The organism is Streptomyces sp. NPDC005374 (genome assembly GCF_042872225.1).
Taxonomy (GTDB): Bacteria; Actinomycetota; Actinomycetes; order Streptomycetales; family Streptomycetaceae; genus Streptomyces.
In genome coordinates this window covers 1-54363 of the sequence record NZ_JBIAKA010000023.1, presented here as the reverse complement: position 1 = coordinate 54363, position 54363 = coordinate 1, and the positions used below count along the sequence as shown (strand labels likewise).

Here is a 54363-nt window from a genome sequence, read left to right as displayed (position 1 = left end):
CGCTGGAGAAGGGTCGGCAGGACCGCCGATCTGAAATACCGAGCCGTATGACCCCGGTAGTCCCAGGAGTTGGTGGCGCCTGCTGCCTTGTCCAGCTCGGCAGAGATTGATCCGGGGTCGGTGACCTGGACCTCCACCGGTCCCTGCCGCTTCAGACCGTAGAAGAACACCACGAGCAGGGAGACGCATAAGGAGGCAACCGCGGCCCCGGTGAGCGAGTCAACGATCGAGATGATCGTGTCGCTGAGACTCACCTTGGTCGCCCCGCCCAGGTGCGGCAACGCGAACAGCCTGATGACGATCAGCAGCGCAGCGCCCAGACCGAGCGAGGAGAGGTACAGCTTCGTGTTCACACCCGCCGGGTCGTCAGTTCTCCGAGTGTCGTCCATGGGCCATCCCCCGATCGTTCGACTGCCAACCTGTCCGTTCCACCCGCGTGGATCCAGTGGATTCAACAGGAGCCGCGGGTGGTCCATCAAGAGACCGTGGACGCCGGTGACACCGCCGAGACGCTGATGTGGCGAGACTTACCTGTGCCGACCGCCGGGAGCCGTCCCCCAGCCGTACCGCCGGATCGTCCCCGCATGGGCCGCGGGCACCGCCGTGGCCGACGGGCCTGGACTCGGGTGCGCGGAATTCGCCGTCCTCACCCTCACGTCACCCTGTTCGTCCACGGAGCCCCTCCGACGGGTGAGGTTGCCGAGCGTGTTGACGAGGCCGCCAAGCAGGACAGTTGCTGCCCTCACTGGGTCGAGGCGGTGCCACAACCTCACCCGATCGGCGGCCACTCTGAAGAAGCTCACTGGTCCAGAAAGGAACCCCAGGGTCTTCGACCCGGGGGTTTATATGGAGCGGGTGACGAGAATCGAGCTCGCACTCTCAACTTGGGAAGCTTGGGTTCTCAAGAAGTGGTTCGCGCTCTGACCTGCTGCGAACGCTGATGGTACTTGGCTGTGCACCGGTGTGCTGTCCACTGTTCCCCGTGGTTCCCCGCAGGACCTGGCACGTATCTGGCACGCCTGGGTTGGCATCGGCGGAAACCTCATCGCGCTGCACCAAAGGACCGGTCATGATGCTGTGATGACGGAACCGGATCCTGGTGAAGGCTTGATCTGCCTTGAGAACTTGATCTCAGAGGACCTCCACGAACGCATCAGCCCGACTAACCGTGCGACGGTGATCGGGTGGGGACTGTTCTTTACGGCAGTCCACCAAATCCGGGCGGTTCTCGTGCTGCATCAGGCTGGCGCCTGCGCGGCGGCGAGCCCGAACCGGCGCAGCGCCCTGGAGCACACCGTCACGCTGCGGTGGTGTGCAGATCAGGGTGATCGCATAGGCGATATCTACAACCGCAAGTTGGGGATGGACCAGATCCAACTTGCCAAGGCGATTCGAGCAGATGGCACGGCTGACCGTTACGCAGACGCCTATCAGGTGATGGCAGCGACCGTGAAGACAGTGAAGGAATCGATCGCACCGGACCCCAACGAGCGGCTGGCGAAGATCGAACACTTGATGACCGGCTACGGCCTGACGAAGGAGTGGAGCTACTACACAGTTGAATCTCGCTTCACACATCCCACGCTCACTGGAACTCAGATGTTCTTCCAGGATGACGGCAAGGACTTCCGAGTCAGTCAGATGCCGATCCACGAGGAACTCGTATCCTGCCCCCTGTTCTGTCTTTGGATCCTCCACGCAGCGATGCTGTGCTTCAACGAGCTGCTGACTGGTAGGCCCTGGACGACAGAGCTTGAGAAGGTTGCCCAGGAGTACGGATTCATGTCCACGTTGCCCACATGGCAGGGTCCCGGAAGCCCAAGCGGGCAGTAACTGGGAGCCGATGCGTCAGATTCGTGGCCCCTGAAGGCTAGGACCTCTTCGTCCAGTAGCCCGTCTTTTATACGCAGGATAGTCCTCCTTGACCACTGTCGAGTGACGCCTGACGGCCCACAAATAGTTCGCCCCAGGTGCACGCATGCTGGATAATTCGACTAAACACCAAGGGGGCTACCTGTGTCTGTTAATGATGACGTCATTAGGGCTGGCGTAGCGAGCGATGCGGACTACATGGGCAGGTTGTTTCGTGACTGTCAGACAGACAACACAAGCATATCGGCAGTCGTTCCTTTGTGTATGGCTCCGTATTTCTCGCTCGTGCTTCATGAGGCGAAACTGAAGCCTCAGGCGATCGACCCTTCGGTGTTCGATGAATTCTCCGCAGAAGCTGAAGAAGTGTGTGCCCGTGCTCGGCACAGTCTGAAGCTTTTCGAGGACAACCAGCGAAACATTGAAGGGCAGTTGCGTTTTTTTGAAGGCGACATCTTGGCGAAGCACTCTGAGTGGTTTCTTGGAAATACCTGGCTCCGGTTCGCCCGTCGTTGGGAGAGGGACTTGGGGCTGTTCATGTATGACGGCGTGCTGGTTACGACTTCACACGCTGCCGCGTTTCACCTCGGAGTTGATGCGGACAAGCTCTTCCGAAACGATAACGGCGTGTACAGGCTCGGCATTACACGGCAGATGGGTCAGTGCTTCGCCGCCCTTGGTGCTCGTATTGACACGCATGGAGATGAGACGTTTGTGCGCTTCCTCTCCGGGGTTCGTTTTAAGTCTGCAGACGTGCTGGCCTCTACTTACTACGCGGAGACCTTTAATGGAGCAGCTACGCAGGCAGCCATCAACGTGGCTTTGACCGACTTCCAGGTCAGGATGAACTTCGTCAACAAGGTAATCACCGTTGGTTCTGATACCCGAAGTCTTGAGTACACGGTCTTTAAGATCCGGTACCTCACCCTGTACCAAGTGTTGTTGAGCCTCAAGCTCCTAAAGGAGGATTCGCGGTACTCGCTGCCTTCGGCGTCGACGATGGTGATCGAAAATATCCTGGCCGCTCCCGCTGCACGCGTAGTCACGGGCCGGTCGGTGCGACATTTTCGGAACACCTTGATGCACTACAACCTGCTGCCCAGTGCTGATACTGCCAGGGTGGACCTGGGGGAGCCGATCTTTGGTCTGGTGCCTCAATACTTTCCCGCATACGACTTCAAGGGACTGAGCTGTCTGGTCGACACGTGCATCAGCGACACGGCCAGTGCTTTGAACGACTGGTCTCGGGGGGTTTAGCCGACGCATCGTATTCGTGGTGCAGGGCCTCGCCTCGACCGTCGGCGTGAGGACCGATGAGGCGTTAGTTACGCTCTGGTTTCCCTCCCACTCTCCACCGCTTTGCTGGCTTTGCTTGCCAGGGAGTGCCACGCAGTTCTCCTGGGTTTCGAGGTCGTGGCTGCAACACGGCAGCGACGTCACCCTTATAGCCCACGGTATACAGCAATGCCAGACACAGCCAGTAGTTAGCCAGCATCCCAGCTTCTGCCCACTCATATACTGTGTAGTCCCCTGATTGTTGCTTAGTGGGGTGAGTGGCAACGTTACGCATTTTTATGACGACTCCCAGGGCGTCTCGTTTCGCCCCCTTTCGGCGCATTCGGTCACGTACGGCTGCAAGATGCCGGAAGTGTCGAGGAACTGCGATTGCGATTCCCAATCTATCGATGAGGTTTCTAATTTCCCATTCGGTTCCCCTGTTTTTAGGGATTGCCTGTTCCCATCGTCTGGGGCTGTGGGGGCCGATGGTGACAAATTCGTAATAAGGAAGGAGCTGCAGTCCCGAGATCGGCAATGAGGCCCAAAGGTGCACGTCAACATCTACATTGGCGGCAATGTAGTAGGCGAGTGCGTCCCTGAAAGCCCTTAGATTTTCCTCTTTTCTCGTGAAATTTAGTACGCAATGAATGAGGTTGCCAATTTGTTTCGCCGAGCAAGTTGACTCAAGCCAGTCGCTCGAGCTTTTCATTGGGTCGACAGGGGCGGAAGCCCAGTGGGCCCACTTCGGCAGACCGTTTGAATAGCCAACAGGCAGCAGGCAAGCGGTCCTCCTGCCCAGCGCGAGAGAAAGCGCCAAAGCTGGCCCACGTTGCGGTGATTGCCATGGTGCGCGGGGTTGGAACAGCCGTCGGTGGTGCCGTGGTCACCGCGATCATTTGGTGGTGGCAGAGCTGGTAAGTAGCACCGCACTACCGTCCGGCGACCGGCCAACTGAGACGGACGACCAAAAAGGCGGCACCCCTTCCGGATGCCGCCCTGTCGTCTTGCCTGGTCAAGCACTTGAGGCCGTGGCGGGAATCGAACCCGCGTAACTCGCTTTGCAGGCGAGTCCCTGAACCACTCGGGCACACGGCCGGGTCGGTGTGGAGTGGGGTGCTCCTGCCGAACTCGGTGGAATGAACGTAGGGCGGGGAGGGGGGTGGGCTCAAGGGGATCGTGGGGGCTGCAACGGGACTGCCATACGCCGTTCATGAACGGGGTGGGCGCGGCTGTGGTCGTACGTCCAAGGTCTCAGGGGGAGGAGGTCGTTCGACAGGGGTCAAAGGGGGTTGTGGGACTTACTCTGGCGGGCATGGCAGCTCTCGAACCGCGTGACGTCGGTGTCACCGACGACCCTGTGGGCCCGTGCGTCGGCGTCGGTGGGGTCGAGGAAGGGGTGCTGGGGCGGTCCTATCGGGCGTTGAGTGTGGGGATCGTGTCCGTTGTGGTGCTCATCGCGTTCGAGGCCACGGCTGTCGGGACCGCGATGCCTGTTGCCGCGCGGGAGTTGGACGGGGTCGCGCTCTACGCGTTCGCGTTCTCCGGGTACTTCACCACCAGCCTGTTCGGGATGGTGCTGGCCGGGCAGTGGTCGGACCGGCGTGGGCCGCTCGGGGCGTTGAGCAGCGGGATCGCCGCGTTCGCCGCCGGGCTGCTGGTGTCCGGGACCGCCACCACCATGTGGCAGTTCATTCTCGGCCGGGCCGTGCAGGGGCTCGGGGGTGGGCTGGTCATCGTGGCGTTGTACGTCGTGGTGGGGCGGGCGTACCCCGAGCGGTTGCGGCCCGCGATCATGGCCGCGTTCGCCGCGGGCTGGGTCGTGCCGTCGATCGTGGGGCCGCTCGCGGCCGGGGCGGTGACCGAGCAGCTCGGGTGGCGGTGGGTGTTCGTGGGGATTCCGGTGCTCGTCGTCTTTCCGCTGGCGCTCGCGCTGCCGCAGATACGGCGACTGGCGGGAGGGCCGGTCGACGGCGCCCACGGGAAGGCCTCCTTCGATCGTCGTCGTATCCGGCTCGCCCTCGCGATCTCCCTCGGCGCGGGGCTCCTTCAGTACGCCGCCCAGGACCTGCGTCCACTCTCCCTGCTCCCCGGCCTCGCGGGCGTCGCGCTGCTCGTGCCGGCCGTGCTCGGGCTGCTGCCGCGCGGTACGTACCGGGCGGCGCGTGGGCTGCCCTCCGTCGTGCTGTTGCGCGGGGTCGCCGCGGGGTGCTTCGTCGCCGCCGAGTCCTTCGTGCCGTTGATGCTGGTCACCCAGCGGGGGCTGTCGCCGACGCTGGCCGGGTTCTCGCTCGCGGCGGGCGGCGGTACGTGGGCGCTGGGGTCGTGGGTGCAGTCGCGGCCGCGGGTGGAGCCGTACCGAGGGCGGTTGATGACCGTGGGGATGGTGCTGGTCGCTGCCGCGATCGCCGCCGCGCCTAGTGTGCTGATCCACTCCGTGCCCGTCTGGACCGTCGCCGTCGCGTGGGGCTTCGGCTGTTTCGGGATGGGGCTGGTGATCGCCTCCACCAGCGTGCTCCTGCTGCATCTCTCCGCCCCCGAGGAGGCCGGTACCAACTCCGCCGCCCTCCAGATCTCCGACGGCCTCTCCAACGCCGTTCTGCTGGCGGCGGGCGGGGCGGCCTTCGCCGCGCTGGGCGGGGGCACGGTGAGCCATACGGCGAGCGAGGCGGCCGGCTCTCAGCATCCGGTGGCCTTCGCCGTGGTGTTCCTGCCGATGGCGGGGGTGGCGTTGGTGGGGGCGTGGGTGACGACGCGATTGCGGACACCTCACCCGTGAGTGGTACCAGTTTGGCACCACGCGGCGGTGCCGTTCCGTGTGTCGCCCCTCCGCCTCGATGTTCGGGCAGATCGACGCGGCCGAGCGTCTGGTCATCGCCGTGGCGACGGGCAGCCTGGACGACGTCAAGGAGATCTCCGAAGCGCTGCGCGCGCTCGCCGACGGGGCGATGTGACCTCGGTCCCACCCAGGACCGACCCGGCCCTGTCCGGACGTTGACACCGCCGGGCCGCCGGTAAGGTGACCCGGTCGTCATACACAGCCCGAGAAACAGTCCGAGAAAAAGCCCAGCGCAGCCGAGCCGCTCGACCCCGACGGAGACCGTGACTACCACCGCCGCCTCCTCCCACCACCTTTCTCCCGCCTTCCCCGGCCGCGCCCCCTGGGGCACCGCCAACAAGCTGCGTGCCTGGCAGCAAGGGGCGATGGAGAGATACGTCCAGGAGCAGCCGCGTGACTTCCTGGCCGTCGCGACCCCCGGCGCGGGCAAGACGACCTTCGCGCTCACCCTCGCCTCCTGGCTGCTGCACCACCACGTCGTGCAGCAGGTGACCGTCGTCGCGCCGACCGAGCATCTGAAGAAGCAGTGGGCCGAGGCGGCCGCGCGGATAGGGATCAAGCTGGATCCCGAGTACAGCGCGGGCCCGATCGGCAAGGACTACCACGGCGTCGCCGTCACCTACGCGGGTGTGGGCGTACGGCCCATGCTGCACCGCAACCGTGTCGAGCAGCGCAAGACGCTCGTCATCCTCGACGAGATCCACCACGCCGGTGACAGCAAGTCGTGGGGCGAGGCCTGCCTCGAAGCCTTCGAGCCGGCCACGCGAAGGCTCGCGCTCACCGGTACGCCCTTCCGGTCCGACACCAACCCCATCCCCTTCGTGACGTACGAGGAGGGCAACGACGGGATCCGGCGGTCGGCCGCCGACTACACCTACGGCTACGGCAACGCGCTCGCCGACCACGTCGTGCGGCCCGTCATCTTCCTGTCCTACAGCGGGCAGATGCGGTGGCGGACCAAGGCCGGTGACGAGATCGCGGCCCGGCTCGGCGAACCCATGACCAAGGACGCGATCAGCCAGGCCTGGCGTACGGCCCTGGATCCGCGCGGTGAGTGGATGCCCAGCGTGCTGCGGGCCGCCGACCAACGGCTCACCGAGGTCAGGAAGGGCATCCCGGACGCGGGGGCCCTCGTCATCGCCTCCGACCAGGAATCCGCCCGGGCCTACGCCAAGCTCATCCGTGAGATCACGGGGTCGAAGGCCACCCTCGTCCTCTCCGACGACACCGGCGCGTCCAAGCGGATCGACGACTTCGCGGCGAGCAACGACCGGTGGATGGTCGCCGTCCGCATGGTGTCCGAGGGCGTCGACGTCCCGAGGCTCGCGGTCGGGGTGTACGCCACCACCATCTCCACGCCCCTCTTCTTCGCCCAGGCCGTCGGCCGTTTCGTACGGTCCCGGCGGCGCGGCGAGACCGCCTCCGTGTTCCTCCCGACCGTCCCCGACCTCCTCACCTTCGCCAACGAGATGGAGGTCGAGCGCGACCACGCCCTCGACAAGCCGAAGAAGGAGGGCGAGGAGGACCCGTACGCCGAGTCCGAGAAGGAGATGGAGGAGGCGAACAAGGAGGAGGACGAGGACACCGGCGAGCAGGAGCAGTTCGCCTTCGAGGCGCTGGAGTCCGACGCCGTCTTCGACCGCGTCCTCTACGACGGCGCCGAGTTCGGCATGCAGGCGCACCCGGGGAGCGAGGAGGAGCAGGACTACCTCGGCATCCCGGGCCTGCTCGAACCCGACCAGGTGCAACTCCTCCTCCAGAAGCGGCAGGCGCGGCAGATCGCGCACAGCCGCAAGAAGCCGGACTCGGAGGCCGACCTCCTCGAGATGCCCGCCGAGCGGCGGCCCGTCGTCTCGCACAAGGAGATGATGGAGCTGCGCAAGCAGCTCAACACCATGGTCAGCGCGTACACCCACCAGAGCGGCAAGCCCCACGGGGTGATCCACACCGAGCTGCGCCGGGTGTGCGGCGGCCCGCCGAGCGCCGAGGCCACGGCCGGGCAGCTGCGGCAGCGGATCGCCAAGGTGCAGGAGTGGGCCACGCGGATGCGGTGACGGGGACACCCGTCCCAGTCCCGCGTCCGATGCGGGAGTCGTCGGCCGTCCGAGGGTGCTCGCGCAGTTCCGCGCGCCCCCGTCGAGGCGGCACGCGCCCGTGCGTATCGGGGCAAACGGAGCGGTCCGCACCGGCTGCTGACCGGATTCTGGACGGAGGCTTCCGCTGAGCGAACCCGTTTCGCTACTGTCCCGCTACGCACACGCCCCGTGGCAGCGCCGCCGCGGAGCGCAGCCGTGAAGCGACGCGGCCCGGAAACAGACCGGGCCGCCGGCCGATCGGCGGCCTCTGAAGCGCGTCGCCGACGGGACTCGGTGACGCATCCGTCGCGAGGGGGCCGCCGACCTCACCACTTGGAGGAGTGGGCGTCGTGACCGCGGAGACCTCTCAGACGCTTGACCGGGGACTGCGGGTCCTCAAGCTCCTGGCCGATACGGACCACGGGCTCACCGTCACCGAGCTTTCCAACAAACTGGGCGTCAACCGGACCGTTGTGTACCGGTTGCTGGCCACACTGGAGCAGCACGCACTCGTACGGCGGGACCTGGGCGGACGTGCCCGGGTGGGGCTCGGAGTACTGCGGCTGGGGCGGCAGGTGCATCCGCTGGTGCGGGAGGCCGCGCTGCCCGCGCTGCGCTCGCTCGCGGAGGACATAGGGGCGACGGCTCATCTCACGTTGGTGGACGGCGCCGAGGCGCTGGCCGTGGCCGTCGTGGAGCCCTCGTGGACGGACTATCACGTGGCGTATCGGGCGGGGTTCCGGCATCCCCTGGACCGTGGGGCGGCGGGGCGGGCGATTCTCGCGGCCCGGCAGCAGGGGTTCGGGGAACCGGGGTACATGCTGACCCACGGGGAGCTGGAGGCCGGTGCGAGCGGGGCGGCCGCGCCGCTGCTGGGAGTCACCGGCGTCGAGGGCAGTGTCGGCGTGGTGATGCTGGCCGACGCGGTGCCGGAGCGGGTGGGACCGCGGGTGGTGGACGCGGCCCGGGAGGTCGCCGAGGCGCTGCGCTGAGCGGGCCTCCGGCAGCCGTAGCCGGGTGGGATCCGAGAGCCCGAGGACGGGACCCGGGTGGGCAACGGCCAGTCGGCGCACCCCAGTCCGCGCGCAGCCGGCCCGCCTCCGCGATCGCGATGGACGCGTGCGGGGTCGTCGACATCGAGCCCTCGCGCGTGGACGGCTGCATGGAGGCCCGCCGCGTCCATGACGTGGCCCGCGCGCACGCCGTGCCGGTGTGGTGCGGCGGCATGCCGGAGACGGGAATCGGCCGCACCCCGAACCTCGCTCTCGCCGCCCAGTCCGGCTTCACGCTCCCCGGCGACACCTCGGCGTCCTCGCGCTGCTTCGCCGAGGACATCACGGAGCCGTTCGCCCAGGACGACCGCCACCTGCGCGACCCGAGCAGGCAGGGCATCGAGGTCGAGCCCTTCCCCAGGCGCTACGGCGATCCACGGTTCGCCGCCAGGATCTGTACGGGGCTGACCGGCTCGTGGCCGGAAGTGACCGCCGCGTTAGATTGATCCCGTGCTCTCACGCCTCACGCGCCCCCAGGCCGTCGCCGTCTGTGCCCTGCCCGTCGTGGCCCTGGTCGCCACGGCGCTCTTCGCGCCGCTGCCGTTCGCGCTGGCGCAGCCCGGGATGACGGCGAACGTCCTCGGCGACAACAAGGGCACCCCGGTGATCACCGTCTCCGGCGCGAAGACCCGTACGACGAGCGGGCAGCTGCGGATGACGACCATCGAGGCGACCGGACCCGACACACACGTCTCGTTCGGCGACGTCTTCGACAGCTGGTTCCGCACCGACCGGGCCGTCATGCCGCGCGACGCCGTCTATCCCAGCGGGCAGAGCGTCAAGGAGATCGAGCAGCACAACACCGAGCAGATGCAGGACTCCCAGGACGCGGCGACCGAGGCCGCCCTCACCTATCTCAAGCTCAGCGACGACAAGGTCAAGGTCACGCTGAAGCTCGCGGACGTCGGCGGGCCGAGTGCGGGCCTGCTGTTCACCCTGGGGATCATCGACAAGCTCCACGGAGACGGCGCCGGAGGCGACCTCACCGGCGGCCGCACCATCGCCGGGACGGGGACGATCGACGCGGACGGGACGGTCGGCGCGGTGGGGGGCGTGGCCCTGAAGACCCAGGCCGCGAAGCGGGACGGGGCGACGGTGTTCCTGGTCCCCGAGGACGAGTGCGCCGACGCGAAGGCGGAACTGCCGAAGGGACTGCGGCTGGTCCCGGTGACCTCGCTGAAGGGGGCGGTGGGCGCGTTGACCGCGTTGGAGAGCGGTAAGGGATCCGTGCCGAGCTGTTAGTGCACGAGGGCCGGCCTGGGGGAGGCGGCCAGACGCAGGCCGACCTCCACGAGGGTCCAGCCGAGCCGGGTCCGGATGGCGGACGGCGGTTTCGCCTGGGCCGCGAGCCGGTACGCGTCGGCCTCGGCGCGGAGGTCGGCGGCGCGGTGGTGATGCAGGGTGAGGTGGGTCTCGGGGTGCATGGCGGGGCCTCTCAGTCCGTCTCGATGGGGAACAGGTGCGTGTGGATGCGTACTTCCTCCGCGGCGGGGTCCTCGTCGGTGGCCCGGCCGCGGTAGTCGTCGATCAGGGCGTGCATCTTCTCGACGAGCTCGGTGGCCAGCTCGGGTGTGAGCTGGAGTGTCATGTCGCTCATGTCGGACCCGCGGGTCCACTCGGCGGACCAGTGGTCCCGGGTGCTGAGCCAGCCGGACAGCTCTCGTGAGTGGGTGGCGGCGATCTCGTACAGGAGGATCTCGGCCATCCCGCGCACTTCGGGTCCCGCGCTGTCGAACTCGGTGGAGTCGAAGACCACCCCCTGGTCCACGGCCTTCCACCACCGCTCCCGTCCCTTCCCGTGCTCGGGGGCGTCGGTGATGAAGCCGTGTTCGGCGAGCTGGCGCAGGTGGTAGCTGGTGGCGCCGCTGGACTCGCCCAGCCGTTCGGCGAGCATCGACGCGGTGGCGGGACCGCGTCGGCGCAGCGCGTTGAGCAGTTCCATCCGCAGGGGATGGGCCAGCCCGCGCAGTGAACGGGCGTCGAGTTTCCGTACGTTGAACTCTTCCGGCATACGTACAAAGATAGCTATGCAAAGGGGTCTTTGCAACACCTTCTTTGTAACCGATCGCCTCACATCCCGGGCAGCTCCCGAAGGCTCGCCTGCTCCACCAGCGGGATGATCCGCAGCGGAACGGGGTTCTCCATGACGATCGCGGTGGCGGCCCGGACGATGCCGTCGAAACCGACGACCCGGTCGATCACGCGTTGGAGATCGGCGTTGGAGCGGGCCACCAGCCGGCACAGCATGTCCCCGCTGCCGGTGGTGGTGTGCAGCTCGAGGACCTCCGGCACGGTCGCCAAGTGCGCCCGCACGTCAGCCCCCTGCCCCTGCCGGATCTCCAGCGTGGCGAACGCGGTCACCGGGTAGCCGAGCGCCGCCGGATCGACCTGCGGACCGAATCCGCGGATCACCCCGTTCGACTGGAGCCGGTCGAGCCGCGCCTGCACGGTCCCCCGGGCCACGCCCAGCCGCCGGGACATCTCCAACACCCCGATCCGGGGCTCCCGCGCGAGGAGCACGATGATCCGCCCGTCCAGTACGTCGATCCCCACGGCAGCCTCCCGGCCCGATGGTCATCCTGTACAGAAAGACCGCCGAGGCGGCCGTACGACTGCGCATGTTGTCCAGCAGTAATGCGAACTATTGCGCACCTTGCGAGGCGGGGCCACGCTTCCCGCATGGCTGTGACTTCTGCGCACACACACCCCACACCCGACACCGCCCGGCAGGCCGACCCGTTCCCGGTCAAGGGAATGGACGCGGTCGTCTTCGCCGTCGGCAACGCCAAGCAGGCGGCGCACTACTACTCGACCGCCTTCGGCATGCGGCTCGTGGCCTACTCCGGACCGGAGAACGGCAGCCGGGAGACCGCGTCGTACGTGCTCACCAACGGCTCCGCCCGGTTCGTGTTCACCTCGGTGATCAAGCCCGCCACGCCCTGGGGCCACTTCCTCGCCCAGCACGTGGCCGAGCACGGCGACGGTGTGATCGACCTCGCCATCGAGGTCCCGGACGCCCGCCGCGCCCACGCCTACGCCGTCGAACACGGCGCCCGCTCGATCACCGAGCCGTACGAGCTGAAGGACGGGCACGGCACGGTCGTCCTCGCCGTGATCGCCACCTACGGCGAGACCCGCCACACCCTCGTCGAGCGCACCGGCTACGACGGCCCCTACCTCCCCGGCTTCGCCCAGGCCGCCCCCATCGTCGAGCCGCCCGCCCACCGCACCTTCCAGGCCGTCGACCACTGCGTCGGCAACGTCGAACTCGGCCGGATGAACGAGTGGGTCGGCTTCTACAACAAGGTCATGGGCTTCACGAACATGAAGGAGTTCGTGGGCGACGACATCGCCACCGAGTACAGCGCGCTGATGTCGAAGGTCGTGGCCGACGGGACCCTCAAGGTGAAGTTCCCGATCAACGAGCCCGCCATCGCCAAGAAGAAGTCCCAGATCGACGAGTACCTGGAGTTCTACGGCGGCGCGGGCGTCCAGCACATCGCGCTGAACACCAACGACATCGTGCAGACCGTACGGACCATGCGGGCGGCCGGAGTCCAGTTCCTCGACACGCCCGACTCCTACTACGACACCCTCGGCGAGTGGGCCGGCGACACCCGCGTACCGGTCGATACGCTCAGGGAGCTGAAGATCCTCGTCGACCGCGACGAGGACGGCTATCTGCTGCAGATCTTCACCAAGCCGGTCCAGGACAAGCCGACCGTGTTCTTCGAACTCATCGAGCGGCACGGCTCGATGGGCTTCGGAAAGGGCAACTTCAAGGCACTGTTCGAGGCCATCGAGCGGGAGCAGGAGAAGCGGGGCAACCTCTAGCCGGCCCTGTTACCGGCTCGCGCCGGCGTCCAGCACCGGTACGCCCCCGTCCGGCACGTCTCCCAGCGCCGCCAACTCCTGCCGCGCCGACCGCACCAGCAGCGGCGAGAACCAGGGGTTGGTCCGCAGTGCCTCCTGGAGATGCCGACGCGCGGGGGCGTACCGCCGCGTCCCCCGCTCGATCATGCCCAGGTGATACGCGTACAGCGCGCTGCGCACCCCGCCCCCGTGCACCCTGTCGGTCGCGATCCGGGCGTACCGCAGGGCCTGCTCGTCCTCGCCCGCCCGGTGCAGCGCCCACCCGAGCGCGTCCGCCACCGCGATCCCCGGCTGCCGTCGCCACTCGGCCCCGAGCCGCCGTACGGCAGCGGCCGGGTCCCCGTGGTCCGCCTCGAACTGCCCGAGAACCAGCTCCTCGTCGGCCCCGGCCGCGGTCGCGGCCCGTACCCTCGCCCGGAGCAGGTCGTACTGCACCCGGGCCGCCCGCCCCAGCCCCAGCGACTCGTACAACTCGCCCAGTTCCAGGGCGTACTGAGGCAGCGGCTGCTTCGCGAGAGCCGTCCGGTAGGCGTTCAGGGCCTCCGCCGTGCGGCCCAGCGCCGCCAGCACCCGACCCTGCCCGGACTGCGCGGCCCGCTGGTCGGGGTCGATACGGACCGCCTCCTGGAAGTACCGCAGCGCGGCCTCGCGGTCACCGCGCTCCCAGGCGAGCTGCCCGGCCCGCTCCAGACACGCCGCCCGCTCGGCGGGCGCCCCCGCCCGCGCCGCCGCGTCCGCCAGCTGGGCCGCCGCGTCCTCACGCCGGCCCCGGTCCCGGTACACGGCCGCCGTCCGGGCCATCACCGCCGGCCCCGAGCGCAGCTCCGTCAGCCGCTCCAGTGCCCTGCCGGCCGCCTTGTAGTCACCGAGCCCCGTGTACGCGTCGATCAGCTGCGGATACGTCGTCCACCGTTTCGGCTCCAGCGTCCGCGCGGCCTCGCCCCAGGCCCGCGCGGTACGGAAGTCCCGGCGCGCGTTCGCGAGGGCGGCCAGAGCGCCGAGTGCCTCCGCGCTCCTGCGCACCTTCAGGGAGGTCCGCAGCGCGGTGTCGGCCTTCGGATAGAACGCCGTCTCCGCCGTCCGCCGCCCCTGTTCGACATACGCCGTCCCGAGCACCGCCCACGACTCGGCGTCCCGCGGATGCCGGCGCAGATGGCTCTCCCGCTCACCGATCAGCGCCGCCAGGTCGGGCAGCGCGGCCGGCACCCCGGCGGCGACCGCCGTCAGCGCCTGGGCGCCCGGGGCCGGGGCGGGCGCGCGCGTCGCCGGCGGCTCCGGGGGCAGCAGCATCAGCACCGTACCGAGCGCCGCGCACCCCGCGACCGCGGCCGGTACCAGCCGCCCGTACCGCCGCACACGCCGCTCCTGCGTCCGGTTCTCCGTGGCTTGGTTCTCCATGGCGCTCACTGTGCGTCAATACGACGAGCACACCCCGGTGCGCGGCAGCTGCCGCAGACGGGGTTCACACCGATGGCCCCCGGTGCGACGCTGTGATCATGAGCCGTATCGAAGCGCGTCGCGATGAAGACACAGCGGTCACCGGCAATCTCGTCGACCGCCTGCTGAGCGGTCTGCCCGCCGAGGCCGTCCTCGTCGACCCGGACGTCACGGCCTCCTACGCCAACGACATGGCGAGCTTCTGCCCGGCCGGCACCCCCGCCGTGGTCGTCCTGCCGCGCACGGTCGAGCAGGTCCAGCACGTCATGCGCGTCGCCACCGAACTGCGCGTCCCGGTCGTCCCGCAGGGCGCCCGCACGGGCCTGTCGGGCGGGGCCAACGCCTCGGACGGCTGCATCGTGCTGTCCCTGACGAAGATGGACCGGATCCTGGAGATCAACCCGGTCGACCGCATCGCCGTCGTCGAACCCGGCGTCGTCAACGCGGTCCTCTCCCGCGCGGTGGGCGAACTCGGCCTCTACTACCCGCCGGACCCCTCCAGCTGGGAGATGTGCACGATCGGCGGCAACATCGGCACCGCCTCCGGCGGGCTGTGCTGTGTGAAGTACGGCGTGACGGCGGAGTACGTCCTCGGACTCGACGTCGTCCTCGCCGACGGGCGGCTCATGTCCACGGGCCGCCGTACCGCGAAGGGGGTCGCGGGATACGACCTGACCCGCCTGTTCGTCGGATCCGAGGGCTCGCTCGGCATCGTCGTCCAGGCGACCCTGGCCCTGCGGCCGCAGCCGCCCGCGCAGCTGGTGCTGGCCGCCGAGTTCGCGTCCGGGGCCGCCGCCTGCGACGCGGTGTGCCGGATCATGGAGGGCGGGCATGTGCCGTCCCTCCTCGAACTCATGGACCGTACGACGGTCAAGGCCGTCAACGACATGGCGCACATGGGGCTCCCCCAGACGACGGAAGCCCTTCTGCTGGCCGCCTTCGACACCACCGATCCGGCCGCCGACCTGGCCGCCCTCGGCGCGCTGTGCGAGGCGGCGGGCGCGACGCAGGTGGTCCCCGCCGACGACGCCGCCGAGTCCGAACTCCTGCTCCAGGCCCGCAGGCTGTCCCTCACCGCTCTCGAAGCCGTCAAGGGCACCACGATGATCGACGACGTGTGCGTGCCCCGCTCCCGGCTCGGCGAGATGCTCGAAGGGACCGAGCGGATCGCCGAGAAGTACCAGCTCACCATCGGTGTCGTCGCCCACGCGGGAGACGGCAACACCCACCCCACGGTCTGCTTCGACGCGGCCGACCCCGACGAGTCACGGCGTGCCCGCGAGTCCTTCGACGAGATCATGGCCCTCGGCCTGGAGCTCGGCGGCACGATCACCGGCGAGCACGGGGTGGGCGTACTGAAGAAGGAGTGGCTGGCGCGCGAGATCGGGCCGGTGGGCGTGGAGATGCAGCGGGCGGTGAAGGGAGTCTTCGACCCGCTGGGGATCCTGAACCCGGGCAAGCTGTTCTGACCCCTCTCCTGCCCGGGGCTCACTCCCCGTCCGTAGAGTCGTCGCCCGGCCACGGGTCGCGCAGCCACAGGTCGTCGGCCGGAGTGGGGGCCAGCAGCTCGGCGAGGCCGTCGTCGATGCCGAGCTGCTCCGCCTCAGAGCCCGGGGGGACCACCCTCAGCGTGCGCTCCAGCCAGGCCGACACCTGCGCGGCGGGGGCCTCCAGAAGGGCGTCGCCGTCGGGCGAGCTCAGCGCCATCAGCACGACACTGCGGCCCGCGACCTTCGTCGGCCACACCCGCACGTCCCCGTGCCCGCACGGACGGAACACCCCCTCCACGAGGAGTTCACGGGCGAAGGTCCAGTGCACGGGATGGTCCGAGCCGATGTGGAAGGTGACGTGGACGGCGAAGGGGTCGTCGCTGCGGTAGCCCAGCCGGGCCGGGACCGGGATGCTGCGCTCGGGCGACAGGATGAGGTGGAGCTCCAGTTCGCGCTCGACCACGGTGTGGTGCATGTCGTTCGTTCCTCTCTCGGCTCTCGCACGGGTCCTGCGGTGGGCCCGTACGAGTGGAGAGGGGGGAGGGGCCGGAATCATTACGCGGGTTCGGCGAACTTTTTTCCGCCGGGGTTGCTGCCGGGTTCACGGACGGGGCACGGTCGGCACCACAACAGGTCTCACAGCCGGTATCACGGTCGTGCCCAAAAGGGGTGGGTCCGGTGGGACTGGCGGTGGGTCTTGCGCCGGTCTGATAGATGTGGAGCCCCCTCCATTGACCCCCGAGCAGATACGGGACGACGGACATGAGCGCCCCAACCCCGGCACCCGGTGACGACAGGCCCCGCGAGGGCTATTACCCGGACCCGTCCATTCCTGGATATGTCCGTTACTGGAACGGCTCCTCCTGGGTGCCGGGCACCAGCCGCCCCGCCCCGGCGGCCGGCGAACCGCTCGCCCCGCCGGCGGGCGAGGGCTCCGCGCCCGGCCCGGTCCCGTCCCCGGTCGAGGAGACGGGCCCGCACTTCTTCGACGAGGAGCCGGCCGCGCATCCCGCCGCCGAGGCCCAGCACGGCAGCCGCCCCGAACCCGCGTCCGCGTGGTCCGCCGACCGGACCCACCAGGCGGGCTTCGGCGGTGACCAGGACCGCCGCGTGTCGTGGGGCTCCCCCCAGGGAGCCCAGGGGGCTCAAGGGGCCCAGCACGGCGTACCGCAGCAGAGCGCACCGCAGGGCGTCGACCCGAGGGTGGCCGGTGCCGGTCGGCCCGCCGAGGGTCCCTCCCCGGTCCAGCCGGACGGGCACGCAGCCCGGACCGACGGCACGGCGACCATCCCGCCCGCCGAGCCGGACGAGGACGGCGGCACCCGCGTCTTCCGCAGGCCCACGGCAGGGTCGGGGGCGGCGTCCGGGGGAGCGGGAACCGCACCGCGGACGGACGGTGACGACGGAACCATGAAGTTCCGCGCGCTCTCCCCGCGCACGGCGCAGCAGAGCGGGGGGCCCGGGGCGCAGAACGGAAGCACGCCCGGGCCCGCGTATTCCGGCCCCGGCGCCCAGGGCGCCCCCGGCGTCGGCGCACAGCGTCCCGCGGCCGACGGTGCCGCGGCTCCCGCCGGCCCCCAGGGCCCCGGCTTCGGTGCCGGCAAGGCCGCCGCCGAACGGGCCGCGGTCACCGGTGCTTCAGGGCCCCAGGGTCCCGCCTCCGCCGCTGCCGGTGCCCTGCCCGGGTCCCAGCAGCCCGCCCCCGCCGCAGGCCCGCAGACGGCTTCTCCGGGCCTGCCCCAGCAAGGCCGGCCGCAGCAGGGCGCCGGGCAGCACCAGGGTTCCCACCCGGCCCCAGGAGTCCAGCCCGCCGCGGCCCCCATGAGCGCCGGTCCCGGTGGCGGTCAGCCCTCCTGGGCGCAGCAGGTGCACCGGCTCGCCGGGCCCGACGAGGAGCAGCCCGCCCCCTGGAAGCCGCCGGTCGAGGACATCTTCCAGGCGGCCGCCCGCCGCCAGGCCGCCGCGAGACCCGCGGGCCTCGGCAAGCGCCTGGCCGCCCGCCTCCTGGACACCCTCGTCGTCGGCGCGGTGACCGCCGTGGCCGCCGTCCCCCTCGGCACCAGGGCCGCCGACCACGTGAGCGAGAAGATCGACGCGGCCAAGCTCTCCGGCGAGACCGTGACGATCTGGCTGCTCGACGGCACCACGTCGGTGTACCTCGGCATCGTGGTCGCCGTCCTCCTCGTCGCCGGCGTCCTGTACGAGGCGCTGCCCACCGCCAAGTGGGGCCGCACCCTCGGCAAGAAGCTGCTCGGCCTGGAGGTGCGGGACATCGAGGCCCACGAGCCCCCGTCCTTCGGCGGTGCCCTGCGCCGCTGGCTCGTCTACAGCGTCCCGGGTCTGCTCGGCATCGGCCTCGTGGGCGTCGCCTGGTGTCTGTTCGACCGGCCGTGGCGGCAGTGCTGGCACGACAAGGCGGCGCATACGTTCGTGGCCGGCTGAGCGAGTACGGCGAAGGGCGTACCGGATTCGGTACTCCGGACGGCCGCTCGCCGGATGCGGAGCCGGGGGGTTCGCGGTCCACTCGGGCCATGAGCAGTGAACCGCCTCCCGGCTCCGGCCAGCAGCCGCCGGACGACGACCCGTTCAGGAAGCAGCCCCCGCCTGCCGAGGGCTCGGGATCGCCGTACAACACGCCGCCCCCGCCGCCGCCCTACGGTGGCGGCCCCCAGGGCGGCGATCCGTACGGCGGCGGCTCCTACCCCACCGACCCGCTGTCCGGCATGCCGCCGCTGGCCCCCAGCGGCCGGCGCACGCTCGCCCGCATCATCGACATGATCATGGTGGGGGTCGTCGTCTGGCTGATCACCTGGGGCATCGGGGTGAGCGAGTACGACGTCAACAGCGACGACATGCAGTACGGCAAGTCGCTCGCGCAGTCGCTCCTCGCGGCGGTGCTCTACATCGCCTATGACACCGTCATGATCACCCGGTCCGGGCAGACGCTCGGCAAGAAGTGGCTCGGGATGCGGGTGGCGAACCTCGACAACGGCTCCACGCCCTCCGTGCAGACCACGCTGATCCGCTCGGCGGTGCTGTGGATCCCGTTCGCGTTCTGCTGCGCCTGCATCTGGACCGCGATCTCGGGCGGCTGGAGCTACTTCGACAAGCCCTACAAGCAGGGTCTGCACGACAAGGCGGCGAAGACGGTAGTGGTCAGCGCCGGCTGACCCGACCCGGCCGGGACGCGTCCGGCTCGCCCCGGGGATCCCGGGACGAGCCGGAGCACGGTCGGCGAACCCAGCGTTCAGGCGGCAGTCTTGGAGCCCGTGGCCACGGCAGGCACGGGCTCTTCCGCTGTGTGCCGTACGGGCTTGCGCAGGGCGATCACGCGGGACTTGGGCTGTGGCACCGTCAAGGCGACCAGCAGGCCGAGGGCGAGCGCCGAGACGGCGATCACCGCGGTCCCCACGGTCGAACTCGTCTGTGACAGCAGCAGCATGGCGAGCGTCGAGAAGATGACGGTGATCGAACCGTAGGTGAGCTGTGCGGCGGTCGGACGAGGCATGGCAATCGTGTCCTCGGAATTGGGGGTACACGGGGGGTGTCGGCCTGGCATTCCGCCGGCACCCGGGCGTTCCGCCAATCGACTCTAATCGGCTGTCTGCCCGAGTGGAACGAACGGTAAGCGTGACCTAACCAACAGTGCCGGAGCACAGGGGGCGCACGGAGTCATGGCGTCCACCAAGTGGACCTCGGTGCGCGCCCGTCGTGTTGCGGTCCCGTGTCCGCAATACGAACACCGGCTCCTAATAATGCAATTGACGGGTCCAAGTCAAGGTCTGTCTTTTTTCCTCAACCTTTAGTCAAATACCGGTCACTTGACTAAAGGGGAGAGGCTCAAGTGACAGACAGATCCTGGACGTTCAGAACGGCGGCGACGGTGGTCGCCCTCGCGGCGGCTTCGGTCACGTTCTCGACGTTCGCCGTGGCACAGGCCGCGGACGACAAGTTCGCGGAGACCACCGCGGTCGGCCGACAGGACCCGCAACCGGCGAAGGCCAGGGAGCACGACTTCGACGGCCCGCTGACCAAGACCCGGCAGGCGCAGCGCCAGGAGGCGCTCGACCAGGTCATATCCGGCGCCGCCACGGTGAAGAACCGCGACGGCTCCAAGGTGGTCCAGCTCAAGAGCCGCAAGGGCGACAGCAAGTACGTCGAACTCGGCCGCGAGAAGACCGACAAGATCTTCACCATCCTGGTCGAGTTCGGCGACCAGGTCGACCCCCGCTACGGCGGCACGGCCGGCCCGCTGCACAACAAGATCGCCCAGCCGGACCGCAAGCAGGACAACAGCACGGCCTGGCAGGCGGACTACAACCAGGCGCACTTCCAGGACCTGTACTTCGGTACCGGCAAGAAGAGCGAGTCGCTGAAGAAGTACTACGAGAAGCAGTCCTCGGGCCGCTACTCGGTCGAGGGCGAGGTCACCGACTGGGTCAAGGTCCCGTACAACGAGGCCCGTTACGGCTCCAACGACGCCGCGACCGGCGCCTGGTACGCGGTCCAGGACGGCGTCAACGCCTGGGTCGCCGAGCGCGAGGCCGCCGGTGACACGGCCGCCGAAATCAGCACGGAACTGGCCCAGTTCGACCAGTGGGACCGCTACGACTTCGACGGCGACGGCAACTTCAACGAGCCCGACGGCTACATCGACCACTTCCAGATCGTGCACGCCGGCGAGGACGAGTCCGCGGGCGGCGGCGCCCAGGGCGAGGACGCCATCTGGGCGCACCGCTGGTACGCCTTCGGCACCGACGCCGGCTCCACCGGTCCCTCCGGCAACAAGCTCGGCGGCACCCAGATCGGCAACACCGGCATCTGGGTCGGCGACTACACCATCCAGCCGGAGAACGGCGGCCTGGGCGTCTACGCCCACGAGTACGGCCACGACCTCGGCCTGCCCGACGAGTACGACACCTCCGGCGGCGGCGAGAACTCCACCGGCTTCTGGACGTTGATGTCCTCCGGCTCCTGGCTCGGCACCGGCAAGCAGTCCATCGGCGACCTGCCGGGCGACATGAACGCCTGGGACAAGCTCCAACTGGGCTGGCTCGACTACGACGTGGCCAACGCCGGCAAGCGCTCCAACCACAAGCTGGGCGTCGCGGAGTACAACACCAAGGACGCCCAGGCGCTCGTGGTCCAGCTGCCGGAGAAGGAGGTCACCACCGAGGTGGTCACCCCGGCGCAGGGCGCGACCCAGTGGTGGAGCGGCAGCGGTGACGACCTGCGCAACACCCTGACCCGCCCGGTCGACCTCACCGGCAAGTCCGCCGCGGCGCTGACCCTCGACGGCTGGTGGGACATCGAGCAGGACTACGACTACCTCTACACCGAGGTCTCCACCGACGGCTCCAACTGGACGCCGATCGACGGCACTCTGGCCGACGGCACCGCCATCCCGAAGGACGGCAGCGGCAAGCCCGCCCTCACCGGCACGGTGGACGCCTACCAGAAGCTGACCTTCCCGCTGAACGCCTACGCGGGCCAGAAGATCCAGCTGCGCTTCCGCTACGCCACCGACGGCGGCGTGGCCCAGAAGGGCTTCGCGGCCGACGAGATCACGGTGACCGCCGACGGCGCGACCCTGTTCTCCGACAACGCCGAGACGGCGGACGCCGCCTGGACCGCGAACGGCTTCTCCCGCATCGGCGCGTCCATCACGGACGACTACGCGCAGTACTACATCGCCGAGAACCGCCAATACGTGTCGTACGACAAGGTGTTGAAGGTCGGTCCCTACAACTACGGCTTCTCGACGACCCGTCCGGCCTGGGTGGAGCACTACGCCTACCAGAACGGCCTGTTGATCTGGAAGTGGGACACCTCGCAGGCGGACGACAACACCAGCCAGCACCCGGGCGAGGGCCTGATCCTTCCGGTCGACTCCCACCCGACCGCGCTGAAGTGGTCCGACGGCACGCTGATGCGCAACCGCATCCAGGCCTACGACTCGACCTTCAGCTGGTACCCGACGGACGCGATCACGCTCCACAACGCCGACGTCGCGACGAAGATCAAGTCGCAGCCGGGCGTCCCGGTCTTCGACGACCGACGGTCGACGTACTACGACACGTCGAACCCGCTCGCCGGTGTCAAGATCACTGACACCAACACCCGGATAAAGATCGTCAAGGAGCCGCTGAACGGCCAGACGGTCACCCTCCAGGTCGGACCTTCGGGCAAGTAAAGGTAAAACTGCAGGTCAAAAGCGTATCGGCGGCAACCCCTGGCGGGTTGCCGCCGATCGTGTTTAGGTGCGTCCTGTGGCTTCCTTATTGACACCGACGCGCACGGGGGTGTGACTGCATGGCCGCAGGAGGTTTCTGCAAGCTGCCGAACGGCAGGGTGGTGGTGGCGTTGAACCTGCCCCGCCCGCCCACCGACGGCTGCGGCAGCGTGCGCGTGCTGGTCCACTCCCACAACCGGGCGCGCGCCCTGACCAGGCTGCGCAACCTGGGCCTGCGCGCGGTGTACCTGAGGGGCAACGCCGCGCCCCCGAGCCCGGACGAGATCACCGCCGTACTGCACCATCCGGACGGCCTGATATGGCGTACCGCCCCCGACAACGCTGTCGTGGGCGGCCCCGAGCTCGCCCAGGAGCTGTGGCACCCGATCAGGAGCCTGCTGAGGCGACCGGCGGCACCGGCGGCGTAGCGGGCCCGCCACCCGGCCGGACAGGGCGGCGTACTCCGACGAGGTGTCGGTGTACGCCGCCCTGCGGTGGGGAGGGGGTGCGGGAGCCGGCCCGCGCTGTCATGGCGGTTACTTCGGATCCTGGTCGAACCTCGAGGCCGACCAGCGGTACCCGAGCACCGCGAGGCCCACGCACCAGGCGACGGCGAGCCAGCCGTTGTCGCCGATCCCGGTGCCGAGCAGCAGACCGCGCAGGGTCTCGATGGCCGGCGTGAAGGGCTGGTACTCCGCGATCGGCTGGAACCAGCCCGGCATCGCGTCGACCGGGACGAACGTGCTGGAGATGAGCGGCAGGAAGATCAGCGGCATGGCGTTGTTGCTCGCGGCCTCGGCGTTGGGGCTGACCAGGCCCATGCCGACCGCGATCCAGGTGAGCGCGGTGGCGAAGAGCACGAGCAGGCCGAACGCCGCGAGCCACTCCAGGGCGGTGGCGTCGGTGGAGCGGAAGCCGATGGCGACGCCGACGGCGCCCACGAGGGCCACGCTCGCGACCGACTGGAGCACGCTGCCGACGACGTGCCCGACGAGCACCGAACCGCGGTGGATCGCCATCGTCCGGAAGCGGGCGATGATGCCCTCGGACATGTCGGTGGAGACGGAGACCGCCGTCCCGATCGTGGTGGAGCCGATGGTCATCAGCAGGAGCCCCGGGACGAGGTAGGCGATGTAGTCGGAGCGGTCGCCGCCGCCGATCCCCGCGCTCATCGTGTCGCCGAAGACGTACACGAAGAGCAGCAACAGCATGATCGGCGTGAGCAGCAGGTTCAGGGTGAGGGACGGGTAGCGCCGCGCGTGCAGGAGGTTGCGGCGCAGCATCGTCGACGAATCGCGTACGGCGAGGGAGAGGGTGCTCATCGGACGGTCTCCTTGCTCGGGTCGGTGACGTCGGGGGTGTCGCTGCTGTCGGTGCCGCCGGTCAGGGCGAAGAACACGTCGTCGAGGTCGGGGGTGTGCACGGTCAGCTCGTCGGCCTCGACACCGGCCGCCTCGAGGCGGCCGAGGACGGCGAACAGCTCGCGCTGGCTGCCGTCGCTGGGGATCTGCAGGGACAGCGACTCGTCGTCCCGGGTGACCTCGCCGAGCGCGGTGACGGCGTCCTGGTAGGCGTCCGGGTCGGTGAAGCGGAGTCTCACGTGGCCGCCGGGGACGATCCGCTTGAGCTCCTCCGCGGTGCCCTCGGCGGCGATCCTCCCGTCGTGGAGCACGGCGATCCGGTCGGCGAGCTCGTCGGCCTCCTCCAGGTACTGCGTGGTGAGGAGGACGGTGACGCCGTCGGACACCAGCTCCCGGATGATCCCCCACATGGTGTGCCGGGAACGCGGATCGAGCCCGGTGGTCGGTTCGTCCAGGAAGATGATCCGCGGGCCGCCCACCAGGGTCATGGCGATGTCGAGGCGGCGCTTCATGCCCCCGGAGTAGGTCGAGGCGGGCTTCTTCGCCGCCTCGGTGAGATCGAACCGCTCCAGCAGCTCGGCGGCGACCCGCCTGCCCTCGCCCTTGGAGAGGTGGTGCAGGTCCGCCATGAGGAGCATGTTCTCCTCGCCGGTGATCAGCCCGTCCACGGCGGAGAACTGCCCGGTGACCCCGATCACGGCACGCACGGCCTGCGGATCGGCGGCCAGGTCGTGACCGCCGATGTGGATGCCGCCGGTGCCCTGGTCGGCGGAGACGAGGGTGGAGAGGATCTTGACGACGGTGGTCTTGCCGGCGCCGTTCGGACCGAGCAGGGAGAAGATCGTTCCCTCCGGGACCGCCAGGTCGACGCCGTCGAGGACGGTCTTGTCGCCGTAGGACTTGCGCAGCCCGTTCGCCGCGATGGCCAGGTGGGTCATGAGGGGTGCCCTGTCTTTCTGGTGGGTTCGGAGGTCGTCGGCGGAGGTCAGAGGCTGCGGGCGGTGATGTCGCCGTGCGAGGTGGTCGCGCGGATGTGCAGGTCGGCGGCGGCGCCCTCGGTGTTCTTGAGCGAGTTGTGGATGCGGCCGTAGCCGGTGCCGGCGTCGAGGGTGGCGGAGGTCCCCTGGGCGGTGTCGACCGAGAGCGAGCCCATCTGGGTGGTCAGTGCGACCGTGCCGCGTACGGCCTCGGTGACCTGGATGTCGCCCTTCTGCGTGGTGATCTCGGCGGGGCCGGTCAGGCGGCCGACGGTGATGTCGCCGTCCGCGGCGGTGAGGCTGACGCTCGCGGCCTCGTCGATCTTCACGGGGCCGTAGGCGCCCTCGAAGGTGATGTCGCCGAGGCGTCCGACGACCCGGAACCCGGTGGCGGCAGCCTTGGCCCGGAGGTGGGAGCCAGCCGGGACCTGGAGGGTGACCTCGACGGATCCGGACTGGCCGAGGATTCGGTTCTTCGGGGCCGGGGCCGGGGTCGAGATCCGCAGGACGCCGTCGTCGTAGGAGACCTCGATCTGCTCGGCCGCCTGCACGTCGCGGCTCTTGGCCGGGTTGGCCGGCAGCACCTGGACCGTGCTGTCGGTGCGGTCGGCGGCGATGACCTGGATGCGGCCCGCGGGGATGTCGAGGACGGCGGTGACGGGAGTGGTGGTGTCGAACTTCTGCATCATGCTCTCCTGCGTTCGTTGCTGTTTCCGATGATGGAAAAGCTACGTTGCGTTTGAGGTTCAGGCAACGTACTTGTTGCAAGCGGATAGCATTCATGCAGCTCAAGTGCATATTTTCATTGCAACGACCCTGAAGATAACGCAACGCTGGATGGGCGATCGTTGCAATCGACTGAGGGTGAACGCTATGCTGGAGACACCACGGACCATGAAGGAGACCGCGATGCCGGGAGGCAGGCTCACCCAGCAGGAACGTCAGCAGATCGCGCTGGGACTGGCGGACGGCCTCGCCTACGCGGAGATCGCCCGGCGCCTGGACCGCCCGACCTCGACCATCACGCGTGAGGTCATGCGCAACGGCGGCCCCACCGCCTACCGCGCCGACCTCGCCCACCGGGCGACCGAACACCGCGCCCATCGCCGCAGGCAGGCCGCGCCCAGGGCGGCGGGGGCGCCGCCGCAGACACCCGGACGTGACGCCGAGGCCGTACGCGAGTACGAGGAGACACTCACCACCGTCTTCATGCAGTCGGGCACGCCCAAGATGATGGCGCGGGTGATGGCCAGCCTCACCATCAGCGACGGGGGCAGCCTCACCGCGTCCGAACTCGTCGAGCGCCTCCAGGTCAGCCCGGCGTCCATCTCCAAAGCGATGTCGTTCCTCGTGGGCCAGGATCTCGTCCGGCGAGAACGCGACGAACGCCGCCGCGACCGCTACGTCGTCGACGACGACGTCATGTACCAGGGGATGATGGCCAGCGCCCGGTCCACCGCGCAGGTCGCCGAGACCGCACGGCAGGGTGTCGGCATCCTCGGCTCAGGCACTCCGGCCGCCACCCGCCTGGAGAACATCGCCCGCTTCCTCGAATTCGTCTCCGAGAGCCTCGCCCGCGCCGCGGACCAGGCCCGGGACATCCTCCACACGAAGCCCGACACCACCGCGGAGCCGGCCCCGAACCACTGAGGACGCCCGGATCGCACGCCCCCGACAAGAACACCGGACGCGGGCCACGGCCGGTGAACCGGACCTTACGGCTGCCCGCCGGGCGCCACTGGTCAAAGGACCGAAGATATGAGGCTGTCGCCCCGGACCGTCACCGCCCGGTGGATCGGAGACCTAGGGCCGGACCACCGGGCGCCGCCGACCAGACCACCGGAGACCTACGGCACACCACCGGAGACCTCCCGCCGGACCCGCCGGCGATCTCCCTCCGGACCCGTCGGGAGGCCCCCCGCCGGACCGTCGGAATCTGCGGCCCGGCCGCCCCGCGTTCGTGCTAGACGACCGGCTTTCCGGACAGTTCCACGCCCGCCTCGCGGAGTTCCTCGAGTGCCCGCTCGGTGGTCGCCTCGGCGACCCCGGCGGTGAGGTCCAGCAGTACCTGCGTGCGGAAACCCTCGCGCGCCGCGTCCAGCGCCGTGGCCCGCACGCAGTGGTCCGTGGCGATCCCGACCACGTCCACCTCGGACACGTTCCGCGCCCGCAGCCAGTCGGCCAGCGTCACGCCGTTCTCGTCGGCGCCCTCGAACCCGCTGTAGGCGGCCGCGTACGCCCCCTTGTCGAACACGGCGTCGACCGCACCCGAGGCCACGGCAGGCGCGAAGTTCGGGTGGAAGCCCACCCCCTCGGTACCGGCGACGCAGTGCGCGGGCCAGGAGTGCGCGAAGTCCGGGTTGTCGGCGAAGTGGCCGCCGGGCGCGATGTGGTGGTCGCGGGTGGCCACCACATGCTGGTAGCCGGAGCCCGCCGCCTGCCCGATCAACTCGGTGACGGCGGCGGCCACATCGGCACCCCCGGCCACCGCGAGACTGCCCCCTTCGCAGAAGTCGTTCTGCACGTCAACGACGATCAAGGCGCGGCGCATGGTGGTGTCCTTCGACGGCGGTCCCCCGACTCCTGCGAACCCGGGGGAGGGTGAACTTACGAGCCTAGAGACTTCGACGGCACTGCGGGAGGGCGCACCCGCATTAGCTACCCGGGCGCCCCTGTACGTACTCCGTCGGAATGACCGGCTCTCCGCGCGACAACTGCGTCGCCGACAACGGCAGGTTGGCCCGCGCGGCCGCATGCCGGTCCCGTACGACGTCCAGCGCCTCCCGCGCGACGACCTCGCCGCCCTTGACCAGCTCGACGAGCAGCTGCCGGTCCGTGAGCGCGGGAGGAACCGGTCCCGTGCCCACCACCTCCGCCTCCGCGACCCCGTCCGCGTCCAGCCGCCGTGCCGCCCACTTGCGGCCGCCGACCGAGCTCTTGCCTCCGGACGACTTCTTCGCGACCGGGATCAGCGGCGCCTTCGGATCGTCCGACTCGGCGCGGGCGACCAGCTTGTAGACCATCGACGCGGTCGGATGCCCGGACCCGGTCACCAGCTGGGTGCCGACGCCGTACGCGTCCACCGGGGCCACCGCCAGTGAGGCGATGGCGTACTCGTCGAGGTCGGAGGTGACGATGATCCGCGTCCTCTTCGCGCCCAGCTCGTCCAGCTGCTGCCGCACCCGGTGCGCGACGAGGAGCAGGTCGCCGGAGTCGATGCGCACGGCCCCCAGCTCGGGCCCGGCGACCTCCACGGCCGTACGGACGGCCTCGGTGACGTCGTAGGTGTCCACGAGCAGCGTGGTGTTCCGGCCCAGCGAGTCGACCTGGGCCTGGAAGGCGTCCCGCTCCTGGTCGTGCAGCAGGGTGAAGGCGTGGGCGGAGGTGCCCACCGTGGGGATGCCGTAGCGGAAACCGGCGGCGAGGTCGGAGGTGGTGGCGAAACCGCCGACGTAGGCGGCGCGGGCGGCGGCCACCGCGGACAGCTCGTGGGTGCGGCGCGCACCCATCTCGATCAGCGGCCGGTCGCCCGCGGCCGAGGACATCCGGGAGGCGGCCGCGGCTATCGCGGAGTCGTGGTTGAGGATCGAGAGGATCACGGTCTCCAGGAGCACGCACTCGGCGAAGGAGCCCTCCACCCGCATGATCGGCGAGCCCGGGAAGTACACCTCGCCCTCCGGGTAGCCCCAGATGTCACCGCCGAAGCGGTAGGAGGCGAGCCAGTCCAGGGTCTCCTCGTCGACGATGTCCCGCTCGCGCAGGAAGCCGAGGACGTCCGCGTCGAAGCGGAAGTTCTCCACCGCGTCCAGCACCCGGCCGGTGCCCGCGACGACGCCGTAGCGCCGCCCCTCCGGCAGCCGCCGGGTGAAGACCTCGAACACGCTGCGCCGTTCGGCGGTACCCGCCTTGAGCGCGGCCTGGAGCATCGTGAGCTCGTACTGGTCCGTGAAGAGCGCCGTCGAGGGAACGTCCACCGGCAGCCCAAGATCCGCAGTGTTCATGACGAGCATGCTACCCCTCTTCGCGTCAGTGTGACGATTTATGCTGTGCGTGGCAGCATGGGCCGTGTGACGTCACCCGCTCCCGTAGAGATCGAACGCACCGAGTCGGCGGAGGAGGTCTTCGCCGTACCCGAGCCGGACGTCCCCTGGGTCACGATCGTGCACAACGACCCGGTCAACCTCATGAGCTACGTGACCTACGTCTTCCAGACGTACTTCGGCTACTCGAAGGACAAGGCCACCAAGCTGATGATGGACGTCCATCACAAGGGCCGGGCGGTCGTCTCCAGCGGCAGCCGCGAGGAGATGGAACGCGATGTGCAGGCCATGCACGGATACGGCCTGTGGGCCACCCTCCAGCAGGACCGGAAGTAGCGATATCCACTGATGCCCGGACACTTTGAACCGCTCCCCGGCGGCGGCGCGGCCGTCGCCCTCGACGATGTCGAGATCTCCATCATCCGGTCGCTGGCGGTCCAGCTCCTGGAGCTCATCGGGCCCGGCCCCGCCGAGGACGCCCCCGACGACCCGCTCGCCGAGCTCTTCGCGGAGGGGCCGAGCGAACCGCCGTCCGACCCCGTGCTGCGGCGCCTGTTCCCGGACGCCTACATCGATCCCGAGGGCACCCCGCAGGCCAAGGAGGCCGAGGAACAGCGGGAGCACTCCGCGGAGTTCCGCCGCTTCACCGAGAACGACCTGCGCGCCGGCAAGCGCGAGAGCGCCCTCGTGGTGATCCGCTCCCTGGACGCGCTGCACGCCGTCGGCGAGGGCGGGGCGGTCCTCAAGCTGTCCACCGCGGAGTCCCAGAAGTGGCTCGGCGCGCTCAACGACCTGCGCCTCGCGATCGGTTCGCGCCTCGACATCACCGACGAGGAGGACACCGACCTCCTGTACCGGCTGCCGGACGAGGACCCGCGCAAGCCCATGGTGATGGCGTACCTCTGGCTGGGCGGCCTCCAGGAGACCCTCGTGACCACCCTCATGCCGTGAGATATGCCGTGAGATGCGACGGTTCCTCCTTCGCTCAGAGAGCGCTCAAATCGGGATAACGATCACGTCACCGCGCTGACGGCTTTCGCGTCGCCCGGCTGCCGTTTGTCCGCTTCTACCTGTGTCCTGTGCCACATCCCGGCCGGGTGATCAACGGTACGGCCGTGATAGATCTTCACGACCGCCCAGCCGACACCACCCGCATGTCCGGCCGGGTGCGCCACTGAGCCGACGACCGTCGGCCGCGAGCGCGACTCCATCATCCGGGGGGATCGAAACCGGTCCGAGGCCGACGAGAGGCCCGGTCCGGCATGGAGAAAGGCATCACACATGACCTCCGCTCAGGTCGACACAGGCTCGAGCTCAGGCCCGGGTTCGGGCTCCGGCTCCGGCTCGGGTTCGGGCTCCGGCTCGGAGAAGGCCTCCGAAGAGGGATACGAGCGCGGACTCGGCAGCCGCCAGGTCCAGATGATCGCGATCGGCGGCGCCATCGGCGTCGGCCTCTTCCTCAACGCCGGTGCGAACATCGCCAAGGCGGGACCGAGCCTCATCCTGATGTACGCCGTCGCCGGCGTGATCATCTTCTTCATCATGCGGGCCCTCGGCGAGCTGCTGCTCTACCGCCCGGTCTCCGGTTCCTTCGCGGAGTACTCCCGCGAATTCCTCGGCCCGTTCTTCGGCTACTTCACCGGCTGGACGTACTGGCTGCTGTGGGTCGTCACCGGCATGGCGGAACTCACCGCCGCCGCGATCTACATCAACTACTGGTTCCCGGGCATCCCGCAGTGGGTCTCCGCGCTGACCTTCCTCATAGTCCTGTTCGTCGCCAACCTCATCTCGGTGAAGCTGTTCGGCGAGATCGAGTTCTGGTTCTCGATGATCAAGGTCACCGCCCTCATCGGCATGATCGTGATCGGCCTCGGCGTCCTCACCTTCGGCTTCAGCGCCGCCGGTGACACCGCCGCCGTCTCCAACCTCTGGGCCTTCGACGGCTTCTTCCCCAAGGGCATCGGCTCGTCCCTGATGACCCTGCAGGGAGTGATGTTCGCCTACCTCGCCGTCGAACTCGTCGGCGTCACGGCCGGCGAGTCCGAGAACCCCGAGAAGACCCTCCCCAAGGCGATCAACACCCTGCCCTGGCGCATCGGTCTCTTCTACGTCGGCGCGCTCACCGTCATCCTGTGCGTGGTCAAGTGGACCGAGTTCGCGCCCGGCGTCAGCCCCTTCGTCAAGGCCTTCGCCGTGATCGGCATCCCCGCGGGCGCCGGCATCGTCAACTTCGTCGTCCTCACCGCGGCCCTGTCCTCCTGCAACTCCGGCATGTACTCCACGGGCCGCATGCTGCGCACCCTCGCCGACAGCGGGGAGGCGCCGAAGGCCTTCAACAAGCTCTCGGTGACCCGCACCCCGGCGCTGGCCATCACGGTCTCCGTGTTCTTCATGGGCATCGGCGTGGTCCTGAACTACGTCGTGCCGGACAAGGCCTTCGAGTACGTCGTCTCGGTCGCGACCGCGGCGGGCATCTGGACCTGGCTGATGATCCTGATCAGCCATGTGCGCTACCGGCGCGAGGTCGTCGCGGGACGTCTGCCGGCGTCCTCGTTCCCGGCGCCCGGTGGTTCGGTCGGCAGCTGGATCGCCATCGTGTTCCTGCTCTTCGTGACCTGCCTGATCGCCTACGACGAGGACTCGCGGGTGTGCCTGTACGTGATGGCGGGATGGGCGGCGGCGCTCGGTGTCGGCTGGGCCGTGCTGAAGTCTCGTGACCCGGGGATCGCCTCGCGGCCTGAGCCGGAGTCCGAGAAGGTCGGATAGGTCGTATTTCGGCTGCGGGGCGGTGGGGGCTGGTCGCGCCCACGCGGCGGAGCCGCAAGTTGATACAGCCCCGCGCCCCTGTAGGTGAGTGTCCGGCATGTGGGCTGCTCCGTACCGTTCCTCGGTATGGGGTGGCCCTCCTGCTTATCCTTTCCGGCATGCTGACCATCACCCAGGCCCTCGTCGACCAGATCGTCGCGCACGCGCGCAAGGACCACCCCGACGAGGCGTGCGGAGTCGTCGCGGGCCCGGCGGGGACGGACCGGCCCGAGCGCTTCGTCCCCATGCTCAACGCCGCCATGTCGCCGACGTTCTACGAGTTCGACTCCGGCGACCTGCTCAGGCTCTACCGCGAGATGGACGATCGCGACGAGGAACCGGTGGTCATCTACCACTCCCACACCGCGACCGAGGCCCACCCCTCCAGGACCGACATCTCCTACGCCAACGAGCCCGGCGCCCACTACGTCCTGGTGTCCACGGCGGACACCGACGGCCTCGGAGACTTCCAGTTCCGCTCGTTCCGGATCGTGGAGGGCGAGGTCACGGAGGAGGAGGTCACGGTCGTAACGGCCTACTGATCTCGCGATCCGGTCAGAATCCATCCAGCATGCGAGATCACACTCCGGGACCCCGACCGGGAATCGATACGATGAGCCCATGGTTCTGAACGACGTGAGCGAGAAGACGCCGGGCATCCTGCTCGTGGCGCGGCTGCACGTCGACCTGTGCAGGCTGAACAGCGCCATCTGTTGACATTCCCTGCCGCCGTACGGCCGTGAGCCGCGGCGCGCCTCGCCGTGCGCCCACCGACCAGAACACTTCCCGACAGGAGCCCGCCACCATGGCCATCGAGGTCCGCATCCCGACCATCCTCCGCACCTACACCGACGGCCAGAAGGCGGTGGAGGGCAACGGGACCACCCTCGCCGAGCTCTTCGCCGACCTCGAGACCCGGCACGCGGGCGTCCAGGCCCGCATCGTGGACGGCGGCGAACTGCGCCGCTTCATCAACGTCTACCTGAACGACGAGGACGTCCGCTTCCTCGACGGCATCAACACCAAGCTCACCGACGGCGACAACGTCACGATCCTGCCGGCCGTGGCCGGCGGCATGGCCTGATCGTCGATGCGTTACGACTCCCCGCTGGCCGCGGTGGGCAACACCCCCCTGGTGCGCCTGCCGCGGCTCTCGCCGTCCGCCGACGTCCGCGTCTGGGCGAAGCTGGAGGACCGCAACCCCACCGGCTCGGTCAAGGACCGCCCCGCCCTGCACATGATCGAGCAGGCGGAGAAGGACGGCCGTCTCACGCCCGGCTGCACCATCCTGGAGCCCACCTCCGGCAACACCGGCATCTCACTCGCCATGGCGGCCAAGCTCAAGGGCTACCGCATGGTCTGCGTGATGCCCGAGAACACCTCCCAGGAACGCCGCGAGCTGCTCGGCATGTGGGGCGCCGAGATCATCCCGTCCCCCGCCGCGGGCGGCTCCAACACCGCCGTACGGGTCGCCAAGGAGCTCTCCGCCGAGCATCCCGACTGGGTGATGCTCTACCAGTACGGCAACCCGGACAACGCCGGCGCCCACTACGCGACCACCGGCCCGGAGATCCTCGCCGACCTCCCCTCCATCACCCACTTCGTCGCCGGCCTCGGCACCACCGGCACGCTGATGGGTGTCGGCCGCTACCTCCGCGAGCACAAGCCGGACGTCAAGATCGTCGCCGCCGAGCCGCGCTACGACGACCTGGTGTACGGGCTCAGGAACCTCGACGAAGGCTTCGTGCCGGAGCTGTACGACGCCTCCGTCCTCACCACCCGCTTCTCGGTCGGCTCCGCCGACGCGGTCACCCGCACCCGTGAACTCCTCCAGCAGGAGGGCATCTTCGCGGGCGTCTCCACGGGCGCCGCCCTGCACGCGGCGATCGGCGTCGGCAACAAGGCGGTGAAGGCGGGGGAGTCCGCCGACATCGCCTTCGTCGTGGCCGACGGCGGCTGGAAGTACCTGTCGACGGGCGTCTACACGGCGGCGACGACAGAGGAAGCGATCGAGACCCTGCAGGGCCAGCTCTGGGCCTGACCTTCCGCTAGGTCGCCAGGTGACGGACCTGGTCCCACAGGACCGGGTCCACCACCCCCGCCTTCCGCCGGAAGTCCCCCACCGGCACCTCGCGCAGCTCGTCCGTCTCCAGGAAGCTCGCGCGCCCCTGCGCGTCACCCACCGAACCCGGTGGCAGCGGGATCACCCCGGCCCGTTCGTCGTGGTACTTGCTGGTGATCTTCGCGACCCTCGCCCGCCCGCCGCGCACCGCGAGCACCAGACAGGGCCGGTCCTTACCGCCCGGACCGTCCTCGAACGGCACGCTCGCCCACCAGATCTCCGCCGGCCGCGGCCGCGGTCCCGGGCGCCCGGCCGGCCGAGTGGTGCGGTCCGCACGCCCCCGGGGCCGATGCCCCCGTCCCCACCCGTCCACGAGCGTGGCGACCAGGGCGAGCAGTACCACCGCCGCGAGCGCGAGCCACCAGGACGTGTCCATGAGGACGACGTTACCGGCGCGCGATCAGCGTCGCGCGCCCTCTGTGCAAGCCGTAAGCGCGCTCACACTCCCCACCCGCCCCCGGTCCAGCCGAACCGGTGACACCACAGGTGAGTTCGCCCACAACAGCCCTGGGCGGAGGAGCGACCGGAGGTTTTGCGCCTTACGCTCGACGGACCGCACGACCCCCGTTCCCATCCCAGAAAAGTCCCGCCAGCGGAGGTTTCTGTTTTATGAAGCTCACCGTCGTCGGCTGCTCGGGGTCGTTCCCGTCCGCGGAATCGGCCTGCTCGAGCTACCTCGTCGAGGCCGACGGCTTCCGGTTGCTTCTCGACATGGGCAATGGTGCCCTTGGCGAGCTGCAGCGCCACTGCGGTCTCTACGACCTCGACGCGATCTTCCTCAGCCATCTGCACGCCGACCACTGCATCGACATGTGCGCGTACTTCGTCGCGCGCTACTACCGCCACGACGGCGGCCGCTGCGACCCCATCCCGGTCTACGGCCCCGAAGGCACCGAACACCGCCTGACCACGGCCTACGCCGACACTCCCACCGCCTCCTCCATGAGCGAGGTCTTCGACTTCCACACGGTCAAGCCGTCCACCTTCGACGTCGGCCCGTTCACGGTCCACACGGAGCGAGTGGCCCACCCCGTGGAGGCGTACGGCATCCGCGTCGAGCACGGCGGGAAGTCCCTGACCTACTCCGGCGACACCGGCCTGAGCCCCGCCCTGACCGAACTCGCCCGCGACACCGACCTGTTCCTGTGCGAGGCGGCCTTCACGCACGGCAAGGAGAACATCCCCGACCTGCACCTCAACGGCCGCGAGGCGGGTGAGACGGCGACCCGGGCAGGCGCCCGCCGCCTCGTCCTCACCCACATCCCCCCGTGGACCGACCCCCAGGTCAACCTCGCCGACGCCCGCGCGGTGTTCGACGGCCCGGTGTCCCTGGCGACGCCGAGACAGTCGTACGACATCTAGCCCGACGGCACGACGAAGGCCCCCGGAGAGGTTCAGGACTCCGGGGGCCTTCGTCCTGCTTCGAGCCGTGACTCACGCCTTCGTGAGGTCCTCGATCTCCTCCTCGGGCTCACGGCCCGGGGTGGGGAGGTTCCACTTGACGATGGCGAAGCGGAAGACGGAGTAGTAGATCGCCGCGAACACCAGGCCGATGGGGATGATCAGCCAGGGCTTGGTGGCGAGGTTCCAGTTGATCGCGTAGTCGATGAAGCCCGCGGAGAAGTTGAAGCCGTCGTGGACTCCAAGCCCCCAGGTGACGGCCATGGACACGGCTGTCAGCACCGCGTGGATCACATAGAGGATCGGGGCGATGAACATGAACGAGAACTCGATCGGCTCGGTCACACCCGTCACGAAGGAAGTCAGCGCGAGGGAGACCATCATGCCGGTCACAGCCTTGCGACGTTCCGGGCGAGCGGTGTGCGCGATGGCCATCGCGGCGGCAGGCAGACCGAACATCATGATCGGGAAGAAGCCGGACATGAACATTCCGGCGCTCGGGTCGCCGGCCAGGAAGCGGCCGTAGTCGCCGTGGACGACCACGCCCGCGGCGTCCTTGAAGTCACCGAGCTGGAACCACGCCACCGTGTTCACGAACTGGTGCATGCCGATGGGGATCAGCGCTCGGTTGATGAGACCGAAGAGAGCGGCACCGAACGAGCCCAGCCCGGTCATCCACTCGCCGAAGTTGCTGATGCCCTCACCGATCGGCTCCCAGACCAGCCCGAAGAAGACACCGACGACGATGCCGACGAACGCCATGATGATCGGCACGAGCCGACGGCCGTTGAAGAAGCCAAGCCAGTCCACCAGCTTCGTGCGATGGAACCTCTGCCAGAGGACCGCCGAGAGCAGACCCATGATGATGCCGCCGAGAACACCGGGGTTGTTGTAGGTCGCGGCTATGTCCGCGCCCTTCTGGATCTTCGCCTCGGTGACCGGGAAAGCCTCAAGGACCTTGCTGTAGACCAGGAAGCCGACCAGCGCGGCAAGGGCGGTCGAGCCGTCGGACTTCTTGGCGAAGCCGATGGCGACACCTATACAGAAGAGCAGCGGGAGGCTTCCGGTGATGGCGCCGCCTGCCTTGTCGAAGACCGAGGCGACCTTGTCCCAGCCGAGGCCGTCGGCCCCGAACACATCCGGCTGGCCGAGCCGGACGATCAGCCCCGCCGCCGGCAACACGGCGATGGGCAACTGCAGGCTGCGGCCGACCTTCTGCAGGCCTTGGAAAAGACCGGATCCCCGCTTCTTCGCGGGTGCGGCCGCCGTCTCGGTGGCGGTGCTCATACGTCCTCCATCGGGTGGTGGTCTACACCACTCAGTGGTGTAGACCTGTTGTACACGATGGGGCCGTTATAAGGAACCCGTCAGTTCCGCAACCGGAGAGCTACGCCCTGTCAGGCCTTCGTGACGTCCTCGCGCTCCTCCTCCGGCTCCCTCCCCGGCGTCTTGAGATCGAACCTCGTGATCGCGAACCGGAAGATCACGTAGTACACGACCGCGAAGACCAGGCCGATCGGGATGATCGCCCACGGTCTCGTCGCGAGGTTCCAGTTGATGACGTAGTCGATGAGCCCGGCCGAGAAACTGAACCCGTCGTGCACCCCGAGACCCCACGTCACCGCCATCGACACACCCGTCAGCACCGCGTGCACCGCGTACAGCAGCGGCGCGATGAACAGGAACGAGTACTCGATCGGCTCGGTGATCCCCGTGACGAACGAGGTCAGGGCCACCGACAGCATCAGACCGCCGACCTCCTTGCGCCGGGCCGGCTTCGCGCAGTGCGTGATCGCCAACGCCGCCGCGGGCAGCGCGAACATCATGATCGGGAAGAACCCCGAGGTGAACTGCCCCGCGTTCGGATCACCCGCCAGGAACATGTTGATGTCCCCGTGCACCTGCGAACCGTCCGCCTTCGTGAACGTCCCGAACTGGAACCAGATGGGCACGTTCAGGAACTGGTGCAGCCCGATCACCAGCAACGCCCGGTTCGCGACACCGAACAGCCCCGCACCCCAGGCCCCCGCATCGCTCAGCCAGTCGCTGAAGTTCTCGAGCCCGTCACCGATCGGCGGCCACACCCACAGACACAGCGCCGCGAACACGATCGCGACGAACGCCATGACGATCGGCACGAGCCGACGGCCGTTGAAGAAACCGAGCCAGTCCACCAGCTTGGTGCGGTGGTAGCGCGCCCAGAAGAACGCCGTCAGCAACCCCATGACGATGCCGCCGAAAACCCCCGGATTCTGGTACGTGAACGCCACGACCGTGTGATCGACCGTCGCCTGGCACCCGATGTTCGGCACGGCCTTCGCCCCGCCCGGACAGTCCTCCGGAAACTGACGCAACACCATGTAGTAGACGAGGAACCCGGCCACGGCCGCCAGCGCGGTCGACCCGTCCGACTTCTTCGCCATGCCGATCGCCACACCGACACAGAACAGCAGCGGCAACCCCAGCGACCCGTCGAGCAACGCCCCGCCCGCACCCACCATCACCTTCGAGACGTTCGTCCACCCCAGCCCGTCGTCCCCGAACACGTCCGGCTGGCCGAGCCGGTTGAGGATGCCCGCGGCCGGCAGTACGGCGATGGGCAGTTGCAGACTGCGGCCCATCTTCTGGAGCCCCCCGAACGCCGACTGCCACCGCCGGCGCGCGGGAGAGATCTCGGCCTCGGCACGTGAGGGCTGGCTCATGAGTTGGCTACCGCCTGTCAGGTGGTGTAGACCAGTCACGGACGATTGGGTTGCTGTGACGTCATCTTTCGGTACGTACGGCGCAATCGCTCACGAAGCTGGGCCAACTGTGCGTGAGGAGACCGACATGGCCACCAAGGCAGAGAAAATCGTCGCCGGACTCGGCGGCATCGAGAACATCGAAGAGGTCGAGGGCTGCATCACGCGCCTGCGCACCGAAGTCGTCGACGCCAGCAAGGTCGACGAAGCCGCCCTCAAGGCCGCCGGCGCCCACGGCGTCGTCAAGATGGGCACCGCCATCCAAGTCGTCATCGGCACCGACGCCGACCCCATCGCGGCGGAGATCGAAGACCTGATGTGAACCACCCGCTCACGCGAAAAGGGCCCCTTTCCCATGACGGGAGGGGCCCTTACCCCTGGTGCGGATAGGCTCAGCGCCATGTCTCGAATCGACGGCCGCACCCCCGAACAACTCCGCCCGGTCACCATCGAACGCGGCTGGAGCAAGCACGCCGAGGGCTCCGTCCTCGTCTCCTTCGGCGACACGAAGGTCTTCTGCACCGCCTCCGTCACCGAAGGCGTCCCGCGCTGGCGCAAAGGCAGCGGCGAGGGCTGGGTCACCGCCGAGTACTCCATGCTGCCCCGCGCCACCAACACCCGCGGCGACCGCGAATCAGTCCGCGGCAGGATCGGCGGCCGCACCCACGAGATCAGCCGCCTCATCGGCCGCTCCCTGCGCGCGGTCATCGACTACAAGGCACTCGGCGAGAACACCATCGTCCTCGACTGCGACGTCCTCCAGGCCGACGGCGGCACCCGCACCGCCGCCATCACCGGCGCGTATGTGGCGTTGGCGGACGCCGTCTCCTGGGCCCAGGGCAAGAAGCTGATCAGGGCGGGCCGCCAGCCCCTGACCGGCACGGTCTCGGCCGTCTCGGTCGGCATCGTCGGCGGAGTCCCCCTCCTCGACCTCCGCTACGAAGAGGACGTCAAGGCCGACACCGACATGAACGTCGTCTGCACCGGCGACGGCCGCTTCGTCGAGGTCCAGGGCACCGCCGAGGCCGAACCCTTCGCCCGCGACGAACTCAACACCCTCCTCGACCTCGCCGTGTCGGGCTGCACCGAACTCGCCGCCCTCCAGACCAAGGCACTTGATACGGTCCTCGAAAGGTAAAGAGAACGCCAAGGAACCCGGTGGCGGCGCGCAACCCCACCGACCCACCCGGCGTCTTCGGAAGTACGGGCGCCTGCTGTGCACAGCAGGCGCCCGGCCAACAACGGGGGCCTGTGAGGCCTGCCCACAGGAGGGAACAGATCCATGGCCGCGAGCCGACGCCGCCGCAGCAGCCGTATCACCACCATCGCCGCCGCCGTGGCCGCCGTCGCACTGACGGCCGGCCTCACCACCGGCTGCGACGCGGTTAGCAAGGCACTCGACTGTGTCCAGACCGCCGACGCCATCGCCGACAGCGTCACCGATCTCCAACAAGCCGTCGAGAACGCCTCCAGCGACCCCACCCAGCTGGACAAGTCCCTCGACGCCATCGACAAGAACCTCGACGAGATCGGCGACAAGACGGACAACACCGACGTCAACAAGGCCGTCGACAACCTCGGCGACGCGGTCACCAACGTCCGCACGGCCGTGGACAAGGGCGACACCACCCCCGACCTCAGCCCCATCACCGACGCCGCAGGGGAACTGACGAAGGTCTGCACCCCCTGACCCGGACTTGGATACTGGTCGACATGACCCGCCTGATCCTCGCCACCCGCAACACCGGCAAAATCACCGAACTCCACGCCATCCTCGCCGACGCAGGCCTGCCCCACGACCTCGTCGGCGCGGACGCGTACCCCGACATCCCCGACGTCAAGGAAACCGGCGTCACCTTCGCCGAGAACGCCCTCCTCAAAGCCCACGCCCTCGCCCAGGCAACAGGACTCCCCGCCATCGCCGACGACTCCGGCCTCTGCGTCGACGTCCTCAACGGCGCACCCGGCATCTTCTCCGCCCGCTGGGCCGGCACCCACGGAGACGACAAAGCCAACCTGGCCCTGCTCCTCGCCCAACTCTCCGACATCGCCGACGAACACCGCGGCGCCCACTTCGCCTGCGCGGCGGCACTCGCCTTGCCGGACGGCACGGAGCGAGTGGTCGAGGGCCAACTCCGAGGCACCCTCCGCCACACCCCGACCGGCACCAACGGCTTCGGCTACGACCCCATCCTCCAGCCCGAGGGCGACACCCGCACCTGTGCCGAGCTGACGGCGACGGAGAAGAACGCGATCAGCCACCGAGGGAAGGCGTTCCGAGGGTTGGTACCGGTGGTGCGGGAGCTGTTGGGCTGAGACAGCACCGAAAATGGCCTGCGAATCGATTTCGATTCGCAGGCCATTCTTGGTGCGGCGGAAGGGATTCGAACCCTCAAGCCCGATCAAGGGCCACAGATCCTAAGTCTGCTGCGTCGCCACTGCGCCACCGCCGCTTGCCTCCCGTATGGTACCGGGCGACACCTGGCGGATTCGGCCTCCCCTGCACCACGTACTCGTGATCGCGTGACAGTTGGGACACAGCAGTCGCAGATTCTCGCGTCGGTTGTCGCGCCAGTCGCCGTTGATGTGGTCGACCTCCAGCGTCATGGGTTTACCCAGCCACTCGGGACCGATCCCGCACTCGGAGCACTCCTCAGGTACGCCGATTTCGCGGAGCGCCCGCCGTAGTGGTGCGGTCCTCGTCCGGTGTGTGTCGTCACGCAGAACCAGAATCTCTTCCGCCTTCCTGGCCATTGTCGGGCGGGTCTTTCCCCGCTGGTGGGCCTGCCCCAAGAAGTGGTGGGTTATGAGGCGCTCCTCGACGACCCACTGACGTAGCAGTGCGCGTTGCCTGCCGTTGTCCGGCCGCCCGAGGCGGCGGAGCGTCTCTGCGATGGAAGTCGATTCCGCGACGGCAGCGCGCAATTCGCTGGACGCGGGCCGGGCTCTCCTGCCCCGAGGAGTGAAATGCGAGATGTCGATGTCGAAGCCAGAGAAGCGCCTGATGAGGTAGCGGCGAAGCGTGGCGTATGGACGCGTGCCGAGGAAGACGATGACCTCGTCGATGTCCGAACACTGTGCGGCAGCTTCAGCGAGTCGCTCGCGGGTGTAGTGCACGCCACTGCTCACGATGCTCCGCCCTTGGAGCGCCCCTTGCCGCGCCCGCGGTAACTATCCGTAGTCGAGTGGCAGTTGGGGCATAGGAAGCGAAGGTTTTCGATGCGGTTGTCCCGCCAGTTGCCGTCGACATGGTCTACCTCAAGCGGGAGCGGACGACCTCGCCACATCGCTTCCGTACCGCAGAGGGCGCACTGCTCTGGCATGCCCAGGGTCGTCATAGCCCACTTGAGACGGTCGCTATGGATGCGTCGGGCGCGCGCGGGCTGCTGATTGACGAGCAATCCTTCGGGTGTGCGAGGGCGCCGCATCTCGCCGCGTCGGGACGGCACCTGGAAGTGCGAGGTGTCGATGCCATACCTCTTGATCCGGCTACTGATGTGCGTGTGGTGACCGCCGACCACCTCAAGCCCAAGGTGGCGCAGGACTTCGCACATGTTCGTCGACACCGCGACCGCTGCTTGGAGGATGTCCTTCGTCCACCGGACCCCCTCCCGCTCGAAGTGCGACGTATCCACTCCCAGCTTCTTCAGGCGTTCCCGGATGTAGTGCCGCGTCGAACTCCGCGGATCCACCCCCAACCGCCCCAACGCCTCCGACAACGTCCGAGCCCCCCGAGCCGCCTCTTCCAGCCGCTCCTTGGTGTACGCGCTTGCCCCCATCGGACCCCCTCCGTTCCCGGCCGCGCGTTCGCGGCCTCGTACGGAGTAACGAACCGCTAATCGGACAGTCACGCTCGGGATGTAAAGGGGCTGGTAGAATGGCCGTCATCAACGTGGCCTTCCGGGTGCGGACCTTGTCCGTTCGGGAGGCTTTTTTTATGACCTCAGAACATGACGCGGATCTGGATCTGCGAGCAGCGACCCCTGACGACCGAGCCGCCGTCGAACGCCTCTGGCTCATGTTCCGGCACGACATGAGTGAGTTCGTGGGAGGTGTGCCCAACGCCGACGGGACCTTCCGCAGTGAGCGGCTGGAGGCTGCGTTCTCCGGTGACGGCGACTGGGCGCCGTATCTGATCGGCCTCGGTGGGCGGCCTGTCGGGTTTGCCTTCGTGCGGGGGCTCAGTGGGCCCACCCGGGTGCTCAACAGCTTCTTCGTCGTGCGGGGAGTGCGGCGTACCGGGGCCGGGTTGTGGGCTGTGCGGGAGGTGGTGGCTCGGCATCCGGGGGAGTGGGAGATCGCTTTTCAGGACAACAACGCCGGCGCCGCGAGTTTTTGGCGGCGGGTTGGCGAGGAGCTGGCGCCCGGTGAGTGGCGGGAGGAGCGCAGGCCGGTGCCCGAGCGGCCCGACCTGGCTCCTGACTGCTGGATCTCGTTCAGATACCCAAGTCCTTGATGATCTTCGCCACGTGTCCGGTCGCGCGGACGTTGTACAGGGCGCGTTCGACCTTGCCCTCCTCGTCCACGATGACGGTGGAGCGGATGACGCCCATGTACGTCTTGCCGTAGTTCTTCTTCTCGCCGTAGGCGGCGTAGGCCTCGGTGACGGTCTTGTCGGGGTCGGCGAGGAGGGTGATCCTCAGGGATTCCTTGTCGCGGAACTTCGCCAGTTTCTCCGGGGAGTCCGGGGAGATGCCGATGACGTCGTAGCCCGCGCCGGCCAGCACCTCCAGGTTGTCGGTGAAGTCGCAGGCCTGCTTCGTGCAGCCGGGGGTCAGGGCGGCCGGGTAGAAGTAGACGATGACCTTGCGGCCCTTGTGGTCCGAAAGGGACACGTCGGTGCCGTCGGCGTCGGGCAGGGTGAAGGCGGGGGCCACGTCCCCGGGCTGGAGTCGCTCGCTCATTGGGTCAGCGTAACCGGGGGTCCTGACAGTGCGGTCGTGGGCGGAACTGACAGACTGTCCAGGACAGGCGACAACGACAGGCATCGACAGACATCGACAGGCATCGGCTATTTCGGAGGCCCCACCGTGGCGGACACGTCGGACATCAGAACCCCGGCGCAGATCGAGGCGGACATCAAGCGCCGCCGCGAGCTTCTGGCGGAGACGCTCGACGAGATCGGGGTGCGGGTGCACCCGAAGACGATCGTCGGTGACGCCAAGGCCAAGGTCGTCTCCAACATCGACCACACGCTCGGGCGGGCGTACGTCTCCGTCAACAAGGCGGTCACCGATGTGAAGGCCCAGTTCGTGGACGAGGAGGGTGCTCCCCGTCTTGAGCGGGTGGTGCCCGTGGCCCTCGTCGTCGTGGGGCTCGTGGGGCTGCTCGCCCTGGGCACCCGGCGTCGTAAGGGCTGACCCGGACGCGTACGGGGGCTTCGAAGGCAGGTAGGTTCAGTGGCGTGAGCGCCAAGAGAATCGACACGCACGACGACAAGCTGCCCATCCGGATGCTGCACGACCGTGTGCTCGTGCGGCAGGAGAACGGCGAGGGCGAGCGGCGGTCGGGTGGCGGCATCCTCATTCCCGCCACCGCGGCCGTCGGGCGCCGGCTGGCCTGGGCCGAGGTGGTCGCGGTGGGTCAGAACGTGCGGACGGTGGAGCCGGGGGACCGGGTGCTGTACGACCCGGAGGACCGTGCCGAGGTCGAGGTGCGGGGCGTCGGGTACGTCCTCATGCGGGAGCGCGACCTGCACGCGGTGGCCGCGGACCGGTTCGAGGGCTCCGAGGACTCGACGGGTCTGTACCTGTAGATGGACGCTGAGAGGGGCCGGTGACTGTGGTCACCGGCCCCTCTCGCCGTGTCGTGGGACGGTCAGTCCCGTCTGGAGGAGGTGATCGCCGGGCCTCCGCCCGTCGTCGTTCCCTCGGTCGAGCCGTTCGTGGTGCCGCCGGTGGTGTCACCTGTCGTACCGCCGTCGGTGGTCCCGCCGGTCGTGGGGTCGCCTGTGGTTCCGCCGTCGGTGGTGCCGCCGTCGGTCGTGGTGCCTCCGGTGGTCGTGTCGCCGGTGGTCCCGCCCGTCGTGGTGTCGCCGCCGGTCGTGGTGGTGCCGCCGTTGTCCTGGCCCTGGGACTGCCCCTGGGTCTGGCCCTGCGTCTGGCCCTGGGTGTCCTGGCCGCCGGTGGTGTCGCCCGTGGTGCCGCCGTCGTCCTGGCCGCCGGTGGTCGGGTCGGCCGGGGCCTGGGTGCTGGGGGCCTGGGTCTCGGCGCCCGGCTGGAGTTCGAGGTCGAAGTCGCTGACCGGCTTCCCCTTGAGGGCGGCCTTGGTGTACTGCGCCCAGATCTGGGCCGGGGGGCCGCCGCCGTTGACGCGCGGCAGGCCCATCGCGTTGTACAGCGACTTGTGGGCGGCGGTCACCGGGTCCTGGCCCATGACGGAGACGACGGTGGCGAGTTCGGGGGTGTAGCCCGCGAACCAGGCGGCGGTGTCCTCCTCGGCGGTGCCGGTCTTGCCCGCGGCGGGGCGGTCGGCGGCCTGCGCGGCGGTGGCGGTGCCGTTGTCGACGACGCTCTGCAGGACGGAGGTGGTGGTGTCGGCGGCCTCGCGGCTGATGGCCTGCTTGGTCTTCTGCCGGGGCAGCTCGACGGCCTCCGAGCCGTCCTTGGTGATCTTGTCGATCATCGTGTACGTGCCGTGCCGGCCGTGGTTGGCGATGGTGGCATAGGCCTCGGCCATGTCGAGGACGCTGGCGGTGTTCACGCCGAGCGCGATGGACGGGGTGGCCGTCAGGTCCGGGGTGTCGGCGGGGATGCCCAGGTCGATGGCGGTCTGCTTGACCTTGTCGGAGCCGACGTCGACGGCCATCTGCGCGTACACCGAGTTGACGGACTTGTCGGTGGCCGCACGCACGGTGATCTCGCCGTAGGAGCCGTCGTCCTCGTTCTCCGGGGCGTAGGTGCCGCCGTTCCACCCGACGACGGGGCGTTTGTTGGTGCCGTCGTAGTAGGTGTTCGGGGTGATGAGCTGGCCGTCCTGGGTCTCGGAGTCGTTCTGGACGGCCGAGGCGAAGACGATCGACTTGAAGATGGAGCCGACCTGGAAGTCGCCGCGGGTGGCGCCGTTCGTGTACTGCTTGACGTAGTCGACGCCGCCGTACATGGCGACGACCTTGCCGGTCTTCGGGTCGACGGAGGCGCCACCGGCGCGGACGTAGTTGTCGACCTTGTTGTTCTTCTTGTCGAGCTTGTCCATCACCTGGTCGTTGACGGCCTTGACGAAGGCGTCCTGCTTGCTCTTGTCCAGGGTGGTGGTGATGCGGTAGCCGCCGGCTTCCAGCTGCTCCGAGGTGATGATCTTGTTGGTGGTGAGGTAGTCCTTGATCGCCTGGACGATGTAGCCGCGCTGTCCGGACAGGCCGGTGGAGATGGTCTGTTCCTTGGGCATCGGGAACTTCAGTCCGGTGCGCGCGGACTCACTCAGCCAGCCCTTCTTGACCATGCCGTCCAGGACGTAGTTCCAGCGGGCCTCGGCGGCGGCCTTGTTCTCGGGGTGTGCGACGACGTCGTACTCGCTGGGTGCGTTGACCAGTGCGGCGAGGTAGGCGGCGTGGGCCGGGTCGAGGTCGACGGCGTCCATGCCGTAGTAGGCCTGGGCGGCGGCCTGGATGCCGTAGGCGGTGCGGCCGAAGTAGCTGGTGTTGAGGTAGCCCTCGAGGATCTCGTCCTTGGACTTCTCGCGGTCCAGCTTGATCGAGATGAAGAACTCCTTGGCCTTGCGGGTGACGGTCTGTTCCTGCGCCAGGTAGTAGTTCTTCACGTACTGCTGGGTGATCGTGGAGCCGGACTGCTTGCCCTTGCCGGTGGCGGTGTTCCAGGCGGCGCGGAGCATGGCCTTGGGGTCGATCGCGGACTCGGAGTAGAAGTCGCGGTCCTCGGCGGCGAGGATGGCGTGCTGGGCGTCCTTGGAGATCTGTGCGAGGCCGACGTTCTCGCGGTTGATCTCACCGTCGCGGGCGAGCTGGCTGCCGTCGGCGTACAGGTAGACGTTGGACTGCTTCATGGCGAGCGCGTTGGCCGGCGGGATCTTGACCATGGAGTAGCCGATGTAGAACAGTCCGGCCAGGACGATCAGCCCGACGACGAAGGTGCCCAGCAGCATGCGCCACGTCGGGATGAGCCGCCGCCAGCCCGTGCGCTTGGGCCGCTTGGGCTTCTTGGGCTCCTTGGCCTTCGTCTGGCCGGGCTCTTCAGCCGCCTGCGGATCTCTCGGTGCCCAGCCCTCGGTCGGCTGCTGCGGCTGGTCGCTCATGTCGTGCACGGACTCCTGTTTCACGTCATACGTTCCCGTACGTCCTCGTACGCCTTCTGCGCCCCCTGTTGAAGACTCTCGCACCATGCGTTCCGTTCCCGGATATGGCGCGCGTCTCGCCCAGAAAATGGGTGGCCCGCCTCATCACCTGCGCACTAGGCTCGTGCGCTTTGGTGTCGGCGGGCCGAGGAGGGCTGTGGATGTGGGTTCCGGGCGGTTGTACGTGGCCGTCGCGGCGGGCGGATTCAGACGGTACGCGACGTATCGGGCGGCGACGCTCGCAGGGGTGTTCACCAACACCGTCTTCGGTGTGATCCTCGTCTACACGTATCTGGCGCTGTGGGACGAGAAACCCCATCTCGGGGGCTACGACCAGGCGCAGGCGGTCACCTATGTGTGGCTCGGGCAGTGTCTCTACTCGACCCTCGCGATCCAGGGCGGCGGCGCGGAGAAGGATCTGATGGGCCGCATCCGCACGGGGGAGATCGCGGTCGACCTGTACCGGCCCGCCGACCTTCAACTGTGGTGGCTGGCGAGCGACTTGGGCCGGTCGGTGTTCCAGTTGATCGGGCGCGGGGTGATCCCCTTCGCGTTCGGCGCGCTGTTCTTCCCGATGGCGCTGCCGACGGACGTCATGTCCTGGGCGGCCCTTGTGGTGGCGCTGTTCCTCGCGATGCTCGTCAGTTTCGGGATCCGGTATCTGGCGGCGCTGAGCGCGTTCTGGCTGATGGACGGCCAGGGCATCTCGCAGGCCGTGATGATCCTGGGCATCTTCTGCTCGGGGATGGTCCTCCCGCTGAACGCCTTCCCGGGCGTGTTCGGCGACATCGTGCGCGTGCTGCCGTGGGCGGCGCAGCTCCAGATGCCGGCGGACGTGCTGATGGGGAAGACCGACCCGCTCGGGGCGTACGCCTTCCAGGCGGTGTGGGCGGTCGTACTGCTGGCGGCCGGGCGGTTGTTGCAGTCGGCGGCGACGCGGCGGGTGGTGGTGCAGGGTGGATGAGGCATCGGGTTGGGGAGAGGGAGAGGCTGCGCGTCTGGGGGAGGGGCTGCGGGCCTATCGGCTGATCGCGGGCATGTGGATCCGCTCCGCCATGACCTACCGGACCTCCTTCGTCGTCACGGTGTTCGGCAACCTGGCGGTGACCGGCCTGGACTTCGTCGGGATCCTGCTGATGTTCTCGCAGGTCGACTCGCTGGGCGGCTGGACGCTGCCCGAGATCGCCTTCCTCTACGGCCTCTCGGTCACCGCCTTCGGCATCGCCGATCTGGTGCTCGGCTCGATGGACGTGCTGGGTGCCCGGATCCGCGACGGTTCCTTCGACGTGCTGCTCGTGCGGCCCGCGCCGGTGCTCGCGCAGATCGGGGCGGACCACTTCGCGCTGCGCCGGCTGGGCCGGATCACGCAGGGCGTGGTGGTGCTGGTCTGGGCGCTGGCGGCGGTCGACGTCGACTGGAGCGTGGTGAAGGTGCTGCTGGTGCCGGTGATGGTGGCCTGTGGCGCGGTGATCTTCAGCGCGGTGTTCGTGGCGGGCGCGGCGTTCCAGATCTACGCGCAGGACGCGAGCGAGGTGCAGAACGCGTTCACGTACGGCGGTACCACCCTGTTGCAGTATCCGCCGACGGTGTTCGGGAAGGACTTCGTGCGGGGGGTGACGTTCATGCTGCCCCTCGCCTTCGTCAACTGGGTACCGGCCTCTTATGTGTTGGGGCGGCCGTACCCGCTGGAGCTGCCGCAGTGGGTGGCCTTCGCCTCCCCGCTGGTGGCGGTGGTGTGCTGTGCGCTGGCCGGGCTGGCGTGGCGGGCGGGGCTCGGTTCGTATCGGAGTACGGGGAGTTGACGGTGGACGCCTTCATTGAACTCGACCAGGTCGAGAAGGTCTTCGAGGTGCGCAGGAAGACCGGTTTCCTGAAACGGGAGCGGCGGCAGGTGCGGGCGGTCGACTCGATCTCCTTCACCGTGGCGCGCGGCGAGATGGTCGGGTACATCGGCCCGAACGGTGCCGGCAAGTCGACGACGATCAAGATGCTGACGGGCATCCTGACGCCGAGTGGTGGCCGGCTGCGGGTGGCGGGGATCGACCCGTCGCGCGAACGCACGCGCCTGGCCCACCGCATCGGTGTGGTCTTCGGCCAGCGCACGACCCTGTGGTGGGACCTTCCGCTGATCGACTCGTACAAGCTGATGCACCGCATGTACCGCATCCCGGACGCCCGTTACCGCGAGAACCTCGACCGGTGTGTCGAACTCCTCGAACTGGACGACCTGTTGGACGTGCCGGTACGTCAACTGTCCCTGGGGCAGCGGATGCGGGGCGACATCGCGGCGGCGCTGCTGCACGACCCCGAGGTGCTGTACCTGGACGAGCCGACCATCGGGCTCGACGTCATCTCCAAGGCCAAGGTACGGGGATTCCTGCGGGAGTTGAACACCGAGCGCGGCACGACGGTCCTGCTGACCACGCACGACCTCCAGGACATCGAGCAGCTCTGCTCGCGCGTGATGGTCATCGACCACGGGCGCCTCATGTACGACGGTCCGCTGGCCGGCCTTCACGAGGTGGGCGAGAGCGAGCGCACGTTGGTCGTGGACCTGGAGCGCGAGTTGCCGCCGATCGAGGCGGCACCGGCGCGGGTGGTCAAGGTCGAGGGACCCCGGCAGTGGCTGGCGTTCCCGGCGGGGGAGTCGGCGGCGGCGCTGGTGGCTCGGGTCGCGGCGGAGTACCCGCTGGTGGACCTGTCGGTGCGGGAGCCGGACATCGAGGCGGTGATCGCGAAGATGTACGCGGAGCGGGCCACCGCATAGTGCGGGGCCGGGAGAACTCGTACGCTGCCTTGTATGACCGACGCTGTGTCTTCCGGGGGGACACCCCCCAGGCCGCCCACCCCGGAACTCCGGGCTTCCGACGCCGATCGTGAGCGGGTCGCCGAGGTTCTGCGGGACGCCCTCGCCGAAGGGCGGCTCGACATGGAGGAGTTCGAGGAGCGGCTGGAGACGACGTTCCGGGCCCGGACGTACGGGGAGCTCGCGCCGATCACCCGGGACCTGCCGGACGGCCAGGTGGCCGCTGCCAAGGTCGACATGGTGAAGCGGCCCGAGCCGGACGGGAGTTGGGCGTCCAGGATCGTCGGCGGCGAGGGGTCCTCCACGTGGGCCGTCGCCGTGATGTCCGGGTTCCAGCGCAGGGGGCGGTGGACCGTGCCCCGGCGGTTCAACTGCTTCGCCTTCTGGGGCGGCGGCGAACTCGATCTGCGGGAGGCGAACTTCGCGGACCGCGAGGTTGTGATCAACTGTGTCGCCGTCATGGGCGGGATGCAGGTGATCGTGCCGCCGGGGGTCGAGGTCGTGGTCCGCGGGATCGGGATCATGGGCGGGTTCGACCAGCGTGAGGAAGGTGTGCCGGGGGATCCGGGAGCACCTCGTGTCATCGTCACCGGGTTCGCGTTCTGGGGCGGGGTCGGTGTCGAGCGGAAGGTCACCCGGGCGGAGCGGCAGCGGCTCCGGGAGGAGCGGCGCCAGGACAAGCTGGACCGGCGTGCGGCCGAGCGTGAGCTCAAGGAGTCGGCCCGGGACGAGGCGCGGGATGTGCATCGGCGGATGCTCGAGGGACACCACGACCTGAGGCGGGCCCGGCACGAGGATCGCCGGGAGAGGCGCCGACGGCGCGAGGACTGAGCGGTCGTCCGGCGGCCGCGGGCCCGTCGTGGCTGGTCGCGCAGTTCCCCGCGCCCCTGGGTGGGTGCGGCTGGGGCGTGCCTTGTCTGGACCCACTCGGGGGCGCGGGGACTGAGCGGTCGTTCGGCGGCTGCGGGTCCGTCGTGGCTGGTCGCGCAGTTCCCCGCGCCCCTATGGGTGCGGCTGGGGTGGTCGTGACCTGCGGGTCCGTCGTGGTTGGTCGCGCGGTTTCCTGCCCGCCTAGGTGCACCCACCCAGGGGCGCGGGGAACTGCGCGACCAGCCCCCACCGGGCCGCAGCTACAGTCGGGCCGCCGCCGATCCCTTCAGGTACTCCAGATCGAACGCATCCGCCATCCGCTCGTACCCCCTGTCGTTGGGGTGGAGACGGTCCCCCGAGTCGTACAGGGGGCGCAGGAGCCGCGGGTCGTAGGGGTCCCGTACCGCCTTGTCGAAGTCGGCCACCGCGTCGTACACCTTCCCCGAGCGGATCTCCGCGTTGATGGTCTGGCGCACACCTTCCCGCGCCTCGGTCCAGCCGCTGCGGTCGCCGAAGGGCATGAGCGTCGCGCCGACGACCTTGATGCCGTGGGCGTGGGCCTGGCGGACCAGGTCGCGGAGGCCGGTGAGGATCCTGTCCGGGTCGGCGGTGCCCGGCGTGCGGAGGATGTCGTTGATGCCGAGGTCGATGACGACGATCTTGACGTTGGGACGGTCGAGCACGTCGCGGGTGAAGCGGCGGATGCCGGCCTGGTTCTCCAGCGGGCGTCCGCGGGCGTCCGCGAGGACCTGGTTGCCGCCGATCCCCGCGTTGACGACGCTGTAGCGGGGGAGGCCCCGACCGGCGGCCAGGGCCGCGCGCAGACGCCGGTTCAGGTAGTCCGGCCAGCGGTTGTTCGCGTCGGCCGTGGAGTTCTTGCCGTCGGTGAGCGAGTCGCCGAAGGCGACCACCGTGCCGTCGGCCTCGTCGCTCAGGACGTCCAACGCGGTGAGATACCGCCAGTAGCCGACCCGCTCGGTGTACGCCGTCCCGGTCTCGTCCGCCGTGCGGTCGCCCTCGGCGGCGTACGACGTCTGCCGTGCGGCCGGGTGGTAGGTGACCGGGCCGGAGAGGGTGGGGGAGTAGGTGGTGACCAGGACGTCGGCGCCCGCCGGGACGGGCAGGGCGACGGCGTCGCTGACCGTCTGCGCGCCCGCCGCGATGACGGCCCTGGTGCTGCCGGCGAACGTGAGCCGCCGCATGGTCCCCGCGCTCGCCTTGGCGCTCTTCGTGCCGGCGGCGAGCGCGATGGTCGCGTGGGTGATGGTCAGCGCGCTTCTGCCGTAGAGATTGGACAGCGTGATGCGGGCACTCGTACCGCCGACGCCGGCGTGGACGACGTTGCGGACGGAGCGGCCCGTCATGCCCTCGTTCGCGGTGCCGGGCTCGGCACCGACCGGGGAGGCGGACCAGGTGCCGACCCAGGATCCGGCGGAGACGGGTGCGGCGGAGGGACGCGAGGGTCCGGAGCCGGACAGTGAGGTCCCGGCCCTGGTGTCGGTGTCGGCCGCCACTCCGACGTAGACGGCGGTGGACAGGGCCACGATCGCGGCGATGATCGCGGCGAGCAGGGCGTAACCATGACGCCTTGTCATGCGGTGCTGTTCTCCTCAGGAGATGGGAGCCCGGGGCTCCGATCTGATCAACTCATGATGAGGCATGAACCTGGGGACAAGTGACGAGACCCCCTCCGGTTCCCTCGTCCGGTCGGGCGTCGGGAACTCTTGTTCCGTTCCGGGAGTCGGTCGGGAAGGGACACTGTGTGAGGGATCACCGAACGGGTGGAGCGGATGGAACGTACGAAATCTGAGGAAACCGGACCATCTGACGTGGAGCGGCGTGGCCGGGCGGACGTCCGTGCGATGAACACCTTCAGCGAGGCCGACCTGGAGAAGCAGCGCGGTGTGCGGCGCATGAAGCTCACCGCGACCGGACTGCTGCTCTTCGTCGCACTGGTGTACGTGCTGGCCAAGTGGGCGTCCCATGAGGGTGCCGGGACCTGGGCGGAGTACGTCGCCGCGGCCGCCGAGGCGGGCATGGTCGGTGCGATGGCCGACTGGTTCGCGGTCACGGCCCTCTTCCGTCACCCTCTTGGCCTGCCCATCCCGCACACCGCGATCATCCCCACCAAGAAGGACCAACTGGGGGTGTCCCTCGGCGAGTTCGTCGGCGAGAACTTCCTCTCCGAGGACGTCGTACGGCAGCGGCTGCGCGCGGTGGGGATCGGCAGCCGGCTCGGCGCGTGGCTGGCGGAGCCCGAGCACGCCGACCGGGTGACGGCGGAGCTGTCGGCCGCGCTCCGGGGCGCCCTGACCGTGCTGCGGGACTCCGACGTCCAGGCCGTGGTCGGTGAGGCGATCACCCGGCGGGCCGACGCCCAGGAGATCGCGCCCGGCATCGGGAAGATGCTGGCGAAGGTCGTCGCCGACGGGGGACACCGGCGGGCCGTCGACCTCGTGGTGGCCCGCGCCCATGACTGGCTCGTGCTGCACGACGAGCAGGTCATGGACGCGGTGCAGGGCGGAGCGCCCGGCTGGACCCCGCGTTTCGTCGACAAGAAGGTCGGTGAGCGGGTCTTCAAGGAACTCCTGCGGTTCGTGACGGAGATGCGGGACATGCCGTCGCATCCGGCGCGCGGGGCCCTGGACCGGTTCCTGTCGGACTTCGCCTCCGACCTCCAGTCCGACACCGACACCCGCGCGCGTATCGAACGGCTCAAGGGCGAGGTGCTGGGGCGCGGCGAGGTCCAGGACCTCATCGCCTCCGCCTGGACCGCCGTACGGTCGATGATCGTGTCCGCCGCCGAGGACGAGCGCAGTGAACTGCGGCTGCGGGTACGGGCGTCGCTGCTGTCGCTGGGCGCGCGGATGGCCGTGGACCCGAAGGTGCAGGCGAAGGTCGACGGGTGGGTGGAGGGGGCCGCGGTGTACGTGGTCACCACCTACCGGCGCGAGATCACCTTGCTGATCACGGACACGGTGGCCGGGTGGGACGCCGAGCACACGACCCGCAAGATCGAGGCGCACATCGGCCGGGACCTCCAGTTCATCCGCATCAACGGCACGGTGGTGGGGTCACTCGTGGGGCTGCTGATCTACACGGTGTCGCGGGCGCTCGGGGCGTAGACGCGCTGGTCGGGGGAACCCGGGGGAGGTTCGTTCGACCCCGCACGTCTCGAGGAGGGAGCGGTCCCTTGACCACCGCGCAGGCCGAATCCGGCCGTACTGTGACGACGAACGTCCCCGCTCGGCTCGACCGGCTCCCCTGGTCCCGCTGGCACTGGACGATCGTCATCGGGCTCGGCACCGTATGGATCCTCGACGGCCTCGAGGTCACGGTCGTCGGCAACATCGCGAGCCGGCTGTCGGAGCCGGGCAGTGGGCTCGACATCTCCTCCGGGCAGGTCACCGGTATCGCGGCGGCGCTGTATGTGGCGGGCGCGTGTGTGGGAGCCCTGTTCTGGGGGCGGCTGACCGACAAATGGGGCCGCAAGAAGCTGTTCATGATCACGCTGGCCGTGTATTTGGCGGCCACCGCGCTTACCGCGGTGTCCTTCGACTCCTGGTGGTTCTTCCTGTTCCGGTTCCTGACCGGGTTCGGGATCGGCGGGGAGTACGCGGCGATCAACTCCGCGATCGACGAGCTGATCCCGGCGCAGTACCGGGGGCGGGTCGACCTGATCATCAACGGGAGTTTCTGGCTGGGAGCGGTGGGGGGATCGCTGCTGTCGATCGTCGCGCTGAACACGGAGGTGTTCGCGAAGGACGTGGGGTGGCGGCTGACGTTCGCACTGGGCTCCGTGCTGGCCTTCGTGATCCTTCTCGTACGGCGACATGTGCCGGAGAGTCCGCGGTGGTTGCTGATCCACGGGCGGGACGAGGAGGCCGAACGGATCGTCACGTCGATCGAGGAGCGGGTGGAGGCGGAGCGGGGTTCGGCTCTGCCGCGGGCCGAGGGTGAGATCACGATCCGTCAGCGGCGCAGTGTCTCGTTCCTGGAGATCGCGCGGACGTTGTTCTCCGACTACCGGCGCCGCTCTGTGCTGGGGTTCTCGCTGTTCATCGGCCAGGCCTTTCTGTACAACGCGATCACCTTCGGCTTCGGCGCGATCCTCACGACGTTCTTCGATGTGCCTACCGGGAGCACCGGGTACTACTTCGCGGTCATCGCGATCGGCAACTTCTGCGGGCCGCTGCTGCTGGGGAAGCTGTTCGACACGGTGGGGCGGCGGGTGATGATCTCGTCGACCTATCTGCTCTCGGGACTGCTGCTGTTCGCGACGGCCTGGCTGTTCGACCAGGGGTCGCTGAGCGCGACCACGATGACGGCCTGCTGGTGCGCGGTGCTGTTCTTCGCCTCTGCGGGTGCGTCCAGTGCTTACCTCACGGTGTCCGAGGTGTTCCCGATGGAGACGCGGGCGATGTCGATCGCGTTCTTCTACGCGCTGGGGACGGCGGCGGGTGGTATCAGCGGGCCGCTGCTGTTCGCCGACCTGACGAGTACGGGGAAGGTCGGTGACACGGTGCTGGCCTTCCAGATCGGGGCGGGGCTGATGTGTGCGGCGGGGTTGGTGGCGGCGTTTCTTGCGGTCCATGCGGAGCGTCGCTCCCTGGAGGACATCGCGAAGCCGCTGACGGCGACGTGATCTCTGCGGGTTCGGTGGGGGCGGGCGTTTTGCGCAGTTCCCCGCGCCCCTGAGGTGGGTGGGTCGGGGCCGGGGGGGGGGGGGGGGGGGGGGGGGGGGGGGGGGGGGGGGGGGGGGGGGGGGGGGGGGGGGGGGGGGCGCCCCCCCCCCCCCGCGCCCCCCCC

The 54363-nt window shown here is 68.9% G+C and carries 55 protein-coding genes, 2 tRNA genes and 1 pseudogene (1 of these 58 only partly in view); 36 read left to right on the top strand and 22 right to left on the bottom strand.

The features are described 5' to 3' along the window. Positions 1 to 389 carry the beginning of a hypothetical protein gene (locus tag ACFYRX_RS41245; protein ID WP_389111825.1) on the bottom strand. It extends 541 nt beyond the left edge of the window, so the window shows 389 of its 930 coding nt (coding positions 1–389); the start codon lies at positions 387 to 389; the stop codon falls past the left edge of the window. Between the two features lie 691 nt (positions 390 to 1080). Between ACFYRX_RS41245 and ACFYRX_RS41240 the strand changes: the two genes are divergently transcribed. Beyond that, complete coding sequence (locus tag ACFYRX_RS41240) at positions 1081 to 1833, top strand: DUF5677 domain-containing protein (protein ID WP_389111824.1); 753 nt, start codon at positions 1081 to 1083, stop codon at positions 1831 to 1833. Positions 1834 to 2136: 303 nt separating this feature from the next. Further along, complete coding sequence (locus ACFYRX_RS41235; protein WP_389111823.1) at positions 2137 to 3126, top strand: hypothetical protein; 990 nt, start codon at positions 2137 to 2139, stop codon at positions 3124 to 3126. A 1044-nt stretch (positions 3127 to 4170) separates the two neighbouring features. Here the strand turns inward: ACFYRX_RS41235 and ACFYRX_RS41230 are convergent. Then, positions 4171 to 4242, bottom strand: a tRNA-Cys gene (locus tag ACFYRX_RS41230). 217 nt (positions 4243 to 4459) lie between these two features. Between ACFYRX_RS41230 and ACFYRX_RS41225 the strand changes: the two genes are divergently transcribed. The 6 genes and pseudogenes from ACFYRX_RS41225 to ACFYRX_RS41200 all read left to right on the top strand — a co-directional run bounded on the left by ACFYRX_RS41225 (position 4460) and on the right by ACFYRX_RS41200 (position 10352). Further along, on the top strand, positions 4460 to 5923 hold the full coding sequence (locus ACFYRX_RS41225) for an MFS transporter (protein WP_389111821.1): 1464 nt from the start codon (positions 4460 to 4462) through the stop codon (positions 5921 to 5923). A gap of 70 nt (positions 5924 to 5993) precedes the next feature. After that, positions 5994 to 6098 (top strand): annotated as a pseudogene (locus ACFYRX_RS41220) (type II toxin-antitoxin system death-on-curing family toxin); the annotation flags it as partial. Positions 6099 to 6246: 148 nt separating this feature from the next. Next, positions 6247 to 8037: a DEAD/DEAH box helicase gene (locus ACFYRX_RS41215; RefSeq protein ID WP_389111820.1), complete on the top strand. Its 1791-nt coding sequence runs from the start codon at positions 6247 to 6249 to the stop codon at positions 8035 to 8037. Positions 8038 to 8408: 371 nt separating this feature from the next. Further along, positions 8409 to 9050: an IclR family transcriptional regulator gene (locus ACFYRX_RS41210; RefSeq protein ID WP_389111818.1), complete on the top strand. Its 642-nt coding sequence runs from the start codon at positions 8409 to 8411 to the stop codon at positions 9048 to 9050. Between the two features lie 119 nt (positions 9051 to 9169). Further along, a complete protein-coding gene (locus ACFYRX_RS41205; RefSeq protein WP_389111817.1) occupies positions 9170 to 9556 on the top strand; it encodes an enolase C-terminal domain-like protein in 387 nt (128 codons plus the stop codon). A 4-nt stretch (positions 9557 to 9560) separates the two neighbouring features. Beyond that, on the top strand, positions 9561 to 10352 hold the full coding sequence (locus ACFYRX_RS41200) for a PDZ domain-containing protein (protein WP_389111816.1): 792 nt from the start codon (positions 9561 to 9563) through the stop codon (positions 10350 to 10352). On the opposite strand, the gene ACFYRX_RS41195 is transcribed toward ACFYRX_RS41200, so the two are convergent. Genes ACFYRX_RS41195 through ACFYRX_RS41185 form a run of 3 tightly spaced genes read right to left on the bottom strand, consistent with a single transcriptional unit; the run spans position 10349 to position 11663 of the window. Continuing rightward, on the bottom strand, positions 10349 to 10534 hold the full coding sequence (locus ACFYRX_RS41195) for a hypothetical protein (protein WP_389111814.1): 186 nt from the start codon (positions 10532 to 10534) through the stop codon (positions 10349 to 10351). The two genes, ACFYRX_RS41200 and ACFYRX_RS41195, sit on opposite strands and share 4 nt — an antisense overlap. An 11-nt stretch (positions 10535 to 10545) precedes the next feature. Then, positions 10546 to 11121 carry an ArsR/SmtB family transcription factor gene (locus tag ACFYRX_RS41190; protein ID WP_389111812.1) on the bottom strand — a complete coding sequence of 192 codons (576 nt, stop codon included), beginning with the start codon at positions 11119 to 11121 and terminating at the stop codon, positions 10546 to 10548. A 59-nt stretch (positions 11122 to 11180) separates the two neighbouring features. After that, on the bottom strand, positions 11181 to 11663 hold the full coding sequence (locus ACFYRX_RS41185; RefSeq protein ID WP_389111810.1) for an Lrp/AsnC family transcriptional regulator: 483 nt from the start codon (positions 11661 to 11663) through the stop codon (positions 11181 to 11183). A gap of 126 nt (positions 11664 to 11789) precedes the next feature. Here ACFYRX_RS41185 and hppD point away from each other — a divergent pair, with 126 nt between their 5' ends. Further along, positions 11790 to 12944 carry a 4-hydroxyphenylpyruvate dioxygenase gene (gene hppD, locus ACFYRX_RS41180; RefSeq protein ID WP_389111809.1) on the top strand — a complete coding sequence of 385 codons (1155 nt, stop codon included), beginning with the start codon at positions 11790 to 11792 and terminating at the stop codon, positions 12942 to 12944. A 9-nt stretch (positions 12945 to 12953) separates the two neighbouring features. Here the strand turns inward: hppD and ACFYRX_RS41175 are convergent, their stop codons facing one another. Then, positions 12954 to 14381 carry a tetratricopeptide repeat protein gene (locus tag ACFYRX_RS41175; protein ID WP_389111808.1) on the bottom strand — a complete coding sequence of 476 codons (1428 nt, stop codon included), beginning with the start codon at positions 14379 to 14381 and terminating at the stop codon, positions 12954 to 12956. A gap of 92 nt (positions 14382 to 14473) precedes the next feature. Between ACFYRX_RS41175 and ACFYRX_RS41170 the strand changes: the two genes are divergently transcribed. Next, positions 14474 to 15889, top strand: a complete 1416-nt coding sequence (locus ACFYRX_RS41170) for an FAD-binding oxidoreductase (protein WP_389111807.1) — start codon at positions 14474 to 14476, stop codon at positions 15887 to 15889. A gap of 19 nt (positions 15890 to 15908) precedes the next feature. On the opposite strand, the gene ACFYRX_RS41165 is transcribed toward ACFYRX_RS41170, so the two are convergent. After that, positions 15909 to 16385: an SsgA family sporulation/cell division regulator gene (locus ACFYRX_RS41165; RefSeq protein ID WP_389111805.1), complete on the bottom strand. Its 477-nt coding sequence runs from the start codon at positions 16383 to 16385 to the stop codon at positions 15909 to 15911. 287 nt (positions 16386 to 16672) lie between these two features. On the opposite strand from ACFYRX_RS41165, the gene ACFYRX_RS41160 reads away from it, so the two are divergent. Next, positions 16673 to 18352 (top strand): RDD family protein, encoded by a 1680-nt coding sequence (locus ACFYRX_RS41160; protein WP_389111803.1) that lies wholly within the window; start codon positions 16673 to 16675, stop codon positions 18350 to 18352. 89 nt (positions 18353 to 18441) lie between these two features. Beyond that, positions 18442 to 19080 carry an RDD family protein gene (locus ACFYRX_RS41155; protein WP_389111802.1) on the top strand — a complete coding sequence of 213 codons (639 nt, stop codon included), beginning with the start codon at positions 18442 to 18444 and terminating at the stop codon, positions 19078 to 19080. 77 nt (positions 19081 to 19157) lie between these two features. Here the strand turns inward: ACFYRX_RS41155 and ACFYRX_RS41150 are convergent, their stop codons facing one another. Next, positions 19158 to 19418, bottom strand: a complete 261-nt coding sequence (locus ACFYRX_RS41150) for a hypothetical protein (protein ID WP_389111800.1) — start codon at positions 19416 to 19418, stop codon at positions 19158 to 19160. 336 nt (positions 19419 to 19754) lie between these two features. On the opposite strand from ACFYRX_RS41150, the gene ACFYRX_RS41145 reads away from it, so the two are divergent. Together ACFYRX_RS41145 and ACFYRX_RS41140 are read left to right on the top strand one after the other, a co-directional pair. Beyond that, a complete protein-coding gene (locus tag ACFYRX_RS41145) occupies positions 19755 to 22103 on the top strand; it encodes an immune inhibitor A domain-containing protein (protein ID WP_389111799.1) in 2349 nt (782 codons plus the stop codon). Positions 22104 to 22222: 119 nt separating this feature from the next. Further along, the gene (locus tag ACFYRX_RS41140) at positions 22223 to 22570 is read left to right on the top strand and encodes a hypothetical protein (RefSeq protein WP_389111797.1); all 348 of its coding nucleotides are present in this window, start codon (positions 22223 to 22225) and stop codon (positions 22568 to 22570) included. Between the two features lie 108 nt (positions 22571 to 22678). On the opposite strand, the gene ACFYRX_RS41135 is transcribed toward ACFYRX_RS41140, so the two are convergent. Genes ACFYRX_RS41135 through ACFYRX_RS41125 form a run of 3 tightly spaced genes read right to left on the bottom strand, consistent with a single transcriptional unit; the run spans position 22679 to position 25166 of the window. Then, positions 22679 to 23464, bottom strand: a complete 786-nt coding sequence (locus ACFYRX_RS41135) for an ABC transporter permease (protein ID WP_389111795.1) — start codon at positions 23462 to 23464, stop codon at positions 22679 to 22681. After that, positions 23461 to 24441: an ATP-binding cassette domain-containing protein gene (locus ACFYRX_RS41130; protein WP_389111794.1), complete on the bottom strand. Its 981-nt coding sequence runs from the start codon at positions 24439 to 24441 to the stop codon at positions 23461 to 23463. The genes ACFYRX_RS41135 and ACFYRX_RS41130 overlap by 4 nt, the downstream gene beginning before the upstream one ends. A gap of 47 nt (positions 24442 to 24488) precedes the next feature. Further along, on the bottom strand, positions 24489 to 25166 hold the full coding sequence (locus tag ACFYRX_RS41125) for a DUF4097 family beta strand repeat-containing protein (protein WP_389111955.1): 678 nt from the start codon (positions 25164 to 25166) through the stop codon (positions 24489 to 24491). A 223-nt stretch (positions 25167 to 25389) separates the two neighbouring features. Between ACFYRX_RS41125 and ACFYRX_RS41120 the strand changes: the two genes are divergently transcribed. Further along, positions 25390 to 26130 carry a helix-turn-helix domain-containing protein gene (locus ACFYRX_RS41120; RefSeq protein ID WP_389111954.1) on the top strand — a complete coding sequence of 247 codons (741 nt, stop codon included), beginning with the start codon at positions 25390 to 25392 and terminating at the stop codon, positions 26128 to 26130. 313 nt (positions 26131 to 26443) lie between these two features. Here ACFYRX_RS41120 and ACFYRX_RS41115 read toward each other — a convergent pair whose 3' ends face one another. Together ACFYRX_RS41115 and ACFYRX_RS41110 are read right to left on the bottom strand one after the other, a co-directional pair. Next, on the bottom strand, positions 26444 to 27031 hold the full coding sequence (locus ACFYRX_RS41115) for an isochorismatase family protein (protein WP_389111792.1): 588 nt from the start codon (positions 27029 to 27031) through the stop codon (positions 26444 to 26446). A 103-nt stretch (positions 27032 to 27134) separates the two neighbouring features. Continuing rightward, on the bottom strand, positions 27135 to 28481 hold the full coding sequence (locus ACFYRX_RS41110; protein ID WP_389111790.1) for a nicotinate phosphoribosyltransferase: 1347 nt from the start codon (positions 28479 to 28481) through the stop codon (positions 27135 to 27137). 57 nt (positions 28482 to 28538) lie between these two features. On the opposite strand from ACFYRX_RS41110, the gene clpS reads away from it, so the two are divergent. The 7 genes from clpS to ACFYRX_RS41075 all read left to right on the top strand — a co-directional run bounded on the left by clpS (position 28539) and on the right by ACFYRX_RS41075 (position 33366). Then, positions 28539 to 28856, top strand: coding sequence for an ATP-dependent Clp protease adapter ClpS (gene clpS, locus ACFYRX_RS41105; RefSeq protein ID WP_020138980.1), 318 nt, complete (start codon positions 28539 to 28541; stop codon positions 28854 to 28856). Between the two features lie 12 nt (positions 28857 to 28868). Continuing rightward, entirely contained in the window at positions 28869 to 29471 is a 603-nt protein-coding gene (locus ACFYRX_RS41100; protein WP_389111789.1) for a DUF2017 domain-containing protein, read from the top strand. A gap of 330 nt (positions 29472 to 29801) precedes the next feature. Continuing rightward, positions 29802 to 31286 carry an amino acid permease gene (locus ACFYRX_RS41095; RefSeq protein ID WP_389111787.1) on the top strand — a complete coding sequence of 495 codons (1485 nt, stop codon included), beginning with the start codon at positions 29802 to 29804 and terminating at the stop codon, positions 31284 to 31286. 158 nt (positions 31287 to 31444) lie between these two features. Next, positions 31445 to 31867 (top strand): Mov34/MPN/PAD-1 family protein, encoded by a 423-nt coding sequence (locus ACFYRX_RS41090; RefSeq protein ID WP_389111785.1) that lies wholly within the window; start codon positions 31445 to 31447, stop codon positions 31865 to 31867. Positions 31868 to 31946: 79 nt separating this feature from the next. Continuing rightward, complete coding sequence (locus ACFYRX_RS41085; protein WP_020940333.1) at positions 31947 to 32042, top strand: putative leader peptide; 96 nt, start codon at positions 31947 to 31949, stop codon at positions 32040 to 32042. An 88-nt stretch (positions 32043 to 32130) separates the two neighbouring features. Beyond that, entirely contained in the window at positions 32131 to 32409 is a 279-nt protein-coding gene (locus tag ACFYRX_RS41080; protein WP_389111783.1) for a MoaD/ThiS family protein, read from the top strand. Positions 32410 to 32415: 6 nt separating this feature from the next. Then, the gene (locus ACFYRX_RS41075) at positions 32416 to 33366 is read left to right on the top strand and encodes a PLP-dependent cysteine synthase family protein (protein ID WP_389111782.1); all 951 of its coding nucleotides are present in this window, start codon (positions 32416 to 32418) and stop codon (positions 33364 to 33366) included. 7 nt (positions 33367 to 33373) lie between these two features. Here the strand turns inward: ACFYRX_RS41075 and ACFYRX_RS41070 are convergent, their stop codons facing one another. Continuing rightward, positions 33374 to 33823, bottom strand: coding sequence for a type II toxin-antitoxin system PemK/MazF family toxin (locus tag ACFYRX_RS41070; RefSeq protein WP_389111780.1), 450 nt, complete (start codon positions 33821 to 33823; stop codon positions 33374 to 33376). A 233-nt stretch (positions 33824 to 34056) separates the two neighbouring features. On the opposite strand from ACFYRX_RS41070, the gene ACFYRX_RS41065 reads away from it, so the two are divergent. Beyond that, a complete protein-coding gene (locus tag ACFYRX_RS41065; protein WP_389111779.1) occupies positions 34057 to 34809 on the top strand; it encodes an MBL fold metallo-hydrolase in 753 nt (250 codons plus the stop codon). Positions 34810 to 34881: 72 nt separating this feature from the next. Here ACFYRX_RS41065 and ACFYRX_RS41060 read toward each other — a convergent pair whose 3' ends face one another. Together ACFYRX_RS41060 and ACFYRX_RS41055 are read right to left on the bottom strand one after the other, a co-directional pair. Further along, positions 34882 to 36135 (bottom strand): PTS transporter subunit EIIC, encoded by a 1254-nt coding sequence (locus tag ACFYRX_RS41060; RefSeq protein ID WP_389111777.1) that lies wholly within the window; start codon positions 36133 to 36135, stop codon positions 34882 to 34884. A 110-nt stretch (positions 36136 to 36245) separates the two neighbouring features. Next, a complete protein-coding gene (locus ACFYRX_RS41055) occupies positions 36246 to 37550 on the bottom strand; it encodes a PTS transporter subunit EIIC (RefSeq protein ID WP_389111775.1) in 1305 nt (434 codons plus the stop codon). 127 nt (positions 37551 to 37677) lie between these two features. On the opposite strand from ACFYRX_RS41055, the gene ACFYRX_RS41050 reads away from it, so the two are divergent. The 4 genes from ACFYRX_RS41050 to rdgB all read left to right on the top strand — a co-directional run bounded on the left by ACFYRX_RS41050 (position 37678) and on the right by rdgB (position 39905). Beyond that, complete coding sequence (locus tag ACFYRX_RS41050; protein WP_328747801.1) at positions 37678 to 37911, top strand: PTS glucose/sucrose transporter subunit IIB; 234 nt, start codon at positions 37678 to 37680, stop codon at positions 37909 to 37911. A 78-nt stretch (positions 37912 to 37989) separates the two neighbouring features. Beyond that, positions 37990 to 38727, top strand: coding sequence for a ribonuclease PH (gene rph, locus ACFYRX_RS41045; RefSeq protein WP_389111773.1), 738 nt, complete (start codon positions 37990 to 37992; stop codon positions 38725 to 38727). A 144-nt stretch (positions 38728 to 38871) separates the two neighbouring features. Then, a complete protein-coding gene (locus ACFYRX_RS41040; protein ID WP_389111772.1) occupies positions 38872 to 39279 on the top strand; it encodes a hypothetical protein in 408 nt (135 codons plus the stop codon). 23 nt (positions 39280 to 39302) lie between these two features. Further along, on the top strand, positions 39303 to 39905 hold the full coding sequence (rdgB, locus tag ACFYRX_RS41035) for an RdgB/HAM1 family non-canonical purine NTP pyrophosphatase (protein ID WP_389111770.1): 603 nt from the start codon (positions 39303 to 39305) through the stop codon (positions 39903 to 39905). Positions 39906 to 39955: 50 nt separating this feature from the next. Here rdgB and ACFYRX_RS41030 read toward each other — a convergent pair. The 3 genes from ACFYRX_RS41030 to ACFYRX_RS41020 form a co-directional block, all read right to left on the bottom strand. Further along, positions 39956 to 40042: transfer RNA gene (locus ACFYRX_RS41030), tRNA-Leu, on the bottom strand. Next, positions 40008 to 40718, bottom strand: a complete 711-nt coding sequence (locus ACFYRX_RS41025) for an HNH endonuclease (protein WP_389111768.1) — start codon at positions 40716 to 40718, stop codon at positions 40008 to 40010. The genes ACFYRX_RS41030 and ACFYRX_RS41025 overlap by 35 nt, the downstream gene beginning before the upstream one ends. After that, positions 40715 to 41368, bottom strand: a complete 654-nt coding sequence (locus ACFYRX_RS41020; protein WP_389111766.1) for an HNH endonuclease — start codon at positions 41366 to 41368, stop codon at positions 40715 to 40717. Before ACFYRX_RS41020 ends, ACFYRX_RS41025 begins: the two co-directional genes overlap by 4 nt. A gap of 158 nt (positions 41369 to 41526) precedes the next feature. On the opposite strand from ACFYRX_RS41020, the gene ACFYRX_RS41015 reads away from it, so the two are divergent. Then, the gene (locus tag ACFYRX_RS41015; RefSeq protein ID WP_389111953.1) at positions 41527 to 42045 is read left to right on the top strand and encodes a GNAT family N-acetyltransferase; all 519 of its coding nucleotides are present in this window, start codon (positions 41527 to 41529) and stop codon (positions 42043 to 42045) included. Here the strand turns inward: ACFYRX_RS41015 and bcp are convergent. Beyond that, positions 42026 to 42493 carry a thioredoxin-dependent thiol peroxidase gene (gene bcp, locus ACFYRX_RS41010; protein WP_389111764.1) on the bottom strand — a complete coding sequence of 156 codons (468 nt, stop codon included), beginning with the start codon at positions 42491 to 42493 and terminating at the stop codon, positions 42026 to 42028. The two genes, ACFYRX_RS41015 and bcp, sit on opposite strands and share 20 nt — an antisense overlap. A gap of 126 nt (positions 42494 to 42619) precedes the next feature. Between bcp and ACFYRX_RS41005 the strand changes: the two genes are divergently transcribed. Then, complete coding sequence (locus tag ACFYRX_RS41005; protein ID WP_389111762.1) at positions 42620 to 42949, top strand: DUF3618 domain-containing protein; 330 nt, start codon at positions 42620 to 42622, stop codon at positions 42947 to 42949. A 92-nt stretch (positions 42950 to 43041) separates the two neighbouring features. Next, positions 43042 to 43344 carry a GroES family chaperonin gene (locus ACFYRX_RS41000; RefSeq protein WP_389111951.1) on the top strand — a complete coding sequence of 101 codons (303 nt, stop codon included), beginning with the start codon at positions 43042 to 43044 and terminating at the stop codon, positions 43342 to 43344. Positions 43345 to 43406: 62 nt separating this feature from the next. On the opposite strand, the gene ACFYRX_RS40995 is transcribed toward ACFYRX_RS41000, so the two are convergent. Then, entirely contained in the window at positions 43407 to 45839 is a 2433-nt protein-coding gene (locus tag ACFYRX_RS40995; protein ID WP_389111761.1) for a transglycosylase domain-containing protein, read from the bottom strand. A gap of 202 nt (positions 45840 to 46041) precedes the next feature. On the opposite strand from ACFYRX_RS40995, the gene ACFYRX_RS40990 reads away from it, so the two are divergent. From ACFYRX_RS40990 to ACFYRX_RS40975, 4 genes are all read left to right on the top strand, one after another. Then, a complete protein-coding gene (locus ACFYRX_RS40990) occupies positions 46042 to 46842 on the top strand; it encodes an ABC transporter permease (RefSeq protein WP_389111950.1) in 801 nt (266 codons plus the stop codon). Between the two features lie 73 nt (positions 46843 to 46915). Further along, positions 46916 to 47680 (top strand): ABC transporter permease, encoded by a 765-nt coding sequence (locus ACFYRX_RS40985; protein WP_389111948.1) that lies wholly within the window; start codon positions 46916 to 46918, stop codon positions 47678 to 47680. Beyond that, positions 47677 to 48645, top strand: coding sequence for an ATP-binding cassette domain-containing protein (locus ACFYRX_RS40980; protein WP_389111759.1), 969 nt, complete (start codon positions 47677 to 47679; stop codon positions 48643 to 48645). Before ACFYRX_RS40985 ends, ACFYRX_RS40980 begins: the two co-directional genes overlap by 4 nt. Before the next feature lie 33 nt (positions 48646 to 48678). Further along, positions 48679 to 49515 carry a DUF1707 domain-containing protein gene (locus ACFYRX_RS40975; protein ID WP_389111758.1) on the top strand — a complete coding sequence of 279 codons (837 nt, stop codon included), beginning with the start codon at positions 48679 to 48681 and terminating at the stop codon, positions 49513 to 49515. Between the two features lie 299 nt (positions 49516 to 49814). On the opposite strand, the gene ACFYRX_RS40970 is transcribed toward ACFYRX_RS40975, so the two are convergent. Next, on the bottom strand, positions 49815 to 51149 hold the full coding sequence (locus ACFYRX_RS40970) for an SGNH/GDSL hydrolase family protein (RefSeq protein WP_389111756.1): 1335 nt from the start codon (positions 51147 to 51149) through the stop codon (positions 49815 to 49817). Between the two features lie 195 nt (positions 51150 to 51344). Here ACFYRX_RS40970 and ACFYRX_RS40965 point away from each other — a divergent pair, with 195 nt between their 5' ends. Both ACFYRX_RS40965 and ACFYRX_RS40960 read left to right on the top strand, forming a co-directional pair. Continuing rightward, on the top strand, positions 51345 to 52679 hold the full coding sequence (locus tag ACFYRX_RS40965) for a DUF445 domain-containing protein (RefSeq protein WP_389111754.1): 1335 nt from the start codon (positions 51345 to 51347) through the stop codon (positions 52677 to 52679). A gap of 68 nt (positions 52680 to 52747) precedes the next feature. Beyond that, positions 52748 to 54199, top strand: coding sequence for an MFS transporter (locus ACFYRX_RS40960; protein ID WP_389111753.1), 1452 nt, complete (start codon positions 52748 to 52750; stop codon positions 54197 to 54199). The last annotated feature ends 164 nt before the right edge of the window (positions 54200 to 54363 follow it).

What these genes read in the sequence shown, in the direction of transcription:
- ACFYRX_RS40975 (WP_389111758.1), top strand. Translation starts at nt 48,679, where the DNA reads ATGACCGACGCTGTGTCTTCCGGGGGGACACCCCCCAGGCCGCCCACC.
- ACFYRX_RS41205 (WP_389111817.1), top strand. Translation starts at nt 9,170, where the DNA reads ATGGACGCGTGCGGGGTCGTCGACATCGAGCCCTCGCGCGTGGACGGC.
- ACFYRX_RS41090 (WP_389111785.1), top strand. Translation starts at nt 31,445, where the DNA reads ATGCTGACCATCACCCAGGCCCTCGTCGACCAGATCGTCGCGCACGCG.
- ACFYRX_RS41175 (WP_389111808.1), bottom strand. Translation starts at nt 14,381, where the DNA reads ATGGAGAACCAAGCCACGGAGAACCGGACGCAGGAGCGGCGTGTGCGG.
- ACFYRX_RS41240 (WP_389111824.1), top strand. Translation starts at nt 1,081, where the DNA reads ATGACGGAACCGGATCCTGGTGAAGGCTTGATCTGCCTTGAGAACTTG.
- ACFYRX_RS41075 (WP_389111782.1), top strand. Translation starts at nt 32,416, where the DNA reads ATGCGTTACGACTCCCCGCTGGCCGCGGTGGGCAACACCCCCCTGGTG.
- ACFYRX_RS41095 (WP_389111787.1), top strand. Translation starts at nt 29,802, where the DNA reads ATGACCTCCGCTCAGGTCGACACAGGCTCGAGCTCAGGCCCGGGTTCG.
- ACFYRX_RS41060 (WP_389111777.1), bottom strand. Translation starts at nt 36,135, where the DNA reads ATGAGCACCGCCACCGAGACGGCGGCCGCACCCGCGAAGAAGCGGGGA.
- rdgB (WP_389111770.1), top strand. Translation starts at nt 39,303, where the DNA reads ATGACCCGCCTGATCCTCGCCACCCGCAACACCGGCAAAATCACCGAA.
- hppD (WP_389111809.1), top strand. Translation starts at nt 11,790, where the DNA reads ATGGCTGTGACTTCTGCGCACACACACCCCACACCCGACACCGCCCGG.
- ACFYRX_RS41120 (WP_389111954.1), top strand. Translation starts at nt 25,390, where the DNA reads ATGCCGGGAGGCAGGCTCACCCAGCAGGAACGTCAGCAGATCGCGCTG.
- ACFYRX_RS41225 (WP_389111821.1), top strand. Translation starts at nt 4,460, where the DNA reads ATGGCAGCTCTCGAACCGCGTGACGTCGGTGTCACCGACGACCCTGTG.
- ACFYRX_RS41020 (WP_389111766.1), bottom strand. Translation starts at nt 41,368, where the DNA reads ATGGGGGCAAGCGCGTACACCAAGGAGCGGCTGGAAGAGGCGGCTCGG.
- ACFYRX_RS41115 (WP_389111792.1), bottom strand. Translation starts at nt 27,031, where the DNA reads ATGCGCCGCGCCTTGATCGTCGTTGACGTGCAGAACGACTTCTGCGAA.
- ACFYRX_RS41190 (WP_389111812.1), bottom strand. Translation starts at nt 11,121, where the DNA reads ATGCCGGAAGAGTTCAACGTACGGAAACTCGACGCCCGTTCACTGCGC.
- ACFYRX_RS40995 (WP_389111761.1), bottom strand. Translation starts at nt 45,839, where the DNA reads ATGAGCGACCAGCCGCAGCAGCCGACCGAGGGCTGGGCACCGAGAGAT.
- bcp (WP_389111764.1), bottom strand. Translation starts at nt 42,493, where the DNA reads ATGAGCGAGCGACTCCAGCCCGGGGACGTGGCCCCCGCCTTCACCCTG.
- ACFYRX_RS41080 (WP_389111783.1), top strand. Translation starts at nt 32,131, where the DNA reads ATGGCCATCGAGGTCCGCATCCCGACCATCCTCCGCACCTACACCGAC.
- ACFYRX_RS41100 (WP_389111789.1), top strand. Translation starts at nt 28,869, where the DNA reads ATGCCCGGACACTTTGAACCGCTCCCCGGCGGCGGCGCGGCCGTCGCC.
- ACFYRX_RS41165 (WP_389111805.1), bottom strand. Translation starts at nt 16,385, where the DNA reads ATGCACCACACCGTGGTCGAGCGCGAACTGGAGCTCCACCTCATCCTG.
- ACFYRX_RS41235 (WP_389111823.1), top strand. Translation starts at nt 2,137, where the DNA reads ATGGCTCCGTATTTCTCGCTCGTGCTTCATGAGGCGAAACTGAAGCCT.
- ACFYRX_RS41050 (WP_328747801.1), top strand. Translation starts at nt 37,678, where the DNA reads ATGGCCACCAAGGCAGAGAAAATCGTCGCCGGACTCGGCGGCATCGAG.
- ACFYRX_RS41000 (WP_389111951.1), top strand. Translation starts at nt 43,042, where the DNA reads ATGCTGCACGACCGTGTGCTCGTGCGGCAGGAGAACGGCGAGGGCGAG.
- ACFYRX_RS41015 (WP_389111953.1), top strand. Translation starts at nt 41,527, where the DNA reads ATGACCTCAGAACATGACGCGGATCTGGATCTGCGAGCAGCGACCCCT.
- ACFYRX_RS40985 (WP_389111948.1), top strand. Translation starts at nt 46,916, where the DNA reads ATGTGGATCCGCTCCGCCATGACCTACCGGACCTCCTTCGTCGTCACG.
- ACFYRX_RS41135 (WP_389111795.1), bottom strand. Translation starts at nt 23,464, where the DNA reads ATGAGCACCCTCTCCCTCGCCGTACGCGATTCGTCGACGATGCTGCGC.
- ACFYRX_RS41055 (WP_389111775.1), bottom strand. Translation starts at nt 37,550, where the DNA reads ATGAGCCAGCCCTCACGTGCCGAGGCCGAGATCTCTCCCGCGCGCCGG.
- ACFYRX_RS40970 (WP_389111756.1), bottom strand. Translation starts at nt 51,149, where the DNA reads ATGACAAGGCGTCATGGTTACGCCCTGCTCGCCGCGATCATCGCCGCG.
- clpS (WP_020138980.1), top strand. Translation starts at nt 28,539, where the DNA reads ATGGGCCGTGTGACGTCACCCGCTCCCGTAGAGATCGAACGCACCGAG.
- ACFYRX_RS41125 (WP_389111955.1), bottom strand. Translation starts at nt 25,166, where the DNA reads ATGCAGAAGTTCGACACCACCACTCCCGTCACCGCCGTCCTCGACATC.
- ACFYRX_RS41155 (WP_389111802.1), top strand. Translation starts at nt 18,442, where the DNA reads ATGAGCAGTGAACCGCCTCCCGGCTCCGGCCAGCAGCCGCCGGACGAC.
- ACFYRX_RS41195 (WP_389111814.1), bottom strand. Translation starts at nt 10,534, where the DNA reads ATGCACCCCGAGACCCACCTCACCCTGCATCACCACCGCGCCGCCGAC.
- ACFYRX_RS41140 (WP_389111797.1), top strand. Translation starts at nt 22,223, where the DNA reads ATGGCCGCAGGAGGTTTCTGCAAGCTGCCGAACGGCAGGGTGGTGGTG.
- ACFYRX_RS41070 (WP_389111780.1), bottom strand. Translation starts at nt 33,823, where the DNA reads ATGGACACGTCCTGGTGGCTCGCGCTCGCGGCGGTGGTACTGCTCGCC.
- ACFYRX_RS41110 (WP_389111790.1), bottom strand. Translation starts at nt 28,481, where the DNA reads ATGAACACTGCGGATCTTGGGCTGCCGGTGGACGTTCCCTCGACGGCG.
- ACFYRX_RS41160 (WP_389111803.1), top strand. Translation starts at nt 16,673, where the DNA reads ATGAGCGCCCCAACCCCGGCACCCGGTGACGACAGGCCCCGCGAGGGC.
- ACFYRX_RS40965 (WP_389111754.1), top strand. Translation starts at nt 51,345, where the DNA reads ATGGAACGTACGAAATCTGAGGAAACCGGACCATCTGACGTGGAGCGG.
- rph (WP_389111773.1), top strand. Translation starts at nt 37,990, where the DNA reads ATGTCTCGAATCGACGGCCGCACCCCCGAACAACTCCGCCCGGTCACC.
- ACFYRX_RS41130 (WP_389111794.1), bottom strand. Translation starts at nt 24,441, where the DNA reads ATGACCCACCTGGCCATCGCGGCGAACGGGCTGCGCAAGTCCTACGGC.
- ACFYRX_RS41150 (WP_389111800.1), bottom strand. Translation starts at nt 19,418, where the DNA reads ATGCCTCGTCCGACCGCCGCACAGCTCACCTACGGTTCGATCACCGTC.
- ACFYRX_RS41040 (WP_389111772.1), top strand. Translation starts at nt 38,872, where the DNA reads ATGGCCGCGAGCCGACGCCGCCGCAGCAGCCGTATCACCACCATCGCC.
- ACFYRX_RS41065 (WP_389111779.1), top strand. Translation starts at nt 34,057, where the DNA reads ATGAAGCTCACCGTCGTCGGCTGCTCGGGGTCGTTCCCGTCCGCGGAA.
- ACFYRX_RS41085 (WP_020940333.1), top strand. Translation starts at nt 31,947, where the DNA reads ATGGTTCTGAACGACGTGAGCGAGAAGACGCCGGGCATCCTGCTCGTG.